At 72.5% G+C, this 56765-nt stretch carries 49 protein-coding genes (2 of these 49 cut by a window edge); 19 read left to right on the forward strand and 30 right to left on the reverse strand.

Translation table 11 applies throughout. From position 1 onward, the window contains the following. From ACIQVD_RS06660 to ACIQVD_RS06670, 3 genes are all read right to left on the reverse strand, one after another. Window positions 1-756: the 5' portion of a carbohydrate ABC transporter permease gene (locus ACIQVD_RS06660; protein WP_400681915.1), read on the reverse strand. It extends 165 nt beyond the left edge of the window; 756 of the gene's 921 nt are visible here — the first part of the coding sequence; its start codon is at window positions 754-756; its stop codon lies beyond the left edge, outside the window. Continuing rightward, a complete protein-coding gene (locus tag ACIQVD_RS06665) occupies window positions 753-1742 on the reverse strand; it encodes a carbohydrate ABC transporter permease (protein ID WP_400681912.1) in 990 nt (329 codons plus the stop codon). The genes ACIQVD_RS06660 and ACIQVD_RS06665 overlap by 4 nt, the downstream gene beginning before the upstream one ends. Window positions 1743-1906: 164 nt before the next feature. Then, window positions 1907-3202, reverse strand: a complete 1296-nt coding sequence (locus ACIQVD_RS06670; RefSeq protein WP_402286453.1) for an extracellular solute-binding protein — start codon at window positions 3200-3202, stop codon at window positions 1907-1909. 1204 nt (window positions 3203-4406) lie between these two features. Here ACIQVD_RS06670 and ACIQVD_RS06675 point away from each other — a divergent pair. The 3 genes from ACIQVD_RS06675 to ACIQVD_RS06685 all read left to right on the forward strand — a co-directional run bounded on the left by ACIQVD_RS06675 (window position 4407) and on the right by ACIQVD_RS06685 (window position 8927). After that, complete coding sequence (locus ACIQVD_RS06675; RefSeq protein WP_400681909.1) at window positions 4407-5711, forward strand: extracellular solute-binding protein; 1305 nt, start codon at window positions 4407-4409, stop codon at window positions 5709-5711. Window positions 5712-5921: 210 nt separating this feature from the next. Then, a complete protein-coding gene (locus ACIQVD_RS06680; RefSeq protein WP_100836409.1) occupies window positions 5922-6980 on the forward strand; it encodes an SIS domain-containing protein in 1059 nt (352 codons plus the stop codon). A 426-nt stretch (window positions 6981-7406) separates the two neighbouring features. Then, the gene (locus ACIQVD_RS06685) at window positions 7407-8927 is read left to right on the forward strand and encodes a sensor histidine kinase (RefSeq protein ID WP_100836408.1); all 1521 of its coding nucleotides are present in this window, start codon (window positions 7407-7409) and stop codon (window positions 8925-8927) included. A 366-nt stretch (window positions 8928-9293) separates the two neighbouring features. Here the strand turns inward: ACIQVD_RS06685 and ACIQVD_RS06690 are convergent, their stop codons facing one another. Together ACIQVD_RS06690 and ACIQVD_RS06695 are read right to left on the reverse strand one after the other, a co-directional pair. Then, window positions 9294-9545 carry a WhiB family transcriptional regulator gene (locus ACIQVD_RS06690; protein ID WP_014138019.1) on the reverse strand — a complete coding sequence of 84 codons (252 nt, stop codon included), beginning with the start codon at window positions 9543-9545 and terminating at the stop codon, window positions 9294-9296. 343 nt (window positions 9546-9888) lie between these two features. Next, on the reverse strand, window positions 9889-10860 hold the full coding sequence (locus tag ACIQVD_RS06695) for a diacylglycerol/lipid kinase family protein (RefSeq protein ID WP_400681905.1): 972 nt from the start codon (window positions 10858-10860) through the stop codon (window positions 9889-9891). Between the two features lie 51 nt (window positions 10861-10911). On the opposite strand from ACIQVD_RS06695, the gene ACIQVD_RS06700 reads away from it, so the two are divergent. Further along, a complete protein-coding gene (locus ACIQVD_RS06700) occupies window positions 10912-11337 on the forward strand; it encodes a hypothetical protein (RefSeq protein WP_402286455.1) in 426 nt (141 codons plus the stop codon). Between the two features lie 132 nt (window positions 11338-11469). On the opposite strand, the gene ACIQVD_RS06705 is transcribed toward ACIQVD_RS06700, so the two are convergent. The 6 genes from ACIQVD_RS06705 to sodN form a co-directional block, all read right to left on the reverse strand. After that, entirely contained in the window at window positions 11470-12372 is a 903-nt protein-coding gene (locus tag ACIQVD_RS06705) for an RNA polymerase sigma factor SigF (RefSeq protein WP_233533609.1), read from the reverse strand. A 139-nt stretch (window positions 12373-12511) separates the two neighbouring features. Continuing rightward, the gene (locus tag ACIQVD_RS06710; RefSeq protein ID WP_100836405.1) at window positions 12512-12925 is read right to left on the reverse strand and encodes an anti-sigma regulatory factor; all 414 of its coding nucleotides are present in this window, start codon (window positions 12923-12925) and stop codon (window positions 12512-12514) included. A gap of 168 nt (window positions 12926-13093) precedes the next feature. Next, window positions 13094-13585: a GNAT family N-acetyltransferase gene (locus tag ACIQVD_RS06715; protein ID WP_400682650.1), complete on the reverse strand. Its 492-nt coding sequence runs from the start codon at window positions 13583-13585 to the stop codon at window positions 13094-13096. 138 nt (window positions 13586-13723) lie between these two features. Further along, window positions 13724-14734: a DUF1648 domain-containing protein gene (locus tag ACIQVD_RS06720; protein ID WP_402286459.1), complete on the reverse strand. Its 1011-nt coding sequence runs from the start codon at window positions 14732-14734 to the stop codon at window positions 13724-13726. Further along, a complete protein-coding gene (locus ACIQVD_RS06725; RefSeq protein ID WP_100836403.1) occupies window positions 14731-15078 on the reverse strand; it encodes a GntR family transcriptional regulator in 348 nt (115 codons plus the stop codon). The genes ACIQVD_RS06720 and ACIQVD_RS06725 overlap by 4 nt, the downstream gene beginning before the upstream one ends. Window positions 15079-15202: 124 nt before the next feature. Then, window positions 15203-15598 (reverse strand): superoxide dismutase, Ni, encoded by a 396-nt coding sequence (sodN, locus tag ACIQVD_RS06730; RefSeq protein ID WP_030457790.1) that lies wholly within the window; start codon window positions 15596-15598, stop codon window positions 15203-15205. Between the two features lie 104 nt (window positions 15599-15702). Here sodN and sodX point away from each other — a divergent pair, with 104 nt between their 5' ends. Then, complete coding sequence (gene sodX / locus ACIQVD_RS06735; RefSeq protein ID WP_400681894.1) at window positions 15703-16125, forward strand: nickel-type superoxide dismutase maturation protease; 423 nt, start codon at window positions 15703-15705, stop codon at window positions 16123-16125. Between the two features lie 7 nt (window positions 16126-16132). On the opposite strand, the gene ACIQVD_RS06740 is transcribed toward sodX, so the two are convergent. The 5 genes from ACIQVD_RS06740 to ACIQVD_RS06760 form a co-directional block, all read right to left on the reverse strand. Next, window positions 16133-16720: a CGNR zinc finger domain-containing protein gene (locus ACIQVD_RS06740; protein WP_400681892.1), complete on the reverse strand. Its 588-nt coding sequence runs from the start codon at window positions 16718-16720 to the stop codon at window positions 16133-16135. A 127-nt stretch (window positions 16721-16847) separates the two neighbouring features. Continuing rightward, window positions 16848-17600: an amino acid ABC transporter ATP-binding protein gene (locus tag ACIQVD_RS06745; protein WP_400682648.1), complete on the reverse strand. Its 753-nt coding sequence runs from the start codon at window positions 17598-17600 to the stop codon at window positions 16848-16850. 38 nt (window positions 17601-17638) lie between these two features. Continuing rightward, window positions 17639-18691: an amino acid ABC transporter permease gene (locus ACIQVD_RS06750; RefSeq protein WP_402286464.1), complete on the reverse strand. Its 1053-nt coding sequence runs from the start codon at window positions 18689-18691 to the stop codon at window positions 17639-17641. Window positions 18692-18725: 34 nt separating this feature from the next. Continuing rightward, window positions 18726-19664, reverse strand: a complete 939-nt coding sequence (locus tag ACIQVD_RS06755) for an ABC transporter substrate-binding protein (protein WP_400681887.1) — start codon at window positions 19662-19664, stop codon at window positions 18726-18728. Between the two features lie 278 nt (window positions 19665-19942). After that, a complete protein-coding gene (locus tag ACIQVD_RS06760; RefSeq protein WP_400681884.1) occupies window positions 19943-20911 on the reverse strand; it encodes an ABC transporter substrate-binding protein in 969 nt (322 codons plus the stop codon). Window positions 20912-21468: 557 nt separating this feature from the next. On the opposite strand from ACIQVD_RS06760, the gene ACIQVD_RS06765 reads away from it, so the two are divergent. Continuing rightward, window positions 21469-22662: an NADP-dependent malic enzyme gene (locus tag ACIQVD_RS06765; protein ID WP_100836397.1), complete on the forward strand. Its 1194-nt coding sequence runs from the start codon at window positions 21469-21471 to the stop codon at window positions 22660-22662. A gap of 156 nt (window positions 22663-22818) precedes the next feature. Then, a complete protein-coding gene (locus ACIQVD_RS06770) occupies window positions 22819-23781 on the forward strand; it encodes a zinc-binding dehydrogenase (protein ID WP_402286469.1) in 963 nt (320 codons plus the stop codon). Window positions 23782-23863: 82 nt separating this feature from the next. Here the strand turns inward: ACIQVD_RS06770 and ACIQVD_RS06775 are convergent, their stop codons facing one another. The 7 genes from ACIQVD_RS06775 to ACIQVD_RS06805 form a co-directional block, all read right to left on the reverse strand. Next, window positions 23864-24880: a helix-turn-helix transcriptional regulator gene (locus ACIQVD_RS06775; RefSeq protein WP_402286472.1), complete on the reverse strand. Its 1017-nt coding sequence runs from the start codon at window positions 24878-24880 to the stop codon at window positions 23864-23866. Then, the gene (locus tag ACIQVD_RS06780) at window positions 24880-25773 is read right to left on the reverse strand and encodes a DUF4097 family beta strand repeat-containing protein (RefSeq protein WP_400681881.1); all 894 of its coding nucleotides are present in this window, start codon (window positions 25771-25773) and stop codon (window positions 24880-24882) included. The genes ACIQVD_RS06775 and ACIQVD_RS06780 overlap by 1 nt, the downstream gene beginning before the upstream one ends. A 241-nt stretch (window positions 25774-26014) precedes the next feature. After that, complete coding sequence (locus ACIQVD_RS06785) at window positions 26015-26197, reverse strand: DUF6104 family protein (RefSeq protein ID WP_100836393.1); 183 nt, start codon at window positions 26195-26197, stop codon at window positions 26015-26017. 63 nt (window positions 26198-26260) lie between these two features. Continuing rightward, window positions 26261-28102, reverse strand: a complete 1842-nt coding sequence (locus ACIQVD_RS06790) for a serine/threonine-protein kinase (RefSeq protein WP_402286475.1) — start codon at window positions 28100-28102, stop codon at window positions 26261-26263. A gap of 229 nt (window positions 28103-28331) precedes the next feature. Further along, window positions 28332-32078 carry a multifunctional oxoglutarate decarboxylase/oxoglutarate dehydrogenase thiamine pyrophosphate-binding subunit/dihydrolipoyllysine-residue succinyltransferase subunit gene (locus tag ACIQVD_RS06795; protein ID WP_402286477.1) on the reverse strand — a complete coding sequence of 1249 codons (3747 nt, stop codon included), beginning with the start codon at window positions 32076-32078 and terminating at the stop codon, window positions 28332-28334. Window positions 32079-32379: 301 nt separating this feature from the next. Then, window positions 32380-33528: a sensor histidine kinase gene (locus ACIQVD_RS06800; RefSeq protein ID WP_400681872.1), complete on the reverse strand. Its 1149-nt coding sequence runs from the start codon at window positions 33526-33528 to the stop codon at window positions 32380-32382. 78 nt (window positions 33529-33606) lie between these two features. After that, complete coding sequence (locus tag ACIQVD_RS06805; protein WP_014138042.1) at window positions 33607-34341, reverse strand: response regulator transcription factor; 735 nt, start codon at window positions 34339-34341, stop codon at window positions 33607-33609. A gap of 317 nt (window positions 34342-34658) precedes the next feature. Between ACIQVD_RS06805 and ACIQVD_RS06810 the strand changes: the two genes are divergently transcribed. From ACIQVD_RS06810 to ACIQVD_RS06820, 3 genes are all read left to right on the forward strand, one after another. Next, entirely contained in the window at window positions 34659-35381 is a 723-nt protein-coding gene (locus tag ACIQVD_RS06810) for a rhomboid-like protein (RefSeq protein ID WP_402286480.1), read from the forward strand. A gap of 170 nt (window positions 35382-35551) precedes the next feature. Then, entirely contained in the window at window positions 35552-37945 is a 2394-nt protein-coding gene (gene lon, locus ACIQVD_RS06815) for an endopeptidase La (RefSeq protein WP_402286482.1), read from the forward strand. 86 nt (window positions 37946-38031) lie between these two features. Further along, on the forward strand, window positions 38032-38562 hold the full coding sequence (locus ACIQVD_RS06820; RefSeq protein WP_402286484.1) for a GtrA family protein: 531 nt from the start codon (window positions 38032-38034) through the stop codon (window positions 38560-38562). A gap of 18 nt (window positions 38563-38580) precedes the next feature. On the opposite strand, the gene ACIQVD_RS06825 is transcribed toward ACIQVD_RS06820, so the two are convergent. Beyond that, window positions 38581-39624 carry a DUF3533 domain-containing protein gene (locus tag ACIQVD_RS06825; RefSeq protein ID WP_400681862.1) on the reverse strand — a complete coding sequence of 348 codons (1044 nt, stop codon included), beginning with the start codon at window positions 39622-39624 and terminating at the stop codon, window positions 38581-38583. Between the two features lie 118 nt (window positions 39625-39742). Between ACIQVD_RS06825 and ACIQVD_RS06830 the strand changes: the two genes are divergently transcribed. Together ACIQVD_RS06830 and ACIQVD_RS06835 are read left to right on the forward strand one after the other, a co-directional pair. After that, a complete protein-coding gene (locus tag ACIQVD_RS06830; RefSeq protein ID WP_400681859.1) occupies window positions 39743-40207 on the forward strand; it encodes a MarR family winged helix-turn-helix transcriptional regulator in 465 nt (154 codons plus the stop codon). A 108-nt stretch (window positions 40208-40315) separates the two neighbouring features. Then, entirely contained in the window at window positions 40316-41896 is a 1581-nt protein-coding gene (locus ACIQVD_RS06835; protein WP_100836384.1) for an MDR family MFS transporter, read from the forward strand. Between the two features lie 181 nt (window positions 41897-42077). Here ACIQVD_RS06835 and ACIQVD_RS06840 read toward each other — a convergent pair whose 3' ends face one another. Further along, a complete protein-coding gene (locus tag ACIQVD_RS06840) occupies window positions 42078-42305 on the reverse strand; it encodes a hypothetical protein (RefSeq protein WP_402286488.1) in 228 nt (75 codons plus the stop codon). 14 nt (window positions 42306-42319) lie between these two features. Beyond that, window positions 42320-43486 (reverse strand): anion permease, encoded by a 1167-nt coding sequence (locus ACIQVD_RS06845; RefSeq protein WP_400681855.1) that lies wholly within the window; start codon window positions 43484-43486, stop codon window positions 42320-42322. A 289-nt stretch (window positions 43487-43775) separates the two neighbouring features. On the opposite strand from ACIQVD_RS06845, the gene ACIQVD_RS06850 reads away from it, so the two are divergent. Beyond that, window positions 43776-45281 (forward strand): NlpC/P60 family protein, encoded by a 1506-nt coding sequence (locus tag ACIQVD_RS06850; RefSeq protein WP_402286491.1) that lies wholly within the window; start codon window positions 43776-43778, stop codon window positions 45279-45281. A 58-nt stretch (window positions 45282-45339) separates the two neighbouring features. On the opposite strand, the gene ACIQVD_RS06855 is transcribed toward ACIQVD_RS06850, so the two are convergent. From ACIQVD_RS06855 to ACIQVD_RS06865, 3 genes are all read right to left on the reverse strand, one after another. After that, complete coding sequence (locus tag ACIQVD_RS06855; RefSeq protein ID WP_402286493.1) at window positions 45340-47613, reverse strand: FdhF/YdeP family oxidoreductase; 2274 nt, start codon at window positions 47611-47613, stop codon at window positions 45340-45342. Window positions 47614-47743: 130 nt separating this feature from the next. Further along, a complete protein-coding gene (locus tag ACIQVD_RS06860; RefSeq protein WP_402286496.1) occupies window positions 47744-49636 on the reverse strand; it encodes an FAD/NAD(P)-binding protein in 1893 nt (630 codons plus the stop codon). Next, entirely contained in the window at window positions 49633-50607 is a 975-nt protein-coding gene (locus ACIQVD_RS06865) for an amino acid ABC transporter permease (RefSeq protein WP_400681846.1), read from the reverse strand. The genes ACIQVD_RS06860 and ACIQVD_RS06865 overlap by 4 nt, the downstream gene beginning before the upstream one ends. A gap of 583 nt (window positions 50608-51190) precedes the next feature. Here ACIQVD_RS06865 and ACIQVD_RS06870 point away from each other — a divergent pair. From ACIQVD_RS06870 to ACIQVD_RS06895, 6 genes are read left to right on the forward strand one after another with little or no spacing between them, the layout of a single operon-like run. Beyond that, window positions 51191-52309: an LLM class flavin-dependent oxidoreductase gene (locus tag ACIQVD_RS06870; RefSeq protein ID WP_400681844.1), complete on the forward strand. Its 1119-nt coding sequence runs from the start codon at window positions 51191-51193 to the stop codon at window positions 52307-52309. Beyond that, window positions 52306-52851, forward strand: coding sequence for a GNAT family N-acetyltransferase (locus tag ACIQVD_RS06875; RefSeq protein WP_111554225.1), 546 nt, complete (start codon window positions 52306-52308; stop codon window positions 52849-52851). The genes ACIQVD_RS06870 and ACIQVD_RS06875 overlap by 4 nt, the downstream gene beginning before the upstream one ends. Then, window positions 52848-53774 (forward strand): ABC transporter substrate-binding protein, encoded by a 927-nt coding sequence (locus ACIQVD_RS06880; RefSeq protein ID WP_400681841.1) that lies wholly within the window; start codon window positions 52848-52850, stop codon window positions 53772-53774. The genes ACIQVD_RS06875 and ACIQVD_RS06880 overlap by 4 nt, the downstream gene beginning before the upstream one ends. A 14-nt stretch (window positions 53775-53788) precedes the next feature. After that, complete coding sequence (locus tag ACIQVD_RS06885) at window positions 53789-54736, forward strand: amino acid ABC transporter permease (protein ID WP_400681840.1); 948 nt, start codon at window positions 53789-53791, stop codon at window positions 54734-54736. Then, complete coding sequence (locus ACIQVD_RS06890; protein ID WP_400681838.1) at window positions 54733-55509, forward strand: amino acid ABC transporter ATP-binding protein; 777 nt, start codon at window positions 54733-54735, stop codon at window positions 55507-55509. Before ACIQVD_RS06885 ends, ACIQVD_RS06890 begins: the two co-directional genes overlap by 4 nt. A 30-nt stretch (window positions 55510-55539) precedes the next feature. After that, a complete protein-coding gene (locus ACIQVD_RS06895) occupies window positions 55540-56529 on the forward strand; it encodes an ABC transporter substrate-binding protein (protein ID WP_400681836.1) in 990 nt (329 codons plus the stop codon). Between the two features lie 31 nt (window positions 56530-56560). On the opposite strand, the gene ACIQVD_RS06900 is transcribed toward ACIQVD_RS06895, so the two are convergent. Further along, window positions 56561-56765, reverse strand: partial view of an STM4011 family radical SAM protein gene (locus ACIQVD_RS06900; RefSeq protein WP_400681834.1) — the final stretch only. It continues 656 nt past the right edge of the window; only the last 205 of its 861 coding nucleotides appear in the window; its start codon lies off the right edge, out of view; the stop codon is at window positions 56561-56563.

Here is a 56765-nt window from a genome sequence, read left to right on the forward strand (position 1 = left end):
GGTGTTCATGCCGCTGGTGCCCAGCAGGGTCTTGGCGACGATGAACTCGTTCCAGGCCTGGATCCAGCTGTACACCGAGGTGGTGATCAGGCCGGGCAGGGTGAGCGGCAGGATGACGCGGAAGAACGCGCCCCACTGGGTGCAGCCGTCGACCATCGCGGCCTCGTCCAGCTCCGCCGGGATGTTCACGATGAACGAGCGCAGCGTCCAGATCACGTACGGGACGGTGAAGACCAGGTAGGCGAGGATGACGCCGAACAGGCCGCCGGTCATGTTGAGGCTGTTCATCACCACGAACAGCGGGATGATGATCGCCAGCAGCGGCACCATCTGGACCACCAGCATGGTGACGATGAAGAAGTTGCGGCCGCGGAAGTTGAACCGGGCCACGCCGACCGCGGCCAGGAAGCCGACCGCGACGCCGAGCACGACCGCGCCCAGGGTCAGCACCAGGGTGTGCCCGAGGCTGGGCAGGAACTGGTCGTCGTCGAAGATCGTCCGGTAGCTGTCGAACGAGAACGAGGTGGGCCAGAAGGTCGGGTCCTTGGAGATCAGGTCCTTGTTCGTCTTGAACGTGGTGATGATCATCCAGTAGATCGGGAAGGCCATCACGACCGCCACGAGCAGGGCGATGGTGTTCCAGACCCAGGTCATGGCGCCGCTGCGGCCGACCTCGGTCTCCTTGACCTTCTTCCGCTTGACCGGCGGGAGCGGCTGCTGGGTCTTCGGAGCGGTGGTGGAGACGTCCGTGGTCATCGCTCGTTGGCTCCGATCTTGAGCATCTGGCGGATGTAGTACACGAGAACCGCCAGCATCATGACGATCATGGCGATCGAGATCACCGAGGCTTCGCTGTACCGGGAGGCGACGATGCCCTGCATGTACAGGTAGGTGCCGATGGTCCGGTAGCCGGGTTCGGGCGAGGTGTTGCGCAGCGCGAAGATCTGCGCGAAGACCTGGAAGTCCCAGATGAAGCTCAGCGCGGTGGAGATCATCAGGAACGGCCGGATGACCGGCAGGGTGACGTTGCGGAACGCCTGGAACGCGTTGGCGCCGTCCAGCTTGGCGGCCTCCATCAGCTCCTTGGGCACCTGGGTCAGCGCGGCGTACAGGCCCAGCACCAGGAAGGGCAGCGCGCCCCAGATGACCACCGCGGCGCCGACCACGTAGAGGCCGACGTGCGCGTCGGCGAACCAGTCGTAGTTCTTCCAGGTCTCGTCGCCGGTGACCAGGTACGCGATGTAGTCGACGACGCCGCCCTGCGGGGAGAACAGCCAGCGGAACACCTGGCCGTTGACCAGCGCCGGGATCGACCAGACGAACATCATCACGGTGATGACGGTGACCCGGACCCAGTTGGAGACCCGGTTGAGCAGCAGTGCCAGTGCCATCGACAGCACCATGGAGAGGATGACCAGCTCCGCGGTGAAGTAGACCGAGCGGAGCACGACCTCCCAGAACTCGCTGTCGCCGAAGACCCGCGAGAAGCCGTCGAAGCCGATGTACTGCGCCCGCTCCGGGTGGACCAGCAGCGCGTACTTGTTGACGTTCTGGAAGGCCAGGTCGATCAGCCGGTACAGCGGGTACGCCAGAACGCCCGCCAGTACGACGACCGCGGGCAGCAGCAGGGTGTAGGGGATGTAATGGCCGGCCGCGAAGAACCCGCGCCGCTGCGGCTTCCCCGTCGGGGCAGGCCCCTGGTTCTCGGACCGGGTCACGGTCTCGTTGGTGGTCACACTCATCAGGGTCCTTCCCGGGCCCGCGGATCTGGTCGGTCCTGGCGCACGGGTGGGCAGCCCGCGGTATCGCGGACTGCCCACCCCCTATCCGGCGCTCAGTGCGGTGGTCCGTCCGGGGAGCACCGTTGGAACTCCCCGGGCCGACCTGCGGTTCAGCTGGAGCTGGATCAGCCGTTCAGGGTCTTCAGAAGGTCGTCGTTCGCCTTCTTCAGCTCGGTGGCCGGGTCGCCACCGGCGGCGATCGCACCGAAGGCGGTCTTCAGCGCGGTCTCGTTGGTGCCGGACCACAGCGGGGTGTTCGGGATGAACCAGGTCTCGCCCTGGGCCGCGTCACCGGTGGCCTTGTTCGCCGGGTCGGCCGCCTTGTAGGCGTCCACCAGGTTCTTGGCGTTCGGGATGGCGTGCTTGGCGAGCAGGGTCTGCTGCGCGGTGTTGGTGTAGATCTGCAGGAAGGTCGCGCCCAGGCCCGCGTTCTTGGCGTTGGTCGGGACGGCCAGGTCGGAGCCGCCCAGGAAGGCCGGGGTGGTGCTGCCGGCCGCGGCGCCCGGGAGGGCGAAGGTGCCGAGCTTGTCCTTCAGGGACGGGTCGCCGGTCTTCGGGTCGGCCACGGAGGAGACCTCCCAGCCGTTGCCGATGATGGCGGCGATGTTGCCCTTGGCCATCAGGGCGTCCTGGGTGGCCTCGTCGGAGGTGGTGCCACCGGTGGAGAAGTTCTTCTGCAGGTCGTTCCAGGTGGAGACGCCCTCAACGAACTTCGGGTCGGCCAGGGTGCTGGTCCACTTGTCGCCGTCCTTCTTGGCGATGACGTTCTTCACGCCGTAGGTGCCGGCGCCGAAGGAGACGGCGGTGTACCAGTTCTGACCCGGCAGGTACATCGCGGAGAAGCCCGGGGTGCTGGCGTTGGCGGCCTTGACCTTGGTCAGGGCGTCCTTCAGCTCGGCCAGGGTGGTCGGGGCCTGGGTGACACCGGCGGCCTCGAAGAGGTCCTTGCGGTAGATCACGACGCGGGCGCCGGCGTAGTACGGGACGGCGTAGGTCTTGGAGCCGTCGGGCGACTGGCCGGAGGCGGCCAGCGAGTCCAGCCACTTGTCCGAGTTGTCGAACTTGCTCTTCACCGAGGTGAGGTCGACGAAGGACTCGGCGTCGATGTACTTGGCGGCCTGGGTGTTGCCGACCTCGATCGCGTCAGGGGCGTTGCCCGAGAGCAGGGCGGTGTCGAGCTTGGTGGTGTAGTTGGTCCAGGTCTGCCACTGGATGTCGACGTCGGCGCCGGTCTTCTCCTTGAACTCGGCCTTCGCCGCCTCGACGACCTCGTTCCAGCCCTTCTGCGCGTCGTCCATCAGCCAGACGGTGATCTTCTTGCCCTTGCCGTCCGTGCTCAGGACGTCACCGCTCGACTTGCTGTCGGACGAAGAAGACGACGAGCAGGCCGAGGCGACGAGCACGGTGGCGATAGCGGCCACGGCTGCGATCTTGCGGTTCAAACCATCCTCCAGAGGGATGAGCAAGGTAGGGCACCGGGCTGCTGGGCCGACTGGCCTGGAGCTGCGTTGTGCCGTATGGGGGAACGTCACCGGGTGACACGGATACGAACTGCCGGGGCCGGCGGGCCGATCCGTGAGGTGGAGTAGACCATTGGTTTAGACCAACGCCTGGAGGTTGGCATGGACCAATGGCGAGCGTCAAGGGCTCGAAGAGCCGCTGCACAAGCCGTTATCAACGCTTGACTCGCCTGTGTTGGACTGGACCAAGTCGGGGAGGAAACGGGACCTATCGGGACACCTCGACGGCCCCGTCGGCGGGTGGGTGGTACGGGCGCTGCATATCTGTGAGGTCATGTCAAGACCGCCCCCGGGCGCGGCCGTCGGCGCGGTGCCCGCGCGCCCTGCGGGTCGTCCCCGTGCGTCCCCCGTGCGTGCCGCCCGCGCGGCGCGCCCGCGCGCCCGTCCCCGTGCGGGCCCGGGCCCGCACCCGCGAGGGGCGGTCCCGAAAGCGGCGGAGTTTCCCGGCCGAATGGCGCGGGGCGAATAGTGAGGCCGGTCGTCCCCGTTCTTTCCCGCCGCCGCGGCCGATAACGGGCCGGGAATCACCGCCGGAGTTCTGCGGATTTCCCCCGGGAACCCGGCCCGCCCACCGTCGCGCCGACCGCCCGGACGGCGGGTCCCCGGTGTTTTCGCCGGGCCGCCCGCGCCCCGCCCCGGTCGCGGGGGCCCGCCGCCGGGCGGCCGGGGTCGCGCCGCCGCAGGTCCGGCCTCCGGCGCTGGGCCGCCGGACGGCGCCGAGCCCGCGCCCCGGTGAAGTCGTGCGTATTCGACGGACGGTCCGCCGCCTCCCGCCGCCCCCGCCGTCCCGCCCGGAGGCCGCGCCGCCCTCGTCGGCCCGCCGACCGGACCGGGGCGCCGGGCCGGATAAACCGGGGCGCGGAATTCCCGGGATTCCGCTTGATCCATTCCTCTCACCCTGGGTCACCTTAAGTGAGCCTAAAGTCATGCCCGGGTCGGCCCCCGCCGATCGTTGACGTGGCCGGGCCAAGGAAGACAACGGATTGACAACGAGCAGGGTGCGAAACCGCACCTGCGTTGACGCCCCAAAATGGTCTAGGCCAAGATCCGGAAAGCTGGTCTGTACCACCGCGCAGACCTCCCCGTACCCCATCCGGAGGATCGCGTGAAGCGTCAGGTACTGGCCACGCTCAGCACCGCTGCCCTGCTGGCCACCGCCGCGGGCTGCTCGTCCGGCGGCCCGTCGCCCGCGCCGACCGGCGTCGACGCGAAGAACGTGACCGGCACCGTGACCGTGTGGCTGATGAACGACGCCCAGAAGAGCTGGCCCGAGCTGGTGCAGCAGGTGAACGACGAGTTCGCCCGGAAGTACCCGAAGGTCCAGATCAAGCTGAGCTACCACGAGTGGCAGAACAAGGTCTCCGAGCTGGACGCCGCGATCGCCGCCGGCCAGGCCCCGGACGTGGTCGAGCTGGGCAACACCGAGACGCTGAAGTACATCGTCAACGGCTCGCTGATGTCCCTGGAGCGCGGCAGCTTCGACAACTCCGACAACTGGATCAAGGGCCTCTCCGACACCTGCACCTACAACCAGACGCTCTACTGCGTGCCCTACTACGCGGGCGCCCGGATCGGCCTCTACAACTCGAAGATGTTCCAGGACGCCACCGGCTCCGCCGACCTGCCGCAGAACGAGGACGACCTGCTCACCGCCCTCGACAAGGTGCAGGCCAAGTACAAGGGCAGCGCCGGCTACTCCTCGCTCTACCTGCCCGGCCCCTACTGGTACGCCGCGATGTCCTACGTCACCGCGTACGGCGGCTCGATCGCCAAGTTCGACTCGGCCGGCAACTGGCACGGCACCCTGCACGACGCCAAGTCCCAGCAGGGCCTCCAGCACTTCGTCGACCTGGTGAAGAAGTACAACAAGAGCGGCGACTACAAGGTCAACGAGGCCGACCAGGCCAAGGTGCTCGGCCACGAGAAGGCCGGGCTGATCTACGCCAACGGCTGGGAGCAGAGCGTCGCCACCGCGCCGATCACCGGCACCCCGGCGCTCCAGGACTCGCTCAGGATCGCCGCGATGCCCGGCCCGAACGGCAAGCCGCTGCCCTCCTTCATCGGCGGCTCCGACCTGGCGGTCACCGCCAAGTCGCAGAACGCCGAGGCCGCCGCGGACTGGGTGCGGATGTTCACCAGCAGCAAGTCCGAGCAGGTGCTGGCCGACAAGGACACCCTGCCGAACAACCTGGTCCAGCTCGCCCCGCTGAAGAACAAGCCGGCCACCTCCGCGGCCGCCAACGCCGTGCAGGACGCCTGGTTCACCCCGCTCGCCCCCGGCTGGGGCGCGATCGAGAAGCAGAACATCCTGGTCAACATGCTCAACGCGGTCTTCGCGGGCAAGAGCGTGGAGGAGGCCACCAAGGAGGCCGACGCCCAGATCGACCAGCTGATCAACAACCCGGGCTGACCGGACCGCCGGACCACCGGTCCGGCGTCCCGCTCCCCGGGACCGGTCCCCGGCGCACCGTCACGGAGTGTGCCGCGGGGCCCGGTCGCACGTAGGATCGGCACAGAACAGTTCCACGCAGCGAGGGTGCGGACTCGCCGCCGTTCAGAGGTCCCCGTCGGGCGTCCCGCCCCACGGGGTAGAACCATCTCTCCACGGAGGCACACCCCGATGTCCGACCCGCAGACTGTTTCCGTACCCGGCAGGATCATGTCGGCGGAGATGGCCGAGCAGCCGGCCGTCCTGCAGCGCATCCTCGACGAGGGTGCGCCGGCGATCCGTGAGATCGCCGCGCAGATCGCCGCCCGCAACCCGCGTTTCGTCCTGCTGACCGCCCGCGGCACCTCCGACAACGCGGCGCTGTACGCCAAGTACCTGATCGAGGTCCTGCTCGGCAAGCCGGCCGGCCTCACCTCGATGTCCACCACCACCGCGTACGGCGCCAAGCCGGACCTCACCGACTGCCTGGTCATCACGGTCAGCCAGTCCGGCGGCTCGCCCGACCTGGTGGCCTCCACCAAGGCGGCCCGCGAGGCCGGCGCGATCACCCTGGCGGTCACCAACAACGCCGCCTCGCCGCTCGCCGAGGTCTCCGAGTTCCACATCGACGTGCTGGCCGGGCCGGAGAAGGCGCTGCCCGCCACCAAGACCTACACCGCCGAGCTGCTGGCGCTGTACCTGTTCGTCGAGGGCCTGCGCGGCGGCGACGGCTCCGCGGCGAAGGCGCTGCCGGAGCTGGCGGCCGGCATCCTGGCCCGCCAGGGCGAGGTCAAGGACCTGGCCGAGCGCTACCGCTTCGCCCAGCGCCTGGTCATCACCTCGCGCGGCTACGGCTACCCGACCGCCCGCGAGGCGGCGCTCAAGCTGATGGAGACCACCTACATCCCGGCCTCCCCGTTCTCCGGCGCCGACCTGCTGCACGGCCCGCTGGCCATGGTCGACAACGTCTCGCCGGTCATCGCCATCGTCCCGGACGGCAAGGGCGGGGAGGCCCTGCAGCCCGTCCTGGACCGCCTGCGCGGCCGTGGCGCGGACCTGGTCGTGATCGGCCAGCAGGCGCAGGTCGACGCCGCCAGCGCGGGCTTCGCGCTGCCGGCCGGCGTGCCCCAGGAGGTCCAGCCGATCCTGGAGATCCTGCCGCTCCAGCTGCTGGCCTACGAGGTCACCATCGCCCGCGGCCAGGACCCGGACGCCCCGCGCGCCCTGGCCAAGGTCACCGAGACCCACTGAAGCGAGACCCGCCGAGGCGAGACCCGCCGAGGCGAGCCCCGCCGAGGCGGGACCCGCCGAGGTGGGTACGGCGAAGCCGCCCCCGCGAGGTGCTGCGGGGGCGGCTTCGCCGTGTCCGGGGCCGGGGAGCGGGGCTCGTCCGGGGCCGGGAAACACTACGGGCCACGGCGCCGACACAGGACCCTCAACCTGTGCGGCACCGCAGCCCGGAGCTGTATGCCGGAGGCGGGGACCGTCCGAGAGTTGTGCGGGACCCTCGAACGACGCCTCCGACCGAGGAGGGGCCTCGCGCGGTCAGGGCAGTTGCGCGGAGGGCCTCTCCTTGGTGCGTGTTCATTGTGGACTAGACCAATTGTGGTTGTCCAGGGGGTCCCCGCAATTGGTCTGGACAACGTGCGGCAGGGCGGTCGGCGATACGCTCACGGTGTGCCCTCGCTGAACGAACTCGTCCGCCGCCACACCACCCTCACCGGTGCCGACGTGGAGTGGCTGCACCTCCTGGTCTCGGAGTGGCAGCTGCTCTCCGACCTGTCCTTCGCCGACCTGGTGCTGTGGATCCCCACCTGGGACGGCATCCGCTACGTCTCGGTGGCCCAGATGCGGCCCAACACCGGCCCCACCTCGTACCAGGACGACATGGTCGGCCACCTGGTGCCGCGCGGCCGCCGCCCGCTGCTGGACGCCGCCTACGACGAGGGGCGGATCGTCCGCGAGGGCGACCCGGAGTGGCGGGAGGAGGTGCCGGTGCGGGTGGAGTCCATCCCGGTGCGACGGGACGGCAAGGTGCTCGGCGTGATCGCCCGCAACACCAACCTGCTGACCGTCCGCACCCCCAGCCGGCTGGAGCTCACCTACCTGCAGAGCGCCTCCGACCTGGCCCAGATGATCGCGGCCGGCACCTTCCCCTACCCGGGCGTCGAACAGGCCGACATGGACGCCGCGCCCCGGGTCGGCGACGGGCTGATCCGGCTCGACGTGGAGGGCGTGGTCACCTACGCCAGCCCCAACGCGCTCTCCGCCTACCACCGGCTCGGGCTGACCACCGACCTGGTGGGCAGTCACCTGGGCCGCAGCACCGCCGAACTGGTGCCGCCCAGCCGCGGCGCGGTGCACGAGGCGCTGGTGAAGATGGCCAGCGGCTGGGCCCCCCGGCAGACCGAGATCGAGGCCCAGGGCGGCGTGGTGACGCTGCGCACCATCCCGCTCAAGCCCAAGGGCACCCCCACCGGCTCCCTGGTGCTCTGCCGGGACGTCACCGAACTTCGCCGCCGCGACCGCGAGTTGATGACCAAGGACGCCACCATCCGGGAGATCCACCACCGGGTGAAGAACAACCTGCAGACCGTCGCCGCGCTGCTGCGGCTGCAGTCCCGCCGGATGGACTCGGCGGCCGGCCGGGCCGCCCTCGACGAGGCGGTCCGCCGGGTCGGCTCGATCGCCATCGTGCACGAGACGCTCTCGCAGGCGCTGGACGAGTCGGTGGCGTTCGACGAGATCGCCGACCGGGTGCTGGCGATGGTGATGGAACTCTCCCAGGACGGCCGGGTGGTGGCCCGCCGCAGCGGCTCCTTCGGCATCCTGTCCGCCGAGGTCGCCACCCCGCTGGCGATGATCCTCACCGAGCTGACCCAGAACGCCCTGGAGCACGCCTTCGGCCCCAGCGCCTCCGGCAACCTGGAGGTCAGCGCGCTGCGCGGGCGCGCCCCGGCCGGTGGCAAGGGCTGGTCGGACACCTGGAACAACGGCGTGAAGCCCGAGGAGTACCTGCTGATCACCGTGCAGGACGACGGCCGCGGCATGCCCGAGGGCTTCGACCCGCAGCAGGCCGGCAACCTCGGCCTGCAGATCGTCCGCACCCTGGCCACCGGCGAACTCGGCGGCAGCTTCGACATGGTGGCCGCGCCGGACGGCGGCACCAAGGTGGTGCTGGAGATCCCCGTCCCCTGACGGGGGCGGGGCGTCCCCCTCCCGGGGGCGGAGACAGAAACGAGGCCCTGCCGACCGGGGGGTGGGTCGGCAGGGCCTCTCGACCCGGTCCGGCCGTCGGGGGGAGTCGGCCGGAACGGGGGCTTCTGGTGGTGGCGCGACGCCCGCCCCGTGCGTTGCACACGGTGAGCGCCACAGGCCAACGATATTGCTCTCCGTGAACAGTATCAAGTGCCTGGGCGGCTCGCGTCGTCGGCCCCGCGGATCGAGCGGGCCCGTTCGGGAAGGCTCGGCCGGCCAATCGCGGCCGAACCCTTGATCATGGGTTGATCCGTACTGCTGCCGACTGCTCCTGACGACGCGTCAGTCGGCGGGTGGTCGGGTGTATCAGGCGGTGCGGGCGCGGTTGCGGGCAGCGCGGCGCTTCATCGCGCGACGCTCGTCCTCGCTCATGCCGCCCCAGACGCCGGCGTCCTGGCCGGTTTCGAGCGCCCACTGCAGGCACTGCTCCATCACGGGACAACGGCGGCACACGGCCTTGGCTTCCTCGATCTGCAGCAGAGCAGGGCCGGTGTTCCCGATCGGGAAGAACAGCTCCGGGTCCTCTTCGCGGCAGACAGCGCGGTGGCGCCAGTCCATGGTCGTCCAACTCCTCCGGTCGACGGGCCGTGGCCCGCGACTCACTCGAATGGCTTGTGAATGTGAACGCTTTCACGAATCCCGCAACAGCAAAAGGGACCTAAGGCCCATCGGGCCCGGGCGGTCTGTGCTGAGGGGGGTTCGGCGATTCGAGGGGCTCTCCCGCGGTGTCCCGCTGCGGTGTGTCCCGATCGCCATGTAGAGGTTCGCAAACCTCGAAGCCGGATACAACCCCCTTCGGCAAGAAATTTTTGATTCTTCGGTGTCGCCTACCTCACAGGCAGTACTTCTATGGGGTGAAGGGGCTCGAACGTTCGAGAGCAAGGCGATGACCCCCTTCTGGTCACACAATCACACGCAGTGCCCGCCGTACGCCTGTGAAACTGACGCGACTCCTGTCTCCAAGGTGGTCCCCGTCGACCTGAAACGGGGCCGGTTCCTCTGAAACCAAGGTGAAGTGCCGGACGTCGTGATAGGAGACGAGGTGCTTCCCGGAGGGGCCGGCCGGGCGTTCACCGCCCTCCGCCGAGGGCAGCGGACGGAGGATCTGACGGACCGTCCGGGCGGTCCGGAACGCCGTCATTCGAGTGATGCCGAAGATGTCCAGGTCGGTTTCGAATGAAGCCGAGGGGGACGGGAAGACGGGACGGGAACCCAGAAAGGTCCACGGTGAAGTGTTCGAGACTATGGCCATCACCATGCCCGGCACCGGCTCCTGGCCGTTGATCTCCAGGGAGATCGGCCCGGAACGCCGGTGTTCACGCTCGGTGACGTAGTGCCGGAGCGCCTCGACCACGTAGAGCGCGTGGGTGGATCTGCGCCCCGCCCGGCGCTGGCGCTCCACCCGGCCGACCACGCCCGCGTCGAAGCCGAACCCCGCGGTGAAGGTGAACCAGCGGTCCGGCACCCCGTCGGTCAGCGCCTTGCCCAGGCCGATCGCCCGCTCCCGGCGCTCCGCCAGCGCGTCCAGCAGCGCGCCGGTCGCCTCCACCGGGTCGTTCGGCAGGCCCAGCGCGCGGGCGAACACGTTGGTCGAACCGCCCGGCACCACCGCCAGCCGCGGCACCCGCTCGCCCGGGCCGTGCGCCAGCAGGCCGTTCACCACCTCGTTGACCGTGCCGTCGCCGCCCAGGGCCACCACCAGGTCCACCGCGCCGTCCTCGACCGCCCGCTGGGCCAGGTCCCGGGCGTGGCCGCGGTACTGGGTCTGGGCGACGTCCAGCTTCAGGTCGCTGCGCAGGGCGTGGATCAGCACGTCCCGGGTCCGGCCACTGGTGGTGGTCGCCTTCGGGTTCACGACCAGGAGAGCGCGCATGGTGATCAGCCTACGACCCGCCCGACCCGGGACGACCGTTACCCTGGCCCGGTGACCGCTGAACCCGCCTCCGCCACCACCCCCGCCGCCCGGCCCGTCCCGCTGCTCGTCGGCGCGGTGACCACCGCGCTGGAGGGCGCGGCCATGGCCGGCTGGGGCGTCTACAACCTGCTGTCCGGCTTCACCGGCGCGGACGCCGACTTCGGCCGCGCCGAGCTGGGCGGCGCCGTCCTGCTGCTGATGGGCCTGCTGCCGCTGCTGGCCGCCCGCGCGCTGCTGCGCGGGCAGCGCTGGGGCCGCAGCCCCGCGGTGCTCACCAACTCCATCTGCCTGCCGGTCGCGTACTACATGTGGCAGTCCGGCGGCGCGATGGCCGCCGTCGGCGCCGCGGTCGCCCTGGTCGGGCTGGCCGGCATCGTCGCCCTGCTCAACCCCCGGGTCACCGCCGTGCTCTACGGCACCCCCGGCGAGCGCTAGCCGCACGCCCCGGCCCGCCACGACCGGCAGGGCCCGTCCCCGGGTGGGGGCGGGCCCTGCGGCGTCGTACGGGGGCGTGCGGAGGCCCGGACGGGCGCGCGGCGGGTGCCCGCGCGTCCGTCCGCTCCTCGCCTACTCCTCGACCAGCAGCTTCTCGCGCAGCTGCGCCAGGGTGCGGGCCAGCAGCCGGGAGACGTGCATCTGGGAGATGCCGACCTCGGCGGCGATCTGCGACTGGGTCATGTTCCGGAAGAACCGCAGCACCAGGATCTTCTGCTCCCGGGGCGGGAGTTGGGCCAGCAGCGGCTTCAGCGACTCGCGGTACTCGACGCCCTCCAGCGCCTCGTCGGTGGCCCCCAGGGTGTCCGCGACGGCCGGCGACTCGTCGTCGCTGTCCGGCACGTCCAGCGAGAGCGTGGAGTACGCGTTGGCGGACTCCAGGCCCTCCAGCACGTCCTCCTCGGAGATGCCCAGGTGCTCGGCCAGCTCGTGCACCGTCGGCGACCGGCCGTGCCGCTGGGACAGCTCGCTGGTCGCCGTGGTCAGCGACAGCCGCAGCTCCTGGAGGCGGCGCGGCACCCGCACCGCCCAGCCCTTGTCGCGGAAGTGCCGCTTGATCTCGCCGACGATGGTGGGCGTCGCGTACGTGGAGAACTCGACCCCGCGCTCGTGGTCGAACCGGTCCACCGACTTGATCAGGCCGATGGTGGCGACCTGGGTCAGGTCGTCCAGCGGCTCGCCGCGGTTGCGGAAGCGGCGGGCCAGGTGCTCCACCAGCGGGATGTGCATCCGGACCAGCTGGTTGCGGATCTCCACCCGCTCCGGCGACCCCTCCGGCAGCTCGGACAGCCGGACGAACAGCGCCCGGGCCGCCTCGCGGTCCGGGGCACCGCTGCGGTGCCCCTGCGCCGGGACGGTCGAGCGGACGGCCTCGGCGGCCGCCGCCGGACCACCGCCCGCAGCGGGCTCGACCGCGGGCACCGCCTCGGGCACCACCTCGGGCCGCTCGGGCTTCGGATCGGTCGGCTGGCTCATCCGGTGGGAGTCCTTCGGGAGGGCTTCTTCGTCAGGGGTGGCGGTGCGGGCGACGCTCGCCTGCGGCGGTACGACGGCAACTGTGCGGTCCAGATCACTCACGGCGATCACCCGTTCCGTTCCGAGAACACGTCACTACCTACGGCTGGCCCGGCGACCCGCCGCGCTTCTTGTGCAGGCTGATGGAGACCGTGTTGTCCGAGCCGACCGTCGAGTCGACCTCGCCGGCCAGCGCGGAGAGCACCGTCCAGGCGAAGGTGTCCCGCTCCGGGGCCCGGCCGTCGGTGGTCGGGGCGGACACGGTGACCCGCAGCGCGTCTCCCACCAGGCGGAACTCGCAGCTCAGGATCGAGCCGGGGACGGCCTGTTGGAGCAGGATGGCGCAGGCCTCGTCCACCGCGATCCGGAGATCCTCGATCTCGTCCAGGGTGAAGTCCAGCCGTGCCGCGAGGCCGGCCGTCGCCGTCCGCAGCACCGAGAGGTAGGCGCCCGCCGCGGGCAGCCGGACCTCAACGAAGTCCTTCACTCCGGGCTCGCCGTCGATCTGGGACACCCTCACCTCCTGGGTGACGCACGGTGCTTGCGGCCGGGGAGCTGCCAACACCACTGGCTCGGTTCAACTGCCTTGTGCCCCGAGACGTTACCGCGCCCGGGGGTGGTCTGTCGTGATCTCGCCGTACCGTCACGGGAACGGGGGACCACGGTTCGAACGGGCTCGCGCTCAGCGCGGACCGGAGCCGAGCGCGGTGAGCGCGCCGTCGGTGAGCCGGAAGACCGTCCACTCGTCCATCGGCACCGCGCCGAGCGACTTGTAGAAACCGATCGAGGGCTCGTTCCAGTCCAGCACCGACCACTCCAGGCGCTGGTAGCCGCGCTCCACGCAGATCCGGGCCAGCTCGGTCAGCAGCGCCTTGCCGTGGCCGCCGCCGCGCTTGTGCGGGCGGACGTACAGGTCTTCCAGGTAGATGCCGTGGGTGCCGCGCCAGGTCGAGAAGTTGCGGAACCAGAGCGCGAAACCGACCGGCTCGCCCGCGTCCTCCGGGTCGTCGGACTCGGCGATCAGGCCGAACACCGCCGGGTGCTCGCCGAACAGCGCGTCGTGCAGCTGCTCCTCGGTGGCCTTCGCCTCGGGCAGCGCCCGCTCGTACTCGGCGAGCTCGCGGATCATGGCGTGGACGAAGGGGATGTCGGCGGGAGTCGCGGTGCGGATCATACGGTCGAGCGTACTCATCTCACCCCTCCATCCGGAAAGGGCTTTATGCCCTGGACGGCACCGCCGGAAACGGTGCCCGGACGGCGCCGCCGCACCGGCGGGACGGGGTGGGGGACGGAGGGGGAGCGGGGCGGGGGCTCAGACGGACCGCCGGGCGCGCAGCGCGTTCAGCAGGGCGGCGCCGCGCTCGGCGTCGTCGACGCTGACCGCGAAGTCGTGGCCGGTGGCCCGGACCCGGACCACCAGGCACTCGCCGGCCCGCAGCATCACCGTGGTGCCGCGGCCGCTCAGCCGGTAGCCCCAGCCGCCGACCTGCGCCGCGCCCCGGCGCTCGACCCGGGCCGACTCCAGCTCCGCCAGCGGCCAGCGGCGGGTGGGCAGGCCGAGCGGGCCCAGCGCCACCTCCAGACCGGCCGTCGAGACCCGCACCCGCACCGAGGAGCAGGCCCCGACGGTCAGCCCGGTCAGGGCGAGCACCCCGAACACCGTCCAGCCCGGTCGCGCCGCGAGCAGGCCGGTCCCGGCGCCCAGCAGGACCGCCGCCGCGGCCAGGCCGCAGAGCGCCGCCAGCGCCCGCAGCCACGGGTTGGCGGTCCGGGAGAGCCACACCAGGCGTTCGCCGTCCGGGAGTTCGAGCACCGGGCCGGCCGGGGCCGGGGGCACCCGCCGGGCGGACAGCCGGCGGCGGCCCGACAGCCACGCCGCCGCGCCGGTCAGCAGCGCCGCCGCCAGGGTGCCGAGGAACCAGCCGAGCGGCAGCCCGGCCCCGTGCCAGTCGGCGCGGTCGAGGTTGGCCCGGACCAGGGTGGCCTGCACGCCCGGGAACAGCACGCCGCCCGCCGCCAGGCAGACCAGCAGCCAGAGCCGGGCGAGCGGGTCGCCCCGGTGCCGCTCCAGCAGGGACAGGCCCAGCAGGCCCAGCGCGCCCAGCACCGCCCAGATCAGCGCCGGGACCAGGCAGGCCGCCCAGAACGGCATCGAGCCGTCCGCGGTGCTGCTCCTCCAGTGGGTGGCCATCCGCTCCGGCAGCCGCCCGGCCGCGCCCAGCGGGAGGACGGCGGTCAGCACCGCGGTGCCCGCCGTCCAGACCGCCGGCCGGACCGCCGGCCACCGCAGGCCGTCCCGGTGTGCGCTCCGCTGCTCGCTCACGGTATCCCCCTGATCATCTCGACGAGTTCGGCCCTGCTGTACCCGGCCCGGGCGGCCTCCGCGACCAGCGCGCGGGCCTGCTCCAGCAGCCCGGAGCGCTGCTCCGCGCCGCTCGCGACCGTCACGCCCCGGCCCCGGCGGAACTCCAGCAGGCCGTCGTCGCGCAGGTCGCGCAGGGCGCGCAGCACGGTGTTGACGTTCAGGTCGAGCGCCTGCGCGAGGTCGCGCGCGGAGGGCAGCCGGTCGCCCGGGCGGCACTCGCCCTCGGCCACGGCACGGCGGACGGCGGCGGCGACCTGCTCGTGCAGGGGCCGGGTGTCCTTGGTGTCCAGTCTCAGCAGCATGGTGCTAATGAAGATAGCACCATTGGCTCGAACGGGGCTGCCGGAGCCCTCCCGGTCCCGGAAACGCGAAGCACCCGGCCGCCCCTGGTGGGGCGGCCGGGTGCCGGCGAGGGCTGACCCGGGGTCAGGCCTTCTTGGTCTCCCAGAAGATCGCGTCGATCTCGGCGATCAGGTCCAGCAGGGCCTGGCCGGTGGCCGGGTCGGTGGACGCCTTGGCGGCCGAGGCGGCCTTGCCGGCGCGGTTGAACAGGTCGTGCAGGCCCGGGTAGGCCTCGAAGTGCGGGGCCTTGAAGTAGTCGGTGTGCAGCACCGAGAGGTGGTGCTTGACCAGCTCGGCGCGCTCCTCCTTGATGACGATGGCGCGAGCCCGGAACTCGGCGTCCTCGTTGGCCTGGTACTTCTCCTGAGTGGCCTTCACCGACTCGGCCTCGATGCGGGCCTGGGCCGGGTCGTACACGCCGCACGGCAGGTCGCAGTGGGCGTGGGCGGTGACTCGCGGAGCAAACAGACGAGAGAACATGGGGGTCCTTCCTTAGATCGTCTTCCCGCGCCCGACATTACCCTCACGGCAGGCCGAAATCGCGGTCGCCCCGGGGGCCTAGGGCAAAAGAAGGAGTTCGAATCGTGCGATATGGGACACCGTTCGGCCTCGCCGACATCGCCGGCCCGTCGATGCGCCGGCTGCTCTCCGACGGCGATCGGGTGCTGGTGCGCTACGGCGCTCCGCTGCGGCCCGGGGCGATCGCGCTGTTCCGGCACCCGCTCCAGCACGACCTGCTGGTGGTCAAGCGGGCGGCCGAGCGGCGTCCGGGCGGGTGGTGGATGCTCTCCGACAACCCGCTGGTGCGCACCGACAGCCGGGAGTACGGCGCGGTGCCGGACGAGTTGGTGCTCGGCCGGGTGCTGCTGCGGCTGGCCCCCCGGCCGGCCTGGCTGGCGCCGGGGCGGCGGCTGGAGCGGGTGCTGCGCGGGCGGGTGCTGCGCGGGCGGGTGCCGCGGCTGGCGGAGCGGCTGGGGGTCGGCGTCCCGTTCGAGGACCGGCTCTGACGGCGGCTCAGCCCTGGGCGGCCAGGGCGCGCTGGGCCTCCTGCCGCTTGCGGGCCCGGTAGGCGGCCACGTTGGCGCGGGTGGCGCACCGGTCGGAGCAGTAGCGGCGGGAGCGGTTGGTCGAGGTGTCCAGGTAGGCGTTGCGGCAGGGCGCGGCCTGGCAGATGCCGAGCCGGTCGACGCCCAGGCCGGTGAGGTGGATGGCCAGGCCCATGCAGGCGACGGCGGCGTAGTTGGCGGCGGCGGTGGGCGCGTTGTCGGCCAGGTGCAGGTGCCAGTTGGGGCGGCCGGTGTCGTCCAGGTCGTCGTGGCCGGAGACCAGCGGGCTGACGGGGTACTCCACCATCAGGCTGTTCAGCAGGTCGACCGCCCGGACGTCCTCGCCGTCGGCGGCGGCCTCGAACACCCCGCGCAGCCGGGTGCGCACGGCGCGCAGCCGGGGCAGGTCGGACTCGTCGGCCAGGGCGGCGGCCCGGGACGGCGCGCCGAACAGGGCCCGGACGGCGTCCACCGAGGTGAGGTCGTCGGTGCCGCGGCCGGGTTCCTCGCTGTTGACCAGCCGGACGGCGAAGTCGGCGTAGGAGGCGAGCTCCACGGGGGTCCTTCCGGGCGGGGGTGTAACGGGTCGAATGACTCCAGGGTATTACAGGTGGGGGCGGGCGCGCCGGTGCCCGCCGTGCGCGGGGCGCAGGGCGGGCACCGGGGGGCGTGCGGGAGCGGGGTCAGAGCACCTTGGACAGGAAGGCGCGGGTGCGCTCGTGCTGCGGGTTGCCGAGCACCTCGCGCGGGTGGCCGGACTCGACCACCACGCCGCCGTCCATGAACACCAGGGCGTCGCCGACCTCGCGGGCGAAGCCCATCTCGTGGGTGACCACGATCATCGTCATGCCGTCCTCGGCGAGGCCGCGCATCACGTCCAGCACGTCGCCGACCAGTTCGGGGTCGAGCGCCGAGGTGGGTTCGTCGAACAGCATCAGCTTGGGCTCCATGGCCAGCGCCCGGGCGATCGCCACCCGCTGCTGCTGGCCGCCGGAGAGCTGGGACGGGTAGTTGCCGGCCTTGTCGGCCAGCCCGACCCGCTCCAGCAGGGCCGTCGCGCGCTCCCGGGCGGCGGCCCGGCTCTCCTTCTTGACCTGCACCGGCGCCTCGATGACGTTCTCCAGCGCGGTCATGTGCGGGAACAGGTTGAAGCGCTGGAACACCATGCCGATGTCCTGGCGCTTGAGCGCGACCTCGCGGTCCTTGAGCTCGTACAGCCGGTCGCCCTTCTGCCGGTAGCCGACCAGCTCGCCGTCGACGTACAGCCGACCGGAGTTGATCTTCTCCAGGTGGTTGATGCAGCGCAGGAAGGTGGACTTGCCGGAGCCGGACGGGCCGACCAGGCAGAACACCTCGCTCTGCCGCACCTCCAGGTCGATGCCCTTGAGCACCTCGACCTGGCCGTAGGACTTGTGCACGCCCTCGGCCCGGACCATCGGGTGGTCGGGGGCCGCCTGCGGCTTGGTCAGGTCGGTCATGCGTCCTTCCCTCCGTCCGGTGCGCCGCCGTCGGACGCCGCGGGCTCCGCCGGGGCGGGTGCCGCGGGTGCCGCTGTCGCTGCCGCTGTCGCCGGGGCCGCCGCTGCCGCCGGTGCCGCCGTTTTCGCCGGGGCGCGGCCGGCGAACAGGGCGCGCACCCGTTGCAGCGGGGTGGGCGGCAGCGTCCGGTTGGCGCCGCGGGCGTAGTACCGCTCCAGGTAGTACTGGCCGACCGTGAGGACCGAGGTCAGCAGCAGGTAGTAGATCGAGACCGCGATCATCGCGGCGATCGGCTTGTAGGTGCGGGTGGAGATGTCGTGGCCGGCGGTGAACAGCTCCACCAGCGAGATCACCTGCACCAGCGAGGTGGTCTTCAGCATCGAGATGGTCTCGTTGCCGGTCGGCGGGATGATCACCCGCATCGCCTGCGGCAGCACGATCCGGCGCAGTGCGGTGGCCCGGCTCATGCCGAGCGCGTGCGCGGCCTCGGACTGGCCCTCGTCCACCGACTGGATGCCGGCCCGGACGATCTCCGCCATGTAGGCGGCCTCGTTGAGGCCGAGGCCGAGCAGCGCGGCGGTGAACACCGGCACCAGGGTGTTGGACTCCTGGGACCAGAAGGAGGGGCCGAACGGGATGCCGAGCGAGATCTCCTTCCACAGGAAGCCGATGTTGTTCCAGAGCACCAGCTGCACCAGGACCGGAGTGCCGCGGAAGACCCAGATGTAGAACCAGGCGGCGCCGGAGAGCACCGGGTTCCTCGACAGCCGCATCACGGCCAGCAGCACGCCGCCGACCACGCCCATCAGCATGGCCAGGACGGTCAGTTCCAGGGTGGTCCAGATGCCGTGGACGACGGTGGGGTCGCGCAGCGTGGCGCCGACGAAGTCCCAGTCCAGGGCGGGGTTGGTGAACAGGACGTGCAGCAGCATCGCGCCGAGCACGGCGACGACGGCGACGGTGACCCAGCGGCCGGGGTGGCGGACGGGGACGGCCCTGATGGGATCGGGCCGTCCCGCGGCCGCCGACCCCTGGTCGGTCGTTTTCACGTGGTTACCTCGTCAGGGATCGGACGACGGGGCGTCAGCTCTGGGCGGCGTTGATCTCGGAGGTGGTGATCGCCCCGGCCGAGACGCCCCACTTGTCCAGGATGGTCTTGTAGGTGCCGTCCGCCATCAGCGACTGGATCGCACCCTGCACCGCCTTGCTGAGCGGCGAGTCCTTGGCCAGGATCACGCCGTACGGGGCGGCGCCGTAGGTGTCGCCGAGCTTCTCCAGCTGGCCGCCGGTCTGCTTGAGGGCGTAGTCGATGACCGGGGAGTCGGCCAGCATCACCTGGTCGCGGCCGGAGACCAGCGCCTGGGCGACGTCGGTCTGCAGGGCGAAGCGGTCGCCGTCGTTCGGGATGGCGCTCTTGCCGGCCTTGGCGCAGTCCGGGTTGCGGGTGTCCTTGACCTCGTCGGCCTGGGTGGTGGCGTCCTGGACCGCGACCTTCTTGCCGCACAGGTCGTCCAGGACGATCTTGTCCGGGTTGCCCTTCTTCACGGCGGCGGAGGTGCCGGCCGAGAAGTAGCTGACCATGTCGACCTGCTCCTGGCGCTCCTTGGTGACGGTGAAGGAGCTCATGCCGAGCTGGTACTTGTTCGACTGGATGCCGGGGATGATGTCGGCGAAGCCGGCGCTCTGGAAGTCGGCGGTCAGGCCGAGCTTCTGGGCGATGGCCGCGCCCAGGTCGACGTCCATGCCGACGATCTTGCCCTTCTCGTCCTTGAACTCGTTGGGCGCGTAGGAGGTGTCGGAGCCGACGACCAGCTTGCCGCCGGCCTTCAGGGTGTCCGGGACCAGTCCGGCCAGGGCCGGGTCGGCGGCGACCGCGGGGATCGCCTGGGTGGGTATCGGGGCGGCGCCCGCAGTGGTCGTGGTGGTGCTGGAGCTGCTGCACGCGGTGAGGAGCAGCGAGCCGGCCGCGAGGACGGCGGCCGCGGTGAGCGGCCGGAGGCGCGGGGTACGGGCAGCGGGCATGGGGGGGATCTCCTCTTGGGGATCGGACGGGGTGCCGCGCTGCGGGTGGGACGGCGCGGTACAGCGGGTCGGTGCTCGCCACCCTCCGCCGAGGTGACAGGTGGTTCCGATGTGGGGGGAATCCTGCCACTGTGGGCGGGAAATCGGAGCCTGTGGCAGATCAAAATCGGATAACAGGACTGCCGACTGTCCGGTATCCGGATATTTCTCCCGTTCATGTCACCCGGTGCATAACCATGCACCGGGTGACCGAGTGGGCGGGCGACCGGCTCGGCGGTCTAGAAGCTGCCGTTCACCACGGCGCTCTGCACCGCGCCCTCGGACAGGCCCCACTTCGCCAGCACCTTGTCGTACACGCCGTTCCGGATCAGCCGGTTCAGCGCCTCCGCCACGGCGTCCCGCAGCGCGGTGTCCTCCTTGGCGAACGCGATCCCGTACGGCGCCATCTGCAACTGCTCACCCGCCACCTGGAACTGCGCGCCGGCCCGGCCGTTCTTCACCGCGTGCGCCGCCACCGGGGAGTCGTTCAGGTCCGCGGTCGCCCGGCCCTGGGCCACCAGCGCCAGTGCCTGGTCGTCCGTCTCGGTCTCGGTCACCGTCAGCTTCTTGCCGGTCTTCTCGCAGGCCCCGGCCTGGCGCTCCATCATCACCGACTGGACGGTCTCGCGCTGCAGCGCGACCGTCCGCCCGCACAGGTCGTCCAGCGAGGAGACCTTCTGCGGGTTGCCCTTGGCCACCACGATCGAGGTGCCGGTGACGAAGTAGTCCACGAAGTCCAGGCCGTCGTTGATCTTGCGGGCCTGGTCGTCGGTGCCGTCCCGGCGCTGGGTGTTGTCGGTCATGCCCGACATCACCAGGTCGTACTCGTGGGCCTGCAGCCCCAGCCGCAGCCGGTCGAACGGCACGTCGCTGAACTGCACCTGCACGCCCAGCACGTCCCCCAGCGCGTGGGCCAGGTCCACGTCCAGGCCGTCCGGCTCGCCGCCCTCCGCCTTGAAGCCGATCGGCGCGTACGTCAGGTCCGCGCCGATCCGCAGCACCCCCGCGGAGCGGACCGGGGCGGGCAGCCGGCCGTGCAGGTCGGACGGCGCGGCGGTGGCGCCCGACGAGGAGCCGGAGCCGCAGCCGGTCAGCAGCAGTGAACCGGTCACCGCGGCGGCGGTGAGGGCGCCGGCCCGGTGCGCGGTGGTGGTGGTCCGGCTTCCGGCGCCGGTGCCGGATCTGACGGGGCGAGTGGCCGTCGACATCTTGGTCCTCCTGTGGGAGAGGGAGCGGGCCCCCGACGCCGCGCGCTGGTGTGCGCGACCGGGTGCGACGGGGCAGGACGCGGCCCGACGTGCGCGGGAACGTCCGGACAACGGTGGTCGAACACCGGATACTGCCATCCCGACCTGATGGAGCAGGTAGCGGGTGTGTCAGAATCTGGTATCGGGTGACCCCCGACGCAGAACTCAGACCGCCGGTTCGCCACAGGGCCGGGGTGCCCAGGAACGGAAGCCGTCACCGGCTCCGTATCCGAAGGCGCCAGCTCCCCTCCGTGTCTGCGTTCACTCCTGCGAGTGCCCTGCGGACCCCTCGCTTCGGGGGCCACGCGGACAAGAAGGACCCGGCACAGGTGCGGTACCGGGCCCGGACCACAAGCGCAGAACACCTAACACCCTCACCCCGAGGGCGCCGCCGACGGCAGCGCCCCGACCCGGACACGGGTACGCCACAGGCGGCGTACCCGGATTCGCGCATTGCCGCGCGGCCGGGCCGAAGTCCGTCGGACGCGCGCCTTCGCTGATATGACGAAGAGGTCATTGTGGCAGCGGAGATCATCACCGACACCCAGAGCACTGACGACCCGGTCGACGCCGTCTTCGCGCTCCACCGCGGCGGCAAGATGGAGATCCGGGCGACCGTCCCGGTCCGCGACGCGGAGGACCTGTCGCTCGCCTACACCCCGGGCGTGGCCCGGGTCTGCACCGCCATCGCCGAACAGCCCGCCCTGGTCAACGACTACACCTGGAAGTCCAACACCGTCGCCGTCGTCACCGACGGCACCGCGGTGCTCGGCCTCGGCGACATCGGCCCCGCGGCCTCGCTGCCCGTGATGGAGGGCAAGGCCATCCTGTTCAAGCAGTTCGGCGGCGTCGACGCGGTGCCGATCGCGCTGGACTGCACCGGCGTCGACGAGATCGTCGAGACCGTGGTCCGGCTCGCGCCGTCCTTCGGCGGCGTCAACCTGGAGGACATCTCCGCCCCGCGCTGCTTCGAGATCGAGCGGCGGCTCCAGGAGCGGCTGGACATCCCGGTCTTCCACGACGACCAGCACGGCACCGCGATCGTCACCACCGCCGCGCTGTGGAACGCAGCCAAGGTGACCGGCCGTCAGGTCGGCGACCTGCGCGCGGTCATCTCCGGCGCGGGCGCGGCCGGCATCGCGATCGCCAAGATGCTGCTCGCCGCCGGCATCGGCGACGTCGCGGTCTGCGACCGCCGGGGCGTGGTCCACCAGGGCCGCGAGGACCTCACCGACGTCAAGGCCGAGATCGCGGCGCTCACCAACCGCACCGGCCGCACGGGCAGCCTGGCCGACGCGCTGGCGGGCGCGGACGTGTTCATCGGCGTCTCCGGCGGCACCGTCCCCGAGGACGTCGTCGCCACCATGGCGCCCGGCTGCTTCGTCTTCGCGATGGCCAACCCCACCCCGGAGATCCACCCCGAGGTGGCCCACCGGTACGCGGCGGTGGTCGCCACCGGGCGCTCCGACTTCCCGAACCAGATCAACAACGTGCTGGCCTTCCCGGGCATCTTCGCCGGCGCGCTCTCGGTCCGGGCCAGCCGGATCTCCGAGGGCATGAAGCTCGCCGCGGCGCAGGCCCTGGCGGGCGTCGTCGCCGACGAGCTGACGCCGCAGAAGGTCATCCCGTCGCCCTTCGACGAGCGGGTCGCCCCCGCGGTCACCCGCGCGGTCGCCGAGGCGGCGCGGGCGGAGGGGCTCGCCCGGCTCTGACGCCGGGTAGCACGGCACCGGGGCCCGCCCGAGGACTCGTCCGGGGGCGGGCCCCGGTGCCGTGCGCGGACAACGGCCGCCCCGGAAAAGCAATATGGGGACGTTCACAGTGAGTCGTGGTTAACGCGCGGGGCGTCGCCCGGCTATGGTCCGGGCATGTTCGCTGCCTACGCCGCCCGCATCAGTCCCGACGACCCGCTGAGCGCACTGGAACTGGGCGAGGTGCCCGAACCGGAGGCCCGCTCCGGCTGGAGCGTGGTGACGGTCAGGGCCGCCACGCTGAACCACCACGACCTGTGGTCGCTGCGCGGGGTGGGCCTGCCCGCCGAGCGGCTGCCGATGGTGCTGGGATGCGACGCGGCGGGCGTCGACGAGGACGGCAACGAGGTGGTGATCCACTCGGTGGTCGGCCAGAGCGGCCACGGGGTGGGCCCGCACGAGCCGCGCTCGATCCTCACCGAGCGCTACCAGGGCACCTTCGCCCAGCGCGTCGCGGTGCCGACCTGGAACCTGCTGCCCAAGCCGGCGGAACTGAGCTTCGAGCAGGCGGCCTGCCTGCCGACCGCCTGGCTGACCGCCTACCGGATGCTGTTCACCAACGCGGGCGTGAAGCCCGGCGACACGGTGCTGGTGCAGGGCGCCGGCGGCGGGGTGTCCACGGCGCTGGTGGTGCTGGCCAAGGCGGCCGGGCTGCGGGTGTGGGTCACCGGACGGGACGAGGCGAAGCGGGCCCGGGCGGTGGAGCTCGGCGCGGACGCGGCGTTCGAGAGCGGCGCCCGGCTGCCGGAGCGGGTGGACGCGGTGATGGAGACGGTCGGCGCGGCGACCTGGTCGCACTCGGTGAAGTCGCTGCGCCCGGGCGGCACCATCGTGATCTCCGGGGCGACCAGCGGCCCGAACCCGAAGGCCGCCGAACTGAACCGGATCTTCTTCCTGGAGCTGAAGGTGGTCGGCTCGACCATGGGCACCAAGGAGGAACTGGCCGGCCTGCTGGCGCTGTGCGCCCACACCGGGGTGCGGCCGGTGATCGACTCGGTGCTGCCGCTGGCCGGGGCCCGGGAGGCGTTCGCCCGGCTGGAGCGCGGGGACGTGTTCGGCAAGCTGGTGCTCACCCCCTGACCCGGGGCCCGGCCGGGGCGCCGGACGTGGGCGGAGCGCCCCCGACCCGTCCTCGGGGGCGCTCCGGGTCTCCGGTGCGGGCCTAGCGTCCGTACAGGGCGCGGGCGGCGGCGGCCAGCGCCTGCCGGGCGCGGGCCAGCCGGGCGGCGTCGACGCCCCGGTCGCGGGCGGTGTCCCGGACGTGGTCGCGGAACCGGTCGAGCAGGCGCTCCAGCTCGCGGGCCGGGTCGCCGTCCGGGTCGGTACGGGCCCAGTCGGGCAGCTCGGCGGCGTCAACGGTGCCGGCAGCGTCCGCCGGGCCGGTCGCGTCCGCCGGGGCGTCCTTGTCCAGGTCGATCCGGACGGCCGGCTCCTCGGAGCTGCCCCAGCGCGCGGCGTCCGCCAACGAGCCGAGGCCGCGGGTGAGTTCGGCCAGGCCCTCGGCCAGGCCGGCCGACCAGTCGCCGCCCGAGGCGTGCGCCCGGACCTGCTCCTCGACCCGCCGCTTGAGCCGCAGCGCCTCCTGCTGGGCGGCGGTGCGGGCGGCCCTGGACTGCTCGCGCAGCCGCCTGGACTCGGCCTCGGCGGCCTTGGCCTGCTGCCGGGCGGCCTTCTCCTGCTCCTTGGCGCGCCGGGCCTGCTCCTTGGTCTCGGCCTTGAGCCGGGCGAACTCCTCCTTGGCCCGCTGCCAGGACTCCTGGTCGCGCCAGGGGGTGCCGGTCGAGGAGGCGCCGGGCTCGGCGGCGGCCTGGTTCCACAGCTCGGCGCGCAGGTCCTTGGCGTTGTCCCGGACGTCCTGCCGGATGGCTCCGGCGAGCTGGCCGACCGAGTCGTGGATCTCGGCCTCCAGGTCGGTCAACTCGGCCGCGCGGGAGGTGAGTTCGGCCCGGCCCTGGTCGGTGAGCCGGTAGACCTTGCGGCCGCCCTCGGTGGTGTGGCTGACCAGGCCCTCCGCCTCCAGCTTGGCCAGCCGGGGGTAGACGGTGCCCGCGGAGGGCGCGTACAGGCCGTGGAAGCGCTCCTCCAGCAGGCGGATCACCTCGTAGCCGTGCCGGGGGCTCTCGTCGAGCAGCTTCAACAGGTAGAGGCGCAGCCGCCCGTGGCCGAACACCGGTGTCATCAGGACTCCTTGGTCAGGTCGAGCGGGGCCGCCGACAGTTCCTTGGCCGGCTGCTCCTCCTCGGACTCGGGGCGGCGCTGGACGGTGACCGCGCCGGTGACGGTGGTCACCGCGAGGCGGCCGCGGCCGGTGCCGAGCTGGCCGGAGAGCTTCTTGGAGCCCCAGCCGCCGCCGACGCTCAGCTCGGCGAAGGCGCTGGAGAGCGTCCCGCTGGTGGTGCCGGCCTCGACCTTGGCGTCGGCGAGGGCGGGCAGCCGGACGCCGACCGCGCCGGAGACGGTGTTCACGCCGATGTCGGTGGGGGTGGCGGCGTCCAGGTCCAGGGTGACGGCGCCGGAGACCGAGTGGGCGCGGATCTTCGTCGCGGAGCCGGCCACCAGGGTGACCGCGCCGGAGACCGTGTTGACCTTCAGCTGGCCGGACAGGCCCTCGGCGTCCACGTCCCCCGAGACGGTGTTGGCGCTGACCAGGCCGGTCAGCCCGGCCAGCGTGGTGGCGCCGCTGGCGCCGTGCACGCCGACCTCGCCCGCGATGCCGGAGATGGTGGCGTCGGCGGAGACGGTGCCGACCCGGACCACGGCGGCGGCCGGGACCGCGACCGTCAGGTCGGCGCTGCGCTTGCGGCGCAGCCCGGAGAAGAAGGACTTGACCGTCTGCACCGACTTCACGGCCTCGCCGAACTCGCCCCAGCTGAGGTCCTTGTAGGTGACGGTGAGCACGCCGTCCTCCAGGGCGACCTGGAGCGGCTCACCCTCCAGCCGGGCCACCTCCAGCCGGGCGGGCCCCTCGGTGGGGACCACGTTCACGGTGCCGTCGACGACCCGCACGTGCAGGGTGTGCACGCTCTCGTCGAAGGCGATCTGCTGAGTGCTGTCTACCGTCCACTGCGTCATGTCCGACTCCCCGTCCTCCCATACGCGATGTATCGCGTCGTCCTGTTATTCACGATATATCGCGTGGCGCGGAAGTCAAGGCGCTCCGGCCCCCACCCCGGCCCGGAGCGCACCCCGAGCCGACCCCGAGCCGGACTCCGGGGCGGGGCCGGACCGGGCTCCGGACCGGGCCCCGGGAACGCGAACGGCCCGGGAGGCGAACTCGCCTCCCGGGCCGCGCTGCTGACGTCGCGTCAGCCGGTCACTCCTCGTCGTCCTCGTCGTCCAGCCGGGCCAGCCAGGTGGCCAGCCGCTCCACCGGCACCTCGAAGTCCGGGTTCAGGTCCACGAACTCCCGCAGGCGCTCGGCCAGCCACTCGAAGGTGACCTCCTCCTCGCCTCGCCGGCTCTCCAACTCCTCGATGCCGCGGTCGGTGAAGTACACGGTGGTTCGCTCCGGGGGTGGGTGGTTCCAGGTCCGTCGGAACCCAGGATAGTGGCGCGCCGATCAGCCGTTGTACCGGTAGTAGCTGAGCGAGAGGGAGACCGCGCCGTCGTTGGTGACGTTGGTGACCTTCATGATCGCCACGCTCCAGCTCTGCCGGTTGCGCACGCAGATCATCCGGCCCGGCGGCAGGTCCCCGTACGGGAACGCGGCGCTGGGGTTCTTGTCGATGGCGTCCGAGCACTCCTGCGGGGTGAGCGAGTCCGCCTTGCTGAGGTAGCGGTCGAAGTCGTCCGGCACGGACAGCTTGTCGTAGCCCGGCCGCACCAGGCCGTCGCTGACCGAGGTCGGCACCACCTTGCCGTTGACCAGGTCGAAGCCGTAGTCGCTGCTGGGCGCGGACAGCTCGCGGTCGGTGTAGACCGCGGTGAACCCGGCGGGCGCCCCGCTCGGGCGGGCCGACCCGGAGGGCGAGGACTTCGGGCTGCCGGAGGCGGACGGCGGCGGCGGCGACACCTGGTCCTGGCCCACGCTGTCGCCCCCGGCACCGCCGCCGGTGGGGCTCGGACCGACCGTGACGGTCTCGGTGGCGACCGGGGTGCCCCCGGTGTCGCCGCCCAGCTGCTTCATCAGCACCAGCCCGCCCGCCGTCCCGGCCAGCAGGGTCACCAGCGCGACGATCAGCAGGGTCTTCCAGGACACCCCGCGGTGGCGCTCCGCCGGTCCGGCCGGGGCCGGCTCGGCGGCGAGCGGGACGGCCGGGCCGGGCGGCGGGGTGTGCTGCTCGGCCAGCCGCACCGTCGGGTCGGCCGGGGCCACCGGGCCGGTGACCGCCTCGGAGACCGGGGCGGGCGGCCCGAACACGCCCGCCGGCGGCGCCACCGGGGCGTGCTGCACCGGCGGGGCGAGCGGCTGCGGGGGAGTGGCCGGCAGGGTCGGCGGCGCGGCCGACAGCGGGGTCGGCGGGGTCCGCGGCAGGTCGGAGCGCCGGGTGATCTCGGTGTTCACCTGCCCCGGCAGCCAGTCCTCGCCGAACCGCAGCTGCCCGCCCACCGCCGGGTGCTCGCGGGCCGCCAGGATGATCTCGGCGGGCGTCGGCCGGTCCGCCGGGTCCTTCGCCAGGCAGCGCCCGATCAGCTCGCGCAGCGGTGCGGGCACGCCGTTCAGCTCCGGCTCCTCGTGCACCACCCGGTACAGCACCGCGGTGTCCGGGCCGTCGCCGAACGGCGGCGCGCCGCCCGCCACGTACGCGGCCAGCGCGCCCAGCGCGAACACGTCGGTGGCCGCGGTGACCGGCCGCCCCTGGGCCTGCTCCGGCGACATGAACGCCGGCGAGCCGATCCGGTAGCCGGTGCCGGTCAGCGCCGTCGCGTCGGCGGCCCGCGCGATGCCGAAGTCGATCACCCGCGGCCCGTCCGCGGCCACCAGCACGTTGGCCGGCTTGAGGTCCCGGTGCACCACCCGCACGCTGTGGATCGCCTGCAGCGCCTCCGCGATGCCGCCCACCAGCAGCAGCACCGTCCGCACCGGCAGCGCCCCGTGCTCGCGCACCACCTGCTGGAGCGACGGCCCCGGCACGTACGAGGTGACCAGCCAGGGCGCGCCCGACTCCAGGCCGCCGGAGTCGATCACCTGCGCCGTGTACAGCCCGTGGATGCGCTGGGCGCTGCTCACCTCCTGCGCGAAGCGGCGGCGGAACTCCCCGTCCTCGGCGAACTCCGACCGCACCACCTTGAGCGCCACCGGACGGCCGCCCGGCGTGTACGACAGGTAGACCCGGCCCATGCCGCCGGCGCCGAGCCGGGCGAACAGCCGGTAGCCGCCGACCTCGCGGGGGTCGTCCGGCAGCAGCGGCTGGAAGACCGGTGGGAGCGGAGCGGCGTGCTGCGGAGTGTCGGCTGCCATGAGGCGGGTCCCCCTCGGATGAGCGTGTCGAAAGACGGCCGTCCGGCGCGCGGCGCCGGGAACGGCGAACCACAACCTATCGACCCGTCAGAAACCGTGCAGCCCACCGGCTCCCGCAGTGCGTCACGGTCCGGAAACGGAAGCGCCCCCGCCCCCGGAGAACCGGGGACGGGGGCGATCCGTGCCGTGCCGTACGGCGTCGTGCCGTGCAGTGCCGCGCCTCAGCGCGTCAGAGCGAGAACACCTCTTCGATCAGCGCCTGCTGCTCGGCGGCGTGCCGCTTGGCGGAGCCGACCGCGGGGGCCGAGGAGGCCGTGCGGGCGACCCGGCGCAGCCGGGCGTCGCCACCGGAGCGGCCGACCACGACCTGCAGGTGGTCGACCAGGTTCATCGCGATGAACGGCCAGGCGCCCTGGTTGGCCGGCTCCTCCTGCGCCCAGACGAACTGGACGTTCTCGCCGTAGCGGCTCAGCTCCTCCTGGAGCTCGGCCACCGGCAGCGGGTACAGGCGCTCGACGCGGACGATCGCGGTGTCGGTGGTGCCGCGCGCGGTCCGGGCCGCCTCCAGGTCGTAGTAGAACTTGCCGGAGGTGATGACCACCTTGCGGACCTGCGCCGGGTCGACCGTGCTGTCCCCGATCACCGGGCGGAACGAGCCGCTCAGGAACTCGGAGGTGGCGGACGCCGCGGCCTTCAGGCGCAGCATCGACTTCGGGGTGAAGACGATGAGCGGCTTGTGGTGCGGGTTGTGCGCCTGCCAGCGCAGCAGGTGGAAGTAGTTCGACGGCAGGGTCGGCATGGCGACCGTCATGTTGTCCTGCGCGCACAGCTGCAGGAAGCGCTCCGGGCGGGCGGACGAGTGGTCCGGGCCCTGGCCCTCCATGCCGTGCGGCAGCAGCAGGGTGACGCCGGAGTGCTGGCCCCACTTCTGCTCGGCCGACGCGATGTACTCGTCGACCATGGTCTGCGCGCCGTTGACGAAGTCGCCGAACTGCGCCTCCCACATGACCAGCGCGTTGGGGCGGGTCAGCGAGTAGCCGTACTCGAAGCCCATCGCCGCGTACTCGCTGAGCAGCGAGTCGTAGACGGTGAACCGGGCCTGGTCCTCGGTCAGGTACATCAGCGGGGTGTAGTCCTCGCCGGTGTTCCGGTCGATCAGCACCGCGTGGCGCTGGCCGAAGGTGCCGCGGCGGGAGTCCTGGCCGGCCAGCCGGACCGGGTGGCCCTCCATCAGCAGCGAGCCGATGGCGAGCGCCTCGCCGGTGGCCCAGTCGATGGTGTTGTCCTCGACCGAGGCGGCGCGGCGCTGCAACTGCGGCAGCAGGCGCGGGTGCACGGTCAGCCAGTCCGGCAGGTTGACCTGCGAGGCGGCGATCCGCTTGACCATCTCGGCGGAGATGCCGGTCTGGATGGAGACCGGGAAGTCCGCGACCGGGCGGCCGGCCTCGGCCTGGGCCGGGGCGGCGACGGCCTCGCGGACCTCGGCGAACACCTTCTCCAGCTGGCCCTGGAAGTCCTGCAGCGCCTGCTCGGCCTCTTCCATGGTGATGTCGCCGCGACCGATCAGCGCCTCGGTGTAGAGCTTGCGCACCGAGCGCTTCTTGTCGATCAGGTCGTACATCAGCGGCTGGGTGAACGACGGGTTGTCGGCCTCGTTGTGACCGCGGCGGCGGTAGCAGATGAGGTCGATCACGACGTCCTTGTGGAACTGCTGGCGGAACTCGAAGGCCAGCCGCGCGACGCGGACCACGGCTTCCGGGTCGTCGCCGTTCACGTGGAAGATCGGGGCCTCGATCATCCGGGCCACGTCGGTGCAGTACATCGAGGAGCGCGAGGAGGCCGGGGCGGCGGTGAAGCCGACCTGGTTGTTGACCACGATGTGCACGGTGCCGCCGGTGCGGTAGCCGCGCAGCTGCGACATGTTCAGGGTCTCCGCGACCACGCCCTGGCCCGCGAAGGCCGCGTCGCCGTGGATCTGGATCGGCAGCACCGGGAAGGTGGTGCCGCCGAAGTCCAGGATGTCCTGCTTGGCGCGGGCGATGCCCTCGACGACCGGGTCGACGGTCTCCAGGTGCGAGGGGTTGGCGGCCAGCGACACCTTGATGGTCTCGCCGTCCAGGCCGGTGAAGGTGCCCTCGGAGCCCAGGTGGTACTTCACGTCGCCGGAGCCGTGCATCGACTTCGGGTCGAGGTTGCCCTCGAACTCGCCGAAGATCTTGCCGAACGGCTTGCCGACGATGTTCGCCAGCACGTTCAGCCGGCCGCGGTGGGCCATGCCGATGACGGCCTCGTCGAGGCGGTGCTCGGCGGCGGCGTCGATGGTGGCGTCCAGCAGCGGGATGAGCGACTCGCCGCCCTCCAGCGAGAAGCGCTTCTGCCCGACGTACTTGGTCTGCAGGAAGGTCTCGAACGCCTCGGCCGAGTTCAGCCGGCGCAGGATGCGCAGCTGCTCCTCGCGCTCCGGCTTGGTGTACGGCTTCTCCAGGCGCTCCTGCAGCCAGGTGCGCTGCGCCGGGTCCTGGATGTGCATGTACTCGATGCCGACGGTGCGGCAGTAGGTGTTGCGCAGCAGGCCGAGGATGTCGCGGAGCTTCATCATCTTCTGGCCGCCGAAGCCGCCGACCGCGAACTCGCGCTCCAGGTCCCACAGGGTGAGGCCGTGCGAGACGACGTCCAGGTCGGGGTGCTTGCGCTGCATGTACTCCAGCGGGTCGGTGTCGGCCATCAGGTGGCCGCGGACCCGGTAGGAGTGGATCAGCTCGATGACCCGGGCGGTCTTGTTGACCTCGTCGTCGTGGGTGGTGGCCACGTCGGTGGCCCAGCGCACCGGCTCGTACGGGATCCGCAGGGACTCGAACACCTCGTCGTAGAAGTTGTTCGCGCCCAGCAGCAGCTGGTGGATCGAGCGCAGGAACTCGCCCGAGGCCGCGCCCTGGATGACCCGGTGGTCGTAGGTCGAGGTCAGGGTCATGGTCTTGGAGATGCCCAGGCGGGCCAGCGTCTCCTGGGAGGAGCCCTGGAACTCGGCCGGGTACTCCATGGCGCCGACGCCGACGATGGTGCCCTGGTTCTGCATCAGGCGCGGCACCGAGTGCACGGTGCCGATGCCGCCGGGGTTGGTCAGCGAGATCGTGACGCCGGTGAAGTCGTCCATGGTCAGCTTGTTGGCGCGGGCCCGGCGGACGATGTCCTCGTAGGCCTGCCAGAAGCCGAAGAAGTCGAGCGTCTCGGCCTTCTTGATGGCCGCGACGACCAGCTGGCGGTCGCCGTTCGGCTTGACCAGGTCGATGGCGAGGCCCAGGTTCACGTGCTCGGGCTTCACCAGGTAGGACTTGCCGTCCTCCACCTTGTAGCTGTGGTTCATGCCGGGGTTGGCCTTCACGGCCTGGACCAGCGCGTAGCCGATCAGGTGGGTGAAGGACACCTTGCCGCCGCGGGCCCGCTGCAGGTGGTTGTTGATGACGATGCGGTTGTCGATCAGCAGCTTCGCCGGCACGGCGCGCACCGAGGTGGCGGTCGGAACCTCCAGCGAGGCGTCCATGTTGGACGCCACGGCCTTGGCCGGGCCGCGCAGCTGGACCAGCTCGGGGCCCTCCGCGGCGGCCTTCGCGGGCGCGGCGGCGGCCGGGGCCGCCGCCTTCGGCGCGGGCGGCGCGGCGGGGGCGGCCGGGAGCGGCGCGGGAGCGGCCACCGGCTGCGCGGGCGCCGGCGCGACGGGCGCGGGGGCGACGGGCGCGGCCGGAGCTGCGGCAACGGGAGCGGCAACGGGGGTCGGCTGGGCGCCGACCGGAGTTGCGGCCTGGGTCACTGGAGTCACCTCGGTACCGGGCTTGTAGTCGGCGAAAAAGTCCCACCAGGCACGGTCGACCGAGGCCGGGTCCTGGAGGTACTGCTGGTAGATCTCGTCGACGAGCCACTCATTGGGGCCGAAGCCAGTGGAGCTTGCCGAGCTGGGGGTTTCTTGGTGTGGCGACACGGGGCAACCGCCCTCTTCCGCTTCCTTTTGGGATGGTGGACAGCGGGGATTAAGGCTACGCCTCCGACCAGTGATCGCGCAGTCCCCGGTGGTCAGGCGTCGCCCAGATCACATCGCTGAGCTGGTTTTTGGCTGAATCCGAGCGTTAGAGATGCCGGAAATCAGGGAACTCGGCCCCTGATCGGTCGTGGTCATACCGGCGGAAAATCGGACGAACCAGTGGTCTGGACCATTTTACGGCCCGGGCCGGGGACCGGCACCGAGCAGCCCGGCCCCGGTCTGTACCGATTGCGCCACAGTCTCAGGCCGGCACCGGCGTCCCACCCGGGAGGGTGACCTCGATCCGGCAGCCCGCGGCCGCCTCCGCCACCCGGATCCGGCCGCCGTGCAGGTCCACCGCCCAGCGCGCGATCGCCAGCCCCAGGCCCGTCCCGCCGTCGCTGCCCGGCCCCAGCGCGGTCGGCGAACCGCTGCGGCCGAACCGCTCGAAGACCCGCTCGCGGTCCGCCGCCGGGATGCCAGGACCCTGGTCCTCGACCTCCAGCAGCAGCCCGCCGCCCTCCGCCGCCCGGGCCCGCACCGTCACGGTGCCCCCGGCCGGCGAGTGCTTGCAGGCGTTGTCCACCAGGTTGGCCACCACCTGGTGCAGCCGCTCCGCGTCCGCCACCGCCGCCAGGTCGGCCGGCTGCACGTCCAGCGCCAGCCGGACGTCCTCGCGCCGGGCGTACGCGCCGCCCGCCGTCGCGCCGTCCACCGTCACCCCGCGCAGCACCCCGTCCAGGAACGGGCCGACCCGGAACGGGCGGGAGTCCAGCGGGACCACGCCGTCGTCCAGCTTCGACAGGTCCAGCAGGTGGGTGACCAGCCGGCCCAGCCGCTCGGTCTGCTCCAGCGCGGTGCCCAGGTTCTTCGGGTCCGGCTTCACCACGCCGTCCACCACGTTCTCCAGCAGGCCGCGCAGCGCCGCGATCGGCGTGCGCAGCTCGTGCGAGACGTTGGCGATCAGCTCGCGGCGGTGCCGGTCGGCGGCCTCCAGGTCGCCCGCCATCCGGTTGAAGGTGTCGGCCAGTTCGCCGATCTCGTCCCGCGAGGACACCTCGACCCGGGCGCTGTAGTCGCCCTCCGCCATCGACCGCGCCGCCGCCGTCATGTCGCGCAGCGGCGCCGTCAGGCCGTTCGCCAGGAACTGCATGAACAGCAGCGAGGCGATCAGCGAGAAGATCATGATCAGCCGGATCTGGGTCTCCGAGCGGATCGCCACCACCACCATCCCGGTGGCCAGCACCACCGAGACGACCACCAGCATGGCCAGCTTGCCCTTGATCGACCGGACCGGGTCGAACGGGCGGATGTCGGCCCACACCCGGTGCGCGGCGCGCGCCGCGAGCGAGGGCCGGGGCCGGGGGGAAGCCGGTTCGGCTTCCCCGTTGCGTTGCTGCGGAAAGGTCATGGTGTCCCTGCGACTCGTGCTCGGGGCGGGGCGGGGGCAGCCGCGCGGGCCCGCGGGCCCGGGACCGGCGGGGCCCGGTCAGGACAGCGGGGCCTCCAGCGCGTACCCCACGCCGTGCACCGTGCGGATCCAGCTCGCGCCGATCTTCCGGCGCAGCGCCTTCACGTGGCTGTCCACCGTGCGGGTGCCGGACGCGTCGGTCCAGTCCCACACCTCGGCCAGCAGCTGCTCGCGGGTCAGCACCGCGCGCGGCTGCGCCGCCAGGCAGGCCAGCAGGTCGAACTCGGTCGGCGTCAGGTGCACGTCGCCCGAGCCCAGCCGGACCCGGCGCTGCACGTGGTCGATCTCCAGCTCGCCGAACCGCAGCGACCCCAGCGCGGGGGTGCGGGCCGCCTGCTGGGCGCGCTCCACCCGGCGCAGCAGCACGTTCACCCGGGCCGCCAGCTCGCGCATCGAGAACGGCTTGGTCATGTAGTCGTCCGCGCCGACGCCCAGACCCACCAGCAGGTCCGTCTCGTCGTCCCGCGCGGTCAGCATCAGCACCGGCACCGGGCGCTGCGCCTGGATCCGGCGGCACACCTCCAGGCCGTCGAAGCCCGGCAGCATGATGTCGAGCACCACCAGGTCCGGCTGCCAGGTGTGGAACCCGTCCACCGCGCCCGGCCCGTCGTGGGCCACCGCCACCTTGAAGCCCTCTGCTCCCAGCCGGGCCGCGATCGATTCGGCGATGGTGGGCTCGTCCTCCACGACGAGCACCCGTCGCTGGGTGCCCACCGGCCCACTGCTGATCGTCTCTTGCTGGATCTCTGTCACGGTCACGCCACCGCCCCCAGGGCTCGCGGGCCGGCCGTCCGGGGGGACGGCGGGCTCCGCTCGTAGTCGTCTTGTTCCGTCGTCGTCTTGCTTCCGCCGTGCCGTTCCGCGCGGGAGCGCCCCGTCCGCGGTCGCGGCCGGTTTGGCAGGTCCCCGCTCGGACGGGCACGGGCCGATACCTTACCCGGAGCACTTGCGAGCTGTAACGGTACGTGTGCGAGCGGCAGGTGCCGGGGCGGAGGTCTTCACAGAAGTTCCTCAGACGGCTCTCACCCGGCCCCCGTATCGTGGGCCGGACAAGGCGTTCTGGAGGCACCATGACCAGCGCGGAACTGCGTCGACGACTGATCCGCCCCGGGCTGCGGGCCGTGCCCACCCCGCGGGCCAACCCGTTCGCACTCGGTTACCTCGCGCTGCTGCTCGGCACCACCCTGTACGGGCGCCTGGGCGATCCGGAGACCGTGCACCGGCTCCAGTCGCTCTCCTCCACCGACGCGCACAACCTGCTCGTCCACCCCGCCCTCTCCCTGGTCGGCAGCGGCCTGTGGGTCGCCGGACCGGTCTGGATGCCGTACTTCTGGGCCTTCGCCCTCACCGTCGCACCCCTGGAACGACGCGTCGGCGGCCTTCGTGCCCTCGGCGTCTTCGGCGCCGGCCACGTCGCCGCGACGCTGCTCTCGCAGGCCGTCGTGGTCGCCGCGGTGGCGACCGGCCGGGCCGGGAAGGAGCTGCTCGACGCGATGGACATCGGCGTCTCGTACGGCGTCCTCGCCTCGCTGGGCGCGCTCGCCGGGCTGCTCGGCCCGGTGGGGCGGCGGACCGCGCTGGGCGCGGGCGTCGCGCTGGTCGGCCACCAGCTGGTGACCGACCCCGACCTGGTCACCTCGGTCGGCCACCCGGCGGCCCTGGCGGTGGGCGTCTCGCTCTGGCCGCTGCTGCGCGGCCGCGGGCCCCGGCCGCCGTGGCGGGCGCGGCGGGCGCGGCGGGCGCCGGCCTGGCAGGTCCGGTCCCGCCCGGAGACCGCGTCCGTCGAGGGCTGACCGCCCGTCCCCCGCGCCGTCCCCCCGTCGTCCCCCGCCGTTCCCCGTGCCCCGACCGGGGTGCGGGGTTCTCGCGCTGCGTTCACTGACGGTGAACAGCGGGTGGGGAACAATCGCGGTGCACCGAACCTTAGTCAGGTCAGCTCAACTTCACTGACTGGGGAGAGATCATGGCATCGACGTCCGTTCCACTCACCCTGCCCGTGCTGCCGCTCGACGACGAGGTAGTGCTTCCCGGCATGGTGGTTCCGTTGGAGCTCTCGAATCCCGAGGTGCGGGCCGCCGTGGAGGCGGCGCGGGCCGGGAGCGGCGGGGGCAAGCCGCAGGTGCTGCTGGTGCCGCGGCTGGACGGGTCGTACGCGGCGGTGGGCGCGCTGGCGACGGTCGAGCAGGTCGGGCGGCTGGCGGACGGCGACCCGGCGGCGCTGGTGCGGGCCGTGCGCCGGGTGCGGATCGGCGCCGGGACGACCGGGCCCGGGGCCGCGCTCTGGGTGGAGACCACGCCGTTCAAGGAGTCGGACCAGGGGCTGCCGGTGGCGGGGCGGGCGGCCGAGCTGGTCAAGGAGTACAAGGCGCTGTCGACGCAGTGGCTGCGCCGTCGCGGCGCCTGGCAGATCGTCGACCGGGTGGCCGCGATCGAGGACGTCGGCGAGCTGGCCGACCACATCGGCTACGCGCCGTTCGCGACCGCCGAGCAGAAGCTCAAGGTGCTGCTGGAGGCGGACCGCCCGGCCCGGCTGGAGTACGCGCTGGGCCTGCTGCGCGAGCACCTCGCGGAGGAGGAGGTCAACGACACCATCCGCAAGGACGTCGAGGAGGGCGTGGCCAAGCAGCAGAAGGAGTTCCTGCTGCGGCGCCAGCTGGAGGCGGTCCGCAAGGAGCTGGCCGAGCTGAACGGCGGGACGGACTCCGAGGAGGACGACTACCGGGCCCGGGTCGAGGCCGCCGCGCTGCCCGGGAAGGTCCGGGAGGCCGCGCTCAAGGAGGTCGACAAGCTGGAGCGCTCCAGCGACCAGTCGCCCGAGGGCTCCTGGATCCGCACCTGGCTGGACACCGTGCTCGAACTGCCGTGGAACGAGCGCTCCGAGGACGCGTACGACATCGCCGGGGCCCGCGCCGTGCTGGACGCGGACCACACCGGCCTGGCGGACGTGAAGGACCGGATCGTCGAGTACCTGGCCGTCCGCAAGCGCCGGGCCGACCAGGGCCTCGGGCAGATCGGCGGACGCCGGGGAGGTGCGGTGCTGGCGCTGGTCGGGCCGCCCGGCGTGGGCAAGACCTCGCTGGGCGAGTCGGTGGCGAAGGCGATGGGCCGGTCCTTCGTCCGGGTCGCGCTCGGCGGCGTGCGCGACGAGGCGGAGATCCGCGGCCACCGCCGGACGTACGTGGGCTCGATCCCGGGCCGGATCGTCCGGGCGGTCAAGGAGGCCGGGACGATGAACCCGGTGGTGCTGCTGGACGAGATCGACAAGGTCGGCTCGGACTACCGGGGCGACCCGGCGGCGGCCCTGCTGGAGGTGCTGGACCCGGCGCAGAACCACACCTTCCGGGACCACTACCTGGAGGTCGAGCTCGACCTCTCCGACGTGGTGTTCCTGGCCACCGCGAACGTGCTGGAGGCCATCCCCGAGCCGCTGCTGGACCGGATGGACCTGGTCCGCCTCGACGGCTACACCGAGGACGAGAAGGTCGCCATCGCCCGCGACCACCTGCTGCCGCGCCAGCTGGCCAAGGCGGGCCTGGGCGAGGCCGAGCTGACGGTGGACGAGCGGGCGCTGCGCAGGCTGGCCGCCGAGTACACCCGGGAGGCGGGCGTCCGGAACCTGGAGCGGGCGATCGCGCGCATCCTGCGCAAGGTCGCCGCCCAGGTCGAGCTGGGCGAGCGCGAGCTGCCCGCCGCGGTCGGCCCGGACGACCTGCGGGCCCTGCTGGGCCGGCCGCACCACGTGCCGGAGTCGGCCCAGGAGCCGGCCGAGCGCCGCACGGCGGTGCCGGGCGTGGCCACCGGGCTGGCGGTCACCGGGGCCGGCGGCGACGTCCTCTACATCGAGGCCTCGCTGGCGGACGCCGAGACCGGCTCGACCGGGCTGACCCTGACCGGCCAGCTGGGCGACGTGATGAAGGAGTCCGCGCACATCGCGCTCTCCTACCTGCGTTCGCGCGGCGCCGAGCTGGAGCTGCCGGTGACCGGGCTGCGCGAGCGGGGCATCCACCTGCACGTGCCGGCCGGCGCGGTGCCGAAGGACGGTCCGAGCGCGGGCATCACCATGACCACGGCGCTGGCCTCGCTGCTGTCCGGCCGCAAGGTGCGCACCGACGTGGCGATGACCGGCGAGGTGTCGCTGACCGGCCGGGTGCTGCCGATCGGCGGCGTCAAGCAGAAGCTGCTGGCCGCGGACCGCTCCGGGATCACCACGGTGATCATCCCGAAGCGCAACGAGGCGGACCTGGACGACGTCCCCGCCGAGGTGCTGGAGCGCCTGACGGTGCACCCGGTGTCCGACGTCCGCGAGGTGCTGCGGCTCGCCCTGGAGCCGGCCGAGGTGCTGGTGGCGGCGGCCTGACGCCCCGTCCGGCACCACCGGGGGCCCGCGGACCCGTCCGCGGGCCCCTGGTGGTCTCCGGGCGGCGCCGGTGGGAGACTGCCCGCATGCCGTCCCCTACGCAGCGCGTGCTGGCCGCCGTCCCGGAGCGCTACCGGCCGTTCCTGGTCAAGCACCGCACGCTGGTGAAGTTCCTGGTGGTCGGAGGGACCTGCTTCCTCCTCACCATGCTGATCAACTTCGGCCTGAAGACCACCGTGCTGGAGAACAAGCCGGTGCTGGCGCTGACCGTCGCGACCGTGGTCACCACGGTGATCTCGTACGTGCTGAACCGGCAGTGGTCGTTCCGCGCGGTCGGGCGCAAGCGGGAGGCGGCCGGGTTCTTCGTGGTGAGCGCGCTGGCGGTGGGGGTGAACGACCTCCCGCTGGTGGCGTCCCGGTACGTGTTCGACCTCCGGACGCCGGACGTGAGCCACTTCGCGCAGGAGATCGCCGACTTCTTCAGCGGGATGATCGTCGGCACCCTGCTGGCGATGGCGTTCCGGTTCTGGGCGATGAACCGCTTCGTCTTCACCGAGCTGGCCGAACGGGAGCCGGAGGACCGGCGGCGGCCGGGGCGGGAGCCCGAGCGGGTCTGACCCCCGCCCCGGCCGGGCTCACCCCTCGGCCGGGATGGGGCGGCCGAACCGGGGCGGCCGGGCCACCGCGAGGAAGGTCACCGCGACGCCGCCCACCGCCCAGGCCGCCAGCACCAGGAACGGCACGGTGAGGTGGGTGGAGTCCAGGTAGGCGATCGAGCGGGCCGCGGAGGTGCCGGCCCCGTTCGGGATCCACTCGCCGATCGCCCGCCAGAACGCGGGCAGCAGCGGCGGCGGGAAGACGCCGCCCGCGCTGGGGTTGCCCAGCACCACGAAGAGCAGCACCGCCAGGCCGATGCCGACCACGTCGAACAGGCACTCCAGGGCCATCGTGACGGCGCCGACCGAGAACACCACCAGGGTGCCCAGCCCGGTGAGCGCGGCGATCGAGCCGGGCAGCGCGTGCAGGATCGGGCCGATGATCAGCGCGCCGCCGAGGCCCGCCGCGACCGAGTACAGCGCCAGCGTGCCCAGCCGCAGCAGCGCCCGACCGGTGTTGGCCGGGCGGGAGCCGGCGCTGATCCCGAGGATCGAGGCGACCAGGTAGCCGCCCACGCACCAGCCGACCACCAGGTAGAAGGCGGACAGGCCCTCGGCGTCGCCCTTGGCCAGCGGGATGGTGTCGTCGACCACGACGGTCCGGCCCTGGGCGGCGGCCAGCTTGGTGACCACGCCCTCCGCGGCGGTGGCGGCGGCCGGGCCGCGGGCGTCGGCGACCAGCAGCGCGTCCTCGGTGCCGGTCGGGTCGAACACCCAGGCCGCGTAGACCTTCTGGTCCTTGATCCGCTCCCGCGCGGTGTCGCCGTCCGGCAGCGCGGAGGCGCGCACCGCGCTGTCCGGGACGGACTCCAGCGCGCCGACCAGCTTGGGCGCGACCTCGGGCGGGGCGACCACCGCGATGGACAGCTCGTGCGGCGTCGGGTGGTGCAGCGCGCCCACGTACGAGGTGATGAAGCCGAGCTGGAGCAGCAGGACGGCGACCACCAGGAAGAACGCGCGGGGGGTGACCGCGTCCCGGAGGTCGCCGAGGAATCCCTTGCGCTGCTCTGCCGTGTGGGCCATGGCGGGGCGTCTCCCTCTATATAGCGGTTCGAATGCGGCAAAAAAGTCAAAACGGATACTTCATATCATGAAACAGTTGCGTGCCGGGGGAGGCGCGAGCTGCGCGATACTGAGCGCCATGAGTGACCCCCTGGACCGGCGGAACCCCGCCGAACTGGCGTTCCTCGCGGTCGAGCGCGAGGTGGCGACGCTGTTCCGGCGCAGCCGGGCGCGGGCCGCGGAGACCTCCCGCCTGGTGCACCCCGAGCTGGAGGCCGGGGCGTACGTGCTGCTCGGGTTCATCCGGGAGTCCGGGCGGGCCCGGGTGACCGACGTCGGACTGCACTTCGGGGTGGGCAAGGCCACCGTGAGCCGGCAGATCCGGGCGATCGAGGAGCTGGGCCTGCTCTGCCGGGAGACCGACCCGCTGGACCGGCGGGCCTCGCTGGTCTCGCTGACCGAGGAGGGCGAGCGGCGGTTCGCGGCGGCCCGGGAGGTGCGGATGGCGCGGTTCCGGGCCTCGCTGTCCGGGTGGGAGCTGGGCGAGCTGGAGCAGTTCGCCCGGCTGCTGGAGCGGTTCAACGAGCTGACCGAGGGGGTCTGAGGGCGGCCGGTCGGGAGGGTTTCTTTACTTGGGCTTGAAGAAAGTTGCCTCAGTCAACTATCGGCGTATAGTTGCTTGAGGCAACGAATTTTTAGTCGAAGGAACCGCATGTCGACGACCCTCAAAGCACCGCCGCAGGTCCAGATGTCCCACCGCCAAGTCCTCGAAGCCCTCTCGGGCCTGCTGCTCGGCCTGTTCGTGGCCGTGCTCTCCTCCACGGTCGTCTCCAACGCGCTCCCGCGGATCCTCACCGACCTGCACGGCGGCGAGTCCGCGTACACCTGGGTGGTCACCGCCGCCCTGCTGTCGATCACCGCCGCCACCCCGCTCTGGGGCAAGCTCTCCGACCTGGTCAGCAAGAAGCTGCTGGTCCAGATCGCCATGGTGATCTACGTGTTCTCCTCGGCGCTGGCCGGCCTGTCGCAGAGCATCGGCATGCTGATCTTCTGCCGGGTGCTCCAGGGCATCGGCGCCGGCGGCGTGATCGCGCTCGGCCAGATCTGCCTGGCCGCGATGGTCCCGCCGCGCGAACGCGGCCGCTACAGCGGCTACTTCGGCGCGGTCTTCGCGCTCGCCACCATCGGCGGCCCGCTGATCGGCGGCGTCATCGTGGACACCTCCTGGCTCGGCTGGCGCTGGTGCTTCTACGTCGGCGTCCCGTTCGCCCTGGTCGCCATCCTGGTGCTGCAGCGCACCCTCAAGCTTCCCGAGGCCCCGGCCCGCAAGCCGAAGATCGACTACCTGGGCGCGACGCTGATCACCGCCGCCGTCAGCCTGCTGATGATCTGGATCTCGCTGGCCGGCAAGAACTACGACTGGGTCTCCTGGCAGACCTTCGTGATGGTGTTCGGCGGCCTGGCGCTGGCCGGCCTGTTCGTCGCGGTCGAGAAGCGCGCCGCCGAGCCGCTGATCCCGCTCGACCTGTTCCGCCACCGCACCGTCGCCCTCGCCGCGCTGGCCAGCGCCTTCGTCGGCGTCGGGATGTACGGCACCACCACTTTCCTCGGCCAGTACTTCCAGCTCGCCAAGGAGAAGTCGCCCACCCAGGCCGGCCTGCTCACCCTGCCGATGATCCTCGGCCTCGCGGTCTCCTCCACCGTGGCCGGCCGGCTGATCACCAAGTACGGCAAGTGGAAGGGCTTCCTGGTCGCCGGCACCGTGCTGCTCGCCACCGGCCTCGGCCTGATGGGCACCGCCCGGGCCGACACCTCGTACGCGCTGCTCGCCCTCTACATGCTGCTGGCCGGCATCGGCCTCGGCCTGACCAGCCAGAACCTGGTGCTCGCGGTGCAGAACACGGTGCCGCGCAACGAGCTCGGCGCGGCCAGCTCGGTGGTCACCTTCTTCCGCACCATGGGCGGCGCGATGGGCGTCTCCGCGCTCGGCGCGCTGCTCGGCAACAAGGTCGCCAGCTACGCGGCGGAGAACTTCGCCAAGGCCGGCATCCCGGCCGCCGGGGCGGGCGGCGACGGCATCCCGGACCTCAAGAAGCTGCCCGCGCAGATCGTCCCGCTGATCACCGACGCGTACGGGCACGGCGTCGGCACGGTGTTCCTGATCGCCGCGCCGTTCGCGGTGGTCGGCTTCCTGCTGGTGCTGTTCATCCGCGAGGTGCCGCTGCGCACCTCCAACGAGGAGCGGGCCGCCGCCCCCGCCGAGGCCAAGGCCGCGGAGCTGGTCGCCGACTGACCGACTGACCGGCGGACCGGCGGACCGCCGGACCGCCGACACCCGAGAGACGACATGCGAGAAGGGCCCCCGCCGGTGCGGCGGGGGCCCTTCGCCGTGCGGTGCGCACGGGCGGGTGCGGTGCGTACGGCCGGTGCGGTGCGTACGGCCGGGTGCGGCGTGTACGGGCGCGGGTGCGGCGCTACTTGGCGGCGATCAGCGAGATGCCGTACAGCACCACGGCCGCGCAGGCCGCGAAGCAGACGCCCGCGGCGGCCAGCGCCGCCGTGCCCCGGCCGGTGCCCGCCGCGAGGATGGCCTCCCGGCGGGAGAGGGCGAGGTTGCCGAGCGCGAACACGGCGACCACGGCGACGGTCACGAGCAGGCTGACGCCCGCGGTCTCGGCCAGTGCGGCCCACTTGATGGTCATGGCGGGGGTTCCTCTCAGGCCGCGAGGGTGGTCGGGGCGGTGGGGGCGGGGGCGGGCACCTCGGTGACGGGGGCGACGTCCGCGCCGTGCACGTTGCCGGCGTGCACCGGCTGGCGGCGCGAGAGCAGCCACATCGAACCGGCGCCCAGCACCAGGACCAGGCCGACCAGGGCCACGCCCCAGTCACCGCGGCCGGCCACCAGCGCGGCCAGGCCGGAGACCGCGGCGGCGGCCGGCAGGGTCAGGCCCCAGGTGTAGAACATCCGGCGCACCATGCCCCAGCGCAGCCGGCCGGACGGGCCGCCCAGGCCCGCGCCCATGATGCCGCCGGAGCAGACCTGGGTGGTGGACAGGCCGTAGCCCATGTGCGAGGAGGTCAGGATCACCGTCGCGGCGGCGGTCTCCGAGGCGAAGCCCTGCGGCGGCCGGATGTCGGCCAGGCCGGAGCCCATCGAGCGGATGATCCGCCAGCCGCCCATGTAGGTGCCCAGCGCGATGGCCGTGCCCGCGCTGGCGATCACCCAGGTCGGCGGGCCGTCGCCCTTGTGCAGGGCACCGGCCGAGACCAGGGTCAGCGTGATGATGCCCATGGTCTTCTGCGCGTCGTTGGTGCCGTGCGCGAGCGAGATCAGCGAGGAGGAGAGGACCTGCCCGCGGCGGAAGCCCTTCTCGGTGCCCGCCTTCGGCGCGCCCCGGGTGATCAGGTAGGCCAGCTTGGTGGCGCCCCAGGAGGCCAGGCCCGCCACCAGCGGGGAGGCGACCGCCGGGATCAGGATCTTGGAGAGCACGGTGGAGAAGTTCACCCCGTGCAGGCCGACCCCGACCACGGTGGCGCCGATCAGGCCGCCGTACAGGGCGTGCGAGGAGGACGAGGGCAGGCCCTTGAGCCAGGTCAGCAGGTTCCACAGGATCGCGCCGACCAGGGCGGCGAAGATGATCGAGGGCTGCAGTCCGGCCTTCTCGTTGACGAGGCCGCCCGAGATGGTGGTGGCGACCTTCACCGAGAGGAAGGCGCCGGCGAAGTTGAGCACCGCCGCGATCGTGACGGCGACCTTGGGCCGGAGCGCGCCGGTCGCGATGGAGGTGGCCATCGCGTTGGCGGTGTCGTGGAAGCCGTTGGTGAAGTCGAAGGCGAGCGCCGTGATGATCACAACGGCCACCAGGAACGTGATGTGTTCCATACCCAAACAATCGTCGAAGTGGTCGGACTGACGTTGCTGTCCTCGGCGAAGGTAAGGAGCCTCGGTGAACGGGAGGTTAACTGGGCGCGGAGTCCTGGTTCCCCCGGTGGCCCGGGAGTTGCCGGGGCGTTGGGTTCCGGTGGAGACCGCGACCCCGCGGTGAGACCGTTCTCACACCCCGCGCCGGATGAGAATTCACCCGGCGGTCCGGAAAGCACCTGCCCCGAACACCCCTCCACGTGGCAGGATCGGTCCGATCGCCGACGGACAATCTGGGGAGGGCCGGCCGATGGGGGCTGGGCAGCGGACCGAATCGACCGGCCTGAGGCCGTGGGTGCGCGCCGCGCTGCGCTGCGGAGCGGTGCTCGCCGCCGCCGCGCTCACCCTGCCGTTCTTCTCCTCGGCGGCGTACGCCGTGCCCGGGCCGGGCGCGCCTGCGGTCTCCGCCGGGTCCGACCCGCTGGCCGAGGCCAAGCGCACCCTCGGGCCGATGCTCGACGAACTGCACGCCCTGTACCAGCAGGCCGAGACCGCCACCGAGCAGTACAACGGCACGGTCGCCAAGCTCGCCGAGCAGCAGGCCACCGTCGAGGACCTGAACAACCGGGCCGCCCGGCAGCAGGACGCCGTCGACGCCGGCAGCGACCTCGCCTCCCAGCTCGCCGCCGCGCAGTACCGCAACAGCCAGATATCCGGGTACGCCGAGCTGCTGATGGCCGAGAACCCGTACGAGGCCGTGGTGATCGCCGAGCTGCTGAACTCCGCCGGGCACTCGCAGAAGGAGTTCCTGGACCGCCTCAAGGCGGACCGGGACACCCTGACCGCGCTGCGCACCGCCGCCGAGCAGGCCGTCGCCCAGTCGCAGGCGCTGGCCGCCGAGCAGGAGAAGGCGAAGGACGACGTCGCCCGGAAGCTGGCCGAGGTCGAGCAGCTGGTCGGCTCGCTCACCGGTGCCCAGCGCGACGAGCTGGCCGAGCTGGAGAAGCAGCAGGCCAACGAGGCGCAGCTGGCCTTCCTGGCCTCCGGGGCGCTCGGCAAGGGCGAGCGGACACCCTCGGCGACGGGCCGCAAGGCGGTCGCCTGGGCGCTCCAGCAGCTCGGCAAGGACTACGTGTGGGGCGGCGCCGGGCCGGACGTGTTCGACTGCTCCGGCCTCACCTCGCAGGCCTGGCTGCACGCCGGGCTGCCCATCCCGCGCACCAGCCAGGAGCAGTGGGCGCAGCTCAAGCACGTCCCGCTGAACCAGATCCGCCCCGGCGACCTGATCGTCTACTTCGGCGGCGCCACCCACATCGGGATGTACATCGGCGGCGGGCTGATCGTGCAGGCCCCGCACACCGGGGACGTGGTGAAGGTCTCGCAGATCGGCGCGATGCCGATCCTCGGCGCGGTGCGCCCGGACGGGAACGACGCGGCGGACGACGCGGGCGGCGCCTGGAAGGTGCCGGACGTGCCGCTGGGCGCGGTGAAGATCCAGCCCGCCAAGCCCTCGACGCTGCCGACGCCGCCCGCGCCGACGACCACGCCCACCGCGCCGGGCGGCACGCCCAGCGCGCCCGCGACGCCGTCCGACCCGGCCACGCCCGGCGGTTCGGGGACGCCGAGCGGCTCCGGCACGCCGAGCGGTTCCGGGACGCCCGGCGGCTCCGGGACGCCGAGCGGCTCGGGCACCCCGAGCGGGACGGCCGGGCCGAGCGGGACGGGCACGCCCAGCGGCCTCACGACGCCCGCCGGGTCGGGGTCGCCGAGCGGGGCGGACGCGGTGTCGCCGTCCGGGAGCCGGTCGGCGGGCTGAGGCCCGGAGCGGCGGGGCCCGCCGACCGGTCCGGCGGGCCCGCTGCTCGGCTCCTCGGCTACTCGGCTTCGAGGCGGACCACGACCGACTTCGAGGTCGGGGTGTTGCTGATGTCGGCCGTGGAGTCCAGCGGGACCAGCACGTTGGTCTCGGGGTAGTACGCGGCGGCGCCGCCGCGGGCGACGGGGTAGTGCACCACCCGGAAGTGCGGGGCCCGGCGTTCGACGCCGTCGCTCCACTCGCCGACCAGGTCGACGTACCGGCCGTCGGCCAGGCCGAGTTCGGCGGCGTCGGCGGGGTTGACCAGGACCACCCGGCGCCCGCCGGTGATGCCCCGGTAGCGGTCGTCCAGGCCGTAGACGGTGGTGTTGTACTGGTCGTGCGAGCGCAGGGTCTGGAGCAGCAGTCGGCCCGGCGGGACCTCGGGGGCGGTCAGCGGGTTGACGGTGAAGTTGGCCTTCCCGGTGGCGGTGGGGAAGGTGCGGGTGTCGCGCGGGGCGTGCGGGAGGGCGAAGCCGCCGGGGCGGCGGACCCTGGTGTTGTAGTCGTCGAAGCCGGGGACGACCCGGGCGATCCGCTCGCGGACGCGGTCGTAGTCGAGGGCGAACTCCTCCCAGGGGGTGGGGTCCTGGGGGCCGAGGGCGGCGCGGGCCAGCCGGGCCACGATGGCGACCTCGGAGAGCAGGCCGGGCGCGGGCGGGCGCAGGCCGCCGCGGGAGGCGTGCACCATGCCCATGGAGTCCTCGACGCTGACGAACTGCTGCCCGGCGGCGGTGAGGTCGCGGTCGGTGCGGCCCAGGGTGGGCAGGATCAGGGCGCGGGCGCCGGTGACCAGGTGCGAGCGGTTCAGCTTGGTGGAGACGTGCACGGTCAGCCGGCAGCGGCGCATCGCGGCCTCGGTGGTGTCGGTGTCCGGGCCGGCCGAGACGAAGTTGCCGCCCATCGCGAAGAACACCTTGACCCGGCCGTCGCGCATGGCCCGGATGGTGTCGACGGTGTCGAAGCCGTGGTGGCGCGGGGGCTCGAAGCCGAACTCCTTGCCGAGGGCGTCCAGGAAGGCGGCGGAGGGGCGTTCGAAGATGCCCATGGTGCGGTCGCCCTGGACGTTGCTGTGGCCGCGGACCGGGCAGACGCCGGCCCCGGGGCGGCCGACGTTGCCGCGCAGCAGCAGGAAGTTGACCACCTCGCGGATGGTGGGCACGGAGTGCTTGTGCTGGGTGAGGCCCATCGCCCAGCAGACGATGATCTTCTTCGAGGAGAGCACCAGGCGGTGCAGATCCTCGACCTGCTCCCAGGGCAGCCCGGTGGCGCGCAGCGTGGCGTCCCGGTCGAGCTCGGCGGCCTCGGCGGCGAACTCCGGGTAACCGGCGCAGTGTTCGGCGACGAACGCCTCGTCGACCGCGCCGGGGGTGGTGAGCAGCAGGTGGTTGAGGGCGCGGAACAGGGCGAGGTCGCCGCCGAGCCGGATCTGCAGGAACAGGTCGGTGAGCCTGGTGCCGCCGCCGACCAGGCCGCGCGGGGTCTGCGGGTTCTTGAAGCGCTCCAGCCCGGCCTCGGGCAGCGGATTGACGCTGACGATCTTCGCCCCGGCCCGCTTGGCGCGCTCCAGGGCGGAGAGCATCCGGGGGTGGTTGGTGCCCGGGTTCTGGCCCGCGACGATGATCAGGTCGGCCTGGTAGAGGTCCTTGAGCGAGACGCTGCCCTTGCCGACGCCGAGCGTCTCGGTGAGCGCCGAACCCGAGGACTCGTGGCACATGTTGGAGCAGTCGGGCAGGTTGTTGGTGCCGAGCCGGCGGGCGAACAGCTGGTACGCGAAGGCGGCCTCGTTGGAGGTGCGGCCGGAGGTGTAGAAGGCGGCCTCGTCCGGCGAGCCGAGCGCGGTCAGCTCCTCGGCGATCAGGGCGAAGGCGTCGTCCCAGCCGATCGGGGCGTAGTGGGCGGCGCCCGCGTCCAGCAGCATCGGGGTGGTGAGCCGGCCCTGCTGGCCGAGCCAGTAGCCGGAGCGCCCGGCGAGTTCGGCGACCGGGTGCTCGGCGAAGAAGGCCGGGGTGATCCGGCGCTCGGTGGCCTCCTCGGCGACGGCCTTGGCGCCGTTCTCGCAGAACTCGGCCAGGTGCGGCTTGTCCGGCTCGGGCCAGGCGCAGCCGGGGCAGTCGAAGCCGCCCGGCTGGTTGACCCGGCGCAGGGTGGCGAGCACCCGCCCCGGCGACATCTGGTCGGCGGCCATCCGCAGGGTGTGCCCGATCGCGGGCAGCCCGGCGGCGGCGTGCGCCGGCGGGGAGGTCTGCGGCGCGTCCTGGGCGGGGTCGCGGTGCGGGGGCTGCTTGGCCATGGCGGGCTCTCCGGAGGGCTCGGGGTGCTTCCGAGCGTATCCGGTGCGGGTGTTCGACGCCGGTGGGTGTCCGACGGCGGGTGTTCGGCAGCGGCGGGTGCCCGGCGGCGGGTATTCGGCAGCGCGGGCCTCAGTCCTCCTTCTGGAGTTCGGTGAGCAGGCGGCGGGCGACGGCGTCGTTCTGCCGGAAGGACGGGGCGTCGGTGCGCGGGCGGGCGAAGGCGGCCGGGGCGCGGGTGGTGGTGGGGGCGCCGAGCGCGGTGCGGCGCGGGTGCGGGCCGCCGAGGGCGGGGTCGAGCAGCCGGGACTCGGGGTCGGTGCGCACCAGGCCGGAGCGGTAGGTGTGGCCGTCGGGGTCGGCCAGCCGCTCCTCGTCGATCCGGCCCTCGTGCAGGAGCCGGCGCAGCAGCGGGTCGTTGCTGCGGTCGAGGGCGTGCCGGGGGAGGAAGGCGTCGACCAGGGCGGTGCCGTGGATCCGGTGACCGGGCAGGGCGGGGGAGGAGGCGCGGAAGGTGCCGTGCTGCTCGTCGAGGTCGACCCGCAGGTCGGGGCCGAGGAAGTGCAGCAGCCCGGCGTCGGAGAGGGCGAGCAGCTGCTCCAGGCGGAAGCCGGGCGGGCCGGAGGCGTAGAAGGAGAAGAAGCCGGTCCACCAGCCGTCGAGTTCGGCGGCGGTGGAGCGGGCGGTGAGCGGGTGGGCGGGCAGCAGGTGGACGAGCTGGCCGTACAGCGAGAGCAGGGCGTAGAAGGCGCCGAGGTCGGCGCTGTGCCGCTGGTCGGAGCGGCGGGCCAGGTCGGCGCGCAGGTGGGCGCGCAGGTGCTGCTGGAGTTCGGCGGGGCTGCCGACGCGCAGGCCGGCCAGCGGGCGGTCGAGCCGTTCCAGGTCGAGGCGGTCGGCCGGGTCGGGGACGGCGGCGGCGACCAGGGCGGCGCGTTCGGGGCTGTCCCAGGGGTGGCGGTCGTAGCCGGCCAGGAACTCGGCCCAGGGCAGGGCGGTGCGCTCCGGGTGGCCGTGGAAGAGCTCGTGGTAGTAGCCGAAGCCGATCTCCTTGGCCATGGCGGGCCACAGGTCGCGCTTGAACTCGGCCGGACCGTCCGGGAGTTCGAGGTCGGGGCCGAAGTAGCGGGGCAGCGGCGGGATCGGGCCGCGGAGCCGGTAGCCGGTCTTGGCGTGGTACGGGACGCCGCGCCGGGAGCCCGCGTACAGCACGGGTTCGCGGCCGGAGGGGTGGTAGCGCAGGCCGCCGCCCGGGCGCGGGGTGAAGCGGCCGCCGCGGCCCTCGGTGAGCAGCGCGACCAGGTCGACGAAGGCCAGGCCGAGGCCGCGGACCACCACCCGCTCGCCGGGGGCGAGGCCGGACAGGTCGGCGTCGGCGGTGAACGCGGGCGGCAGGTAGGTGCGGCCGTGCCGGTCGGCGAAGCCGCGGGCCTCGGCGGTGTCGGGGCCGGGCGCGGAGTCGAGGTGGCCGAGTGCGAGCACCACCCGGTCGGCGAGCAGCACGGTGTCGGAGAGGTGGACGCGCTGCGGGCCGTCCGGGTCGCCGGTGATCCGCAGCGCGGTGTCCTGGTGGACGAACAGCCGTACGTTCTCCGGGAGTTCGGCGGCGGCGCGGCGCAGCGTCCAGTCCAGGTAGGCGGACTGGGCGCGCCGGGTCGGGAAGTCGGTGGGCAGCAGGGTGCGCAGTTCGTCGGCGATGCCGGGGTCGGCCTCCGGCAGGTACGGCGGGTGGGCGGCCGGGTCGGTGGCCCACTCGGCGAGCGAGGGGCCGGGGCGGACCGGGCCGTCCATGGTGGTGCGCTCGTCGGTGAACATGGTGACGTCCTCCGCCATCGAGTTCATCCGCAGCAGCGGGGACTGCGCGTTGCGCCAGATCCGGCCCCCGCCGGGCGGGTGCGGATCGACCAGGTGGACGTCCAACCGCACGCCGGGGCCCAGCAGTTCGGGCGCGTTGGCGGCTATCCGCTCCAGCAGGCCGGTGCCCCGCGGACCGGCTCCCACGACGACCAGCACGGGCACCGCGCTCACCGCCCGACCGCGCGGCGGAAGACGGCCCGGGCCCGCTGCCACGGGGTCGGCGGCAGCCCGGCCCGGGTGGCGCCGCGGGCGAAGTGCCGCTCCAGGTAGTACTGGCCGACGGACAGCACGCTGGTCACCGCGATGTACCAGAGGGTGGCCACCATCAGCAGCGGGATCACCTGGTAGGTCTGGTTGTAGACCAGTTGGGTGGAGAACAGCAGGTCGTGGACGGCCAGCACGCTGATGATCGAGGTGCCCTTGAGGGTGCCGATCAGCATGTTCCCGGCGGGCGGCAGGATCGCCCGCATCGCCTGCGGCAGCACGATCCGGCGCAGTACCCGGCCGCGGCCCAGGCCCAGCGAGGCGGCCGCCTCCAGCTGGCCCTGGTCGACCGACAGGACGCCGGAGCGGACCACCTCGGCGGCGAACGCGGCCTCGTGCAGGGTCAGTCCGATCAGGGCGGTGAGCACCGGGCCGAGCAGGTCGACGGTCTTCACCGCGAACAGCTCGCCGCCGAACGGCAGGCTCAGCGACAGCTTCGGGTACAGCGCCCCGATGTTGAACCAGAGCAGCAGCTGGACCAGCAGCGGGGTGGCCCGGAAGATCCAGACGAAGCCCCAACTCAGCGCCTGGAGAACCGGGTTGCCCGACAGGCGGGCCACCGCCAGGGCGGTGCCCAGGGCGAAGCCGAGGGCGGTCACCGCGCCGGTCAGCCAGAGCGTCAGCAGCAGGCCGCGCAGGATCGACGGGGCGGTCAGGTAGCTGCCGACCACCGACCACTCGAAGGCCGCGTTGCCGGCCAGCGAGCGCAGCAGCAGGGCGGCGGCCAGCAGCGCCAGCCCGCCGCTCAGGTACCGCCCGGGGCGGCGGCGGGGCACGATCGGCAGCTCGGCGGGGACGGTCCCGGTGGGGGGCTGGTCGGTCGGGTCCGGCGGCGCGGCGGACCGGGCGCGGGCGGACGGGACGGCGGGCGAGGCCATGAGGGCTCCATCGGGCGGCGGGGCAGGCGGTATCCGCATGCCGTCACTCACGCGCGCCGCGTCCCTCAACGCGGCTGGGCCTGGCGGCAGTTCGACCGGGCCCGGGCAGTACTCGCTCCACTTCGATCGTACGGGTGTGCGTCCGGAGGCTGTCAAGGACGCGGGTGTGACGCCGGTGTTTCGTCCCGCGCGGAAAGGTTGACGGACCCTCGGCGGCACTGCTCAACTGTTCGACATGAGAGCCGGACAGCCCGCCCTGGTGACGCGCGGCCACATCGACTTCGGTCGGGTGTGGTCCGCGGCGTGTCGCGGCTGACCCGGCAGCGGGCCGCCTGACCGGCCCTCCTCCCCTCCGGGAGTCCTCCCTCGGTCGCCCAGTACCGGTCCGGGAAGCCGTCCGTCCGGACGGACCAACAGGCGCACGCTGCCGCCTCCTCCGCGTTCCCGCTCGCTCCTGAGCCGGCGTCCCGTCACGCGCCGCACGCCCCCGTCCGTCCACCCGCCGCCCGCGTCCGCCCCCGCCCGCCAGGGCGTCCCCCGGCCTGCCCGGACGCGGCTCCCACCCGACCGGAAGAGCCCTGCCATGCCCGTCGAGTTCCTCGGAATCGCCGCCACCGGCGACGGTTCGGAGACCACCGCCCGCACCACCCACGCCTTCGACCGCGACTACACGCTGCGCCTGGCCCGCGCCCACGAGGACCACGGCTGGGACCGGGTGCTGTTCGCCTACGGCGCCGGCTCGCCCGAGCCCGCCGCCGCCGCCGCGTACCTCGCCGCCAAACTCGACAAGCTGCAGATCCTGCTGGCGCACCGCCCGAACGTCTCCTACCCGACCTTCGCGGCCAAGACCTTCGCCACCCTGGACCGGATCAGCGACGGCCGGCTCACCGTGCACTTCATCACCGGCGGCAGCGACCACGAGCAGCAGCGCGAGGGCGACTTCCTGCCCAAGGACCGCCGCTACGACCGCACCCGCGAGTACATCGGCATCGTCAAGAAGGCCTGGACCAGCCGCGAACCCTTCGACCACGCGGGCGAGTTCTACCGCTTCAACGACTTCGTCTCGGACGTCTTCCCGGTCCAGCAGCCCCGGCCGGACGTCTCCTTCGGCGGCTCCTCGCCCGCCGCGTTCGCCGCCGGCGGCGCCGAGGCCGACATCTACGCGCTGTGGGGCGAGCCGCTGGCCCGCACCGCCGAGCAGATCGAGCTGGTCAAGGCCGCCGCCGCGGCCGCCGGGCGCACCGACACCCCGCGGATCCAGGTCGCCTTCCGGCCGATCATCGCGCCCACCGAGGAACTCGCCTGGGAGAAGGCGCACCGCACGGTCGCCGCGATCAAGGCCCGCCGGGAGGGCAACGACCTGGTCCGCCGCCGCCTGGCCAACGGCGCCCAGCCGGAGAACTCCGGCTCCCAGCGGCTGCTGGAGATCGCCGAGGCGGGCGAGCGCTACGACCGCGCGCTGTGGACCCCGACCGCCGCCGCCACCGGCGGCGCGGGCAACTCCAACGCCCTGGTCGGCACGCCCGAGACGGTCGCCCAGGCGCTGCTCGACTACTACGACCTCGGCGTGGACATCCTCTCCGCCCGCGGCTACGACCACGTCGACGACGCGATCGACTTCGGCCGGTACGTCATCCCGATCGTCCGCGAGGAGGTCGCCAAGCGCGACGCCGCCAAGGCCGCCGGGGCCGCGGCGGCATGAGCGAGCTGACCGTGGCGCGGGCCGTGCTCGGCGACCCGCTCACCGCCCCCCTGATCCGCGAACTCACCCACGAGTACGTCACCCGCTACGGCCCCGAGGGCCGGCAGGAGATGGACCGGCACGGCGCCGCGGAGTTCACCCCGCCGGACGGCCTGCTGCTCCTGCTGCTGCGCGACGGCGAACCGGTGGCCGGCGGCGCCTACCGCCGGCACCAGGACGAGGGCACCGCCGAGCTGAAGCGGATGTGGACCTCCGCCGCGCACCGCCGCCAGGGCCTGGGCCGCCGGGTCCTGGCCGAACTGGAGGCCGCCGCCGGGCAGGCCGGCTACCGGCGGATCTTCCTCACCACCGGCCCGCGCCAGCCCGAGGCCGAGGCGCTCTACCTGGCGACCGGCTACACCCCGCTGTTCGACCTTCGGGCGCCGCGCCCGGAGCTGAAGCCGCTGCCGTTCGAGAAGCACCTGCAACTCCCGCACGCACGAACCACGTTCGCGCAAGACCTGGCCGCCGCCGCGGCGGCCGGAAAGGCACCCTCCAGATGAAGCGCCACCTCCCCGCCACCGCACTGGCCGCCGTCGCCGTCCTGGCGCTGGCGGGCTGCGGCTCCGACCCGGCGGCCCCCGCGAAGGCCTCGCCGGTCGGCGTCCAGCCGAACCAGGACGCGCTGGCGGGGGTGACGAAGAACGAGGCCATCGCCGCGCTGCTGCCCCCCGAGGTCCGCGCCTCGGGCACCGTCAAGCTCGGCGGCACGGTCGCCGCCCCGCCCGCGGCGTACTACCCGGAGGGCCAGCACGAGCCCGCCGGGGTGGACGTCGACCTGGTCAACGGCGTCGCCAAGGTGCTCGGGATCACCGTGCAGCGCGAGGACGCCGCGTTCGAGAGCATCCTGCCCGCGCTCGGCAGCGGCAAGTACGACGTCGGCACCGGCAACTTCGGCGTCACCGAGGCCCGGCTGAAGACCACCGACTTCGTCACCTACATCGACGACGGCCAGGGCTTCGCGGTGCGCTCCGACAACACCGCGCTGACCAGCGTCACCGACCTGGTCCAGCTCTGCGGCCTGACCGTCGGCACCGGCGCGGGCACCACCTTCGAGGCCACCCTGAACGCCAAGAAGGACGTCTGCACCCAGGCCGGCAAGAAGCCGTACGAGGTCAAGTCGTTCTCCGACAACGGCGCCGTGATCACCGGCCTCCAGCAGGGCCGGCTGGACGTGGTGATGTCCACCATCAACGGCCTGCGCTACCAGGCCGCCCAGCCCGGCTCCAAGACCCGCTTCCTCGGCGAGTACCACCGGCTCGACGTCGGCTTCGCGTTCAAGAAGGGTTCGCCGCTCACCCCGGCCTTCCAGGCCGCCGTCAACGAGCTGATCAAGGACGGCTCGTACCAGAAGATCCTCGCCAAGTGGGGCACCACCGACTCGGCGATCACCGAGTCGAAGATCAACCCGCCCGAGCACTCCTGACCGCGGAGCCCCCGATGACCGCCGTGACTCCCGAAACCCCCCTCGCCGACCGACAACCCGTGGACGACACCGCCGAGTTGCCGATCGTCCCGCACCGCAGGCCGTGGCGGCTGGTGGCCGGCCTGGCCGCGCTGGTGCTGACCGCCCAGTTCCTGCACGGACTGGCCGTCAACCCCGGCTGGGACTGGCCGACCTTCCGCGCCTTCGTGTTCTCCGACAGCATCCTGCGCGCGGTCGGCGTCACCCTCCAACTCACCCTCTACGGCACGGTCCTGGGCTTCGCGCTGGGCGCGGTGATCGCCGCGCTGCGGCTGTCCGGCAGCCCGATCCTGCGCACCATCGCCTGGACGTACGTGTGGGCGTTCCGCTCGATCCCGCTGATCGTGCAGCTGGTCTTCTGGTTCAACCTGGCCTACCTGTACAAGCGGATCGGCATCGGCATCCCGTTCGGCCCGAGCTTCGTCTCCTTCGGCACCATGGACCTGCTCGGCGCGCTCGGCGCGGCCGTCCTCGGCCTGGCCCTGCACCAGGCCGCGTACGCCGCCGAGATCATCCGCGGCGGCGTGCTCGCGGTGGACGCCGGACAGCTCGAGGCGGCCGCCGCGCTCGGCATCCCGAGGTTCCGGCAGGCCTGGCGGATCGTGCTGCCGCAGGCCATGCGCGGCATCCTGCCGAACGCCGCCAACGAGGTCATCTCGCTGTTCAAGGGCACCTCGATCGTCTACGTGATGGCGATCGGCGAGCTCTTCTACCAGGTGCAGGTGATCTACGGCCGCACCGGCCGGGTGGTGCCGCTGCTGATGGTCGCCACCGTCTGGTACGTGCTGCTGACCACCGGGCTCTCGCTCGTCCAGTACTGGGTCGAGCGCTACTTCGCCCGCGGCAGCGGACGCGCCGCGCCGCCCACCCCCTGGCAGCGGCTGCGGGCCGCCGCCACCGAGATCAAGGAGAAGCGGGCATGAGCGGCGACGGCGCCACGGCCATGGTCGAAGTACGCGGCGTGCACAAGCGGTTCGGACGGCTGGAGGTGCTGCGCGGCATCGACCTCGACGTCCGCCCCGGCACCGTCACGGTGGTGCTCGGCCCGTCCGGCTCCGGCAAGTCCACCCTGCTGCGGGCGGTCAACCACCTGGAGAAGCTCGACCGGGGCCACGTCCGGGTGGACGGCGAGCTGATCGGCTACCGGCGGGTCGGCGACAAGCTGCGCGAACTGCCCGAGCGCGAGGTGCTCAAGCAGCGCACCAAGCTCGGCTTCGTGTTCCAGAACTTCAACCTGTTCCCGCACCTGACCGTGCTGGAGAACCTGGTCGAGGCCCCGGTCGGCGCGCTCGGCGTCCCCAAGGCCGAGGCCCGGGCCCGGGCCCGCGAACTGCTGGAGCGGGTCGGCCTCGCCGACAAGGCCGACGAGTACCCGCGCCGGCTCTCCGGCGGCCAGCAGCAGCGCGTCGCCATCGCCCGGGCGCTCGCCCTGGAACCCAAGGTGCTGCTGTTCGACGAGCCGACCTCCGCGCTCGACCCCGAGCTGGTCGGCGAGGTCCTCGACGTGATCAAGGACCTGGCCCGCACCGGCACCACCATGATCGTGGTCACCCACGAGATCGGCTTCGCCCGCGAGGTCGCCGACACCGTGGTGTTCATGGACGGCGGCGTGGTGGTCGAACAGGGCCCGCCCGCCCGGGTGCTGGACGACCCGCAGCACGAGCGGACCCGCGCCTTCCTCGCCAAGGTCCTCTGAACCACCTTACGAAACAAAGGAGTTGCCCCCATGTCCGTGACCCGCCGCACCTTCGTCCCGGCCGCCGCCGCCCTCGCCGCCGCCCTGCTGCTCTCCTCCTGCGGCTCCTCCGACAACGCCTCCGCGGACCTCGGCGCCAAGAAGGAGGGCACCGCGCCCAACGGGGTCAAGGTCAACCTGACGCCCGACCAGAACCGGGTCACCACCCCGAAGGTCGACGCGATCGCCGCCCTCGTCCCGGACGAGATCCGCCGAAGAGGCACCCTGGAGGTCGCGGCCAACGTCAGCACCGTCCCGCCGCTGGGCTTCTACGCCACCGACGACAAGACGGTGATCGGCACCGAACCCGACATCGCCTACCTGATCGGCGACGTGCTCGGCCTCAAGGTCGAGATCAACCCGGTCTCCTGGGAGAACGTCTTCGTCGGCCTGGACAGCGGCAAGTACGACGCGGGCATCACCAACGTCACCGTCACCGAGGCCCGCAAGGAGAAGTACGACTTCGCCACCTACCGCCTCGACATCCTCGGCTTCGAGGCCAAGAAGGGCGGCAGCTGGAAGGTCAAGGGCCCGGCCGACGTGGCCGGCCACACCATCGGCGTCGCCTCCGGCACCAACCAGGAGAAGCTGCTGCTCGACTGGAGCGCCCAGGACGTCAAGAACGGCCTCAAGCCGGTGGACGTGAAGTACTACCAGAACGCCTCCGACTACTACCTGGCCCTCGGCTCCGGCCGGATCGACGCCTGGCTCGGCCCCAACCCGGCCAGCGCCTTCCACGCCGCGCAGACCGGCGAGACCGAGGTCATCGGCACCTACTCCGGCGCCGGCGACACCGTCCTCGGCAAGATCGCCGCCACCACCAAGAAGGACAACGGCCTGGTCAAGGCGTTCAACGAGGCCCTCAACGAGGTCATCAAGAACGGCACCTACACCGAGGTCCTCAAGCGCTGGGGCCTGGAGAACGAGGCCGTCCCGACCTCCGAGATCAACCCGCCCGGCCTGCCCAAGACCGACAGCTGACGCCTCCCCGGCACCCCCCGGAGCGCATCCCTCACCACCCGTGCGGGATGCGCTCCAGCACGCCGCCCGCGAACACGTCGTACAGCGGCAGCGACTCCAGGTGCACGTAGCCGATGTGGCAGTCGCAGCTCCCCAACGGGCACGCCCGCGGCCGCAGTTGGTCCCGGTACGAGTCGTCGTACAGGTTGCCCAGCGGCGGCCGGACGAAGTGGCAGCGGCGCACCGTGCCGTCCCCG

Origin of the sequence: Kitasatospora sp. NPDC090308 (assembly GCF_044769485.1) — a bacterium.
GTDB classification, from domain to species: domain Bacteria; phylum Actinomycetota; class Actinomycetes; order Streptomycetales; family Streptomycetaceae; genus Kitasatospora; species Kitasatospora fiedleri.

Bases quoted from the DNA above. Each gene is read 5' to 3' on its own strand.
- ACIQVD_RS06830 (WP_400681859.1), top strand. From the start codon at position 39,743: ATGAGTGACCCCCTGGACCGGCGGAACCCCGCCGAACTGGCGTTCCTC.
- ACIQVD_RS06810 (WP_402286480.1), top strand. From the start codon at position 34,659: ATGACCAGCGCGGAACTGCGTCGACGACTGATCCGCCCCGGGCTGCGG.
- ACIQVD_RS06790 (WP_402286475.1), bottom strand. From the start codon at position 28,102: ATGGCAGCCGACACTCCGCAGCACGCCGCTCCGCTCCCACCGGTCTTC.
- ACIQVD_RS06885 (WP_400681840.1), top strand. From the start codon at position 53,789: ATGACCGCCGTGACTCCCGAAACCCCCCTCGCCGACCGACAACCCGTG.
- ACIQVD_RS06870 (WP_400681844.1), top strand. From the start codon at position 51,191: ATGCCCGTCGAGTTCCTCGGAATCGCCGCCACCGGCGACGGTTCGGAG.
- ACIQVD_RS06725 (WP_100836403.1), bottom strand. From the start codon at position 15,078: ATGCTGCTGAGACTGGACACCAAGGACACCCGGCCCCTGCACGAGCAG.
- ACIQVD_RS06770 (WP_402286469.1), top strand. From the start codon at position 22,819: ATGTTCGCTGCCTACGCCGCCCGCATCAGTCCCGACGACCCGCTGAGC.
- ACIQVD_RS06705 (WP_233533609.1), bottom strand. From the start codon at position 12,372: ATGAGCCAGCCGACCGATCCGAAGCCCGAGCGGCCCGAGGTGGTGCCC.
- ACIQVD_RS06780 (WP_400681881.1), bottom strand. From the start codon at position 25,773: ATGACGCAGTGGACGGTAGACAGCACTCAGCAGATCGCCTTCGACGAG.
- ACIQVD_RS06760 (WP_400681884.1), bottom strand. From the start codon at position 20,911: ATGTCGACGGCCACTCGCCCCGTCAGATCCGGCACCGGCGCCGGAAGC.
- ACIQVD_RS06665 (WP_400681912.1), bottom strand. From the start codon at position 1,742: ATGAGTGTGACCACCAACGAGACCGTGACCCGGTCCGAGAACCAGGGG.
- ACIQVD_RS06715 (WP_400682650.1), bottom strand. From the start codon at position 13,585: ATGATCCGCACCGCGACTCCCGCCGACATCCCCTTCGTCCACGCCATG.
- ACIQVD_RS06855 (WP_402286493.1), bottom strand. From the start codon at position 47,613: ATGGCCAAGCAGCCCCCGCACCGCGACCCCGCCCAGGACGCGCCGCAG.
- ACIQVD_RS06840 (WP_402286488.1), bottom strand. From the start codon at position 42,305: ATGACCATCAAGTGGGCCGCACTGGCCGAGACCGCGGGCGTCAGCCTG.
- ACIQVD_RS06875 (WP_111554225.1), top strand. From the start codon at position 52,306: ATGAGCGAGCTGACCGTGGCGCGGGCCGTGCTCGGCGACCCGCTCACC.
- ACIQVD_RS06890 (WP_400681838.1), top strand. From the start codon at position 54,733: ATGAGCGGCGACGGCGCCACGGCCATGGTCGAAGTACGCGGCGTGCAC.
- ACIQVD_RS06825 (WP_400681862.1), bottom strand. From the start codon at position 39,624: ATGGCCCACACGGCAGAGCAGCGCAAGGGATTCCTCGGCGACCTCCGG.
- ACIQVD_RS06745 (WP_400682648.1), bottom strand. From the start codon at position 17,600: ATGGTCCGGGCCGAGGGCGTGCACAAGTCCTACGGCCAGGTCGAGGTG.
- ACIQVD_RS06690 (WP_014138019.1), bottom strand. From the start codon at position 9,545: ATGGACTGGCGCCACCGCGCTGTCTGCCGCGAAGAGGACCCGGAGCTG.
- lon (WP_402286482.1), top strand. From the start codon at position 35,552: ATGGCATCGACGTCCGTTCCACTCACCCTGCCCGTGCTGCCGCTCGAC.
- ACIQVD_RS06800 (WP_400681872.1), bottom strand. From the start codon at position 33,528: ATGACCTTTCCGCAGCAACGCAACGGGGAAGCCGAACCGGCTTCCCCC.
- ACIQVD_RS06845 (WP_400681855.1), bottom strand. From the start codon at position 43,486: ATGGAACACATCACGTTCCTGGTGGCCGTTGTGATCATCACGGCGCTC.
- ACIQVD_RS06895 (WP_400681836.1), top strand. From the start codon at position 55,540: ATGTCCGTGACCCGCCGCACCTTCGTCCCGGCCGCCGCCGCCCTCGCC.
- ACIQVD_RS06695 (WP_400681905.1), bottom strand. From the start codon at position 10,860: ATGCGCGCTCTCCTGGTCGTGAACCCGAAGGCGACCACCACCAGTGGC.
- ACIQVD_RS06820 (WP_402286484.1), top strand. From the start codon at position 38,032: ATGCCGTCCCCTACGCAGCGCGTGCTGGCCGCCGTCCCGGAGCGCTAC.
- ACIQVD_RS06835 (WP_100836384.1), top strand. From the start codon at position 40,316: ATGTCGACGACCCTCAAAGCACCGCCGCAGGTCCAGATGTCCCACCGC.
- ACIQVD_RS06680 (WP_100836409.1), top strand. From the start codon at position 5,922: ATGTCCGACCCGCAGACTGTTTCCGTACCCGGCAGGATCATGTCGGCG.
- ACIQVD_RS06850 (WP_402286491.1), top strand. From the start codon at position 43,776: ATGGGGGCTGGGCAGCGGACCGAATCGACCGGCCTGAGGCCGTGGGTG.
- ACIQVD_RS06880 (WP_400681841.1), top strand. From the start codon at position 52,848: ATGAAGCGCCACCTCCCCGCCACCGCACTGGCCGCCGTCGCCGTCCTG.
- ACIQVD_RS06755 (WP_400681887.1), bottom strand. From the start codon at position 19,664: ATGCCCGCTGCCCGTACCCCGCGCCTCCGGCCGCTCACCGCGGCCGCC.
- ACIQVD_RS06775 (WP_402286472.1), bottom strand. From the start codon at position 24,880: ATGACACCGGTGTTCGGCCACGGGCGGCTGCGCCTCTACCTGTTGAAG.
- ACIQVD_RS06865 (WP_400681846.1), bottom strand. From the start codon at position 50,607: ATGGCCTCGCCCGCCGTCCCGTCCGCCCGCGCCCGGTCCGCCGCGCCG.
- sodN (WP_030457790.1), bottom strand. From the start codon at position 15,598: ATGTTCTCTCGTCTGTTTGCTCCGCGAGTCACCGCCCACGCCCACTGC.